The 56,636-nt window shown below is 67.4% G+C and carries 53 protein-coding genes (2 of these 53 only partly in view); 25 read left to right on the top strand and 28 right to left on the bottom strand.

Annotated features, from left to right (window positions below; translation table 11 throughout):
• The 3 genes in view from ACIA8C_RS14790 to ACIA8C_RS14780 are tightly spaced (at most 8 nt apart) and all read right to left on the bottom strand, a layout consistent with a single transcriptional unit that may run on beyond the window.
• On the bottom strand, window positions 1-1,268 hold the 5' portion of the coding sequence (locus tag ACIA8C_RS14790; RefSeq protein WP_397134719.1) for a fatty acid CoA ligase family protein. 406 nt of this gene lie to the left of the window's left edge; the window shows 1,268 of its 1,674 coding nt (coding positions 1-1,268); its start codon is at window positions 1,266-1,268; its stop codon lies beyond the left edge, outside the window.
• Window positions 1,265-2,173 carry a hypothetical protein gene (locus ACIA8C_RS14785; RefSeq protein WP_397134717.1) on the bottom strand — a complete coding sequence of 303 codons (909 nt, stop codon included), beginning with the start codon at window positions 2,171-2,173 and terminating at the stop codon, window positions 1,265-1,267. Before ACIA8C_RS14785 ends, ACIA8C_RS14790 begins: the two co-directional genes overlap by 4 nt.
• Before the next feature lie 8 nt (window positions 2,174-2,181).
• Window positions 2,182-3,231, bottom strand: a complete 1,050-nt coding sequence (locus ACIA8C_RS14780) for a 3-oxoacyl-ACP synthase III family protein (protein WP_397134715.1) — start codon at window positions 3,229-3,231, stop codon at window positions 2,182-2,184.
• A gap of 557 nt (window positions 3,232-3,788) precedes the next feature.
• Here ACIA8C_RS14780 and ACIA8C_RS14775 point away from each other — a divergent pair.
• Window positions 3,789-5,282, top strand: coding sequence for a flavin-containing monooxygenase (locus tag ACIA8C_RS14775; RefSeq protein WP_397134713.1), 1,494 nt, complete (start codon window positions 3,789-3,791; stop codon window positions 5,280-5,282).
• Here ACIA8C_RS14775 and ACIA8C_RS14770 read toward each other — a convergent pair.
• Complete coding sequence (locus ACIA8C_RS14770; protein WP_397134711.1) at window positions 5,279-5,944, bottom strand: TetR/AcrR family transcriptional regulator; 666 nt, start codon at window positions 5,942-5,944, stop codon at window positions 5,279-5,281. The two genes, ACIA8C_RS14775 and ACIA8C_RS14770, sit on opposite strands and share 4 nt — an antisense overlap.
• Window positions 5,945-6,082: 138 nt before the next feature.
• On the opposite strand from ACIA8C_RS14770, the gene ACIA8C_RS14765 reads away from it, so the two are divergent.
• Both ACIA8C_RS14765 and ACIA8C_RS14760 read left to right on the top strand, forming a co-directional pair.
• The gene (locus tag ACIA8C_RS14765) at window positions 6,083-6,958 is read left to right on the top strand and encodes a metal-dependent hydrolase (RefSeq protein ID WP_397134709.1); all 876 of its coding nucleotides are present in this window, start codon (window positions 6,083-6,085) and stop codon (window positions 6,956-6,958) included.
• A gap of 41 nt (window positions 6,959-6,999) precedes the next feature.
• A complete protein-coding gene (locus tag ACIA8C_RS14760) occupies window positions 7,000-8,025 on the top strand; it encodes a PDR/VanB family oxidoreductase (protein WP_397134777.1) in 1,026 nt (341 codons plus the stop codon).
• A 142-nt stretch (window positions 8,026-8,167) separates the two neighbouring features.
• Here ACIA8C_RS14760 and ACIA8C_RS14755 read toward each other — a convergent pair whose 3' ends face one another.
• Window positions 8,168-8,842, bottom strand: a complete 675-nt coding sequence (locus tag ACIA8C_RS14755; RefSeq protein WP_397134707.1) for a TetR/AcrR family transcriptional regulator — start codon at window positions 8,840-8,842, stop codon at window positions 8,168-8,170.
• 161 nt (window positions 8,843-9,003) lie between these two features.
• Here ACIA8C_RS14755 and ACIA8C_RS14750 point away from each other — a divergent pair, with 161 nt between their 5' ends.
• Together ACIA8C_RS14750 and ACIA8C_RS14745 are read left to right on the top strand one after the other, a co-directional pair.
• On the top strand, window positions 9,004-10,575 hold the full coding sequence (locus ACIA8C_RS14750) for a succinic semialdehyde dehydrogenase (RefSeq protein WP_397134705.1): 1,572 nt from the start codon (window positions 9,004-9,006) through the stop codon (window positions 10,573-10,575).
• A gap of 27 nt (window positions 10,576-10,602) precedes the next feature.
• Complete coding sequence (locus ACIA8C_RS14745) at window positions 10,603-11,433, top strand: SDR family oxidoreductase (RefSeq protein ID WP_397134703.1); 831 nt, start codon at window positions 10,603-10,605, stop codon at window positions 11,431-11,433.
• Between the two features lie 3 nt (window positions 11,434-11,436).
• Here the strand turns inward: ACIA8C_RS14745 and ACIA8C_RS14740 are convergent, their stop codons facing one another.
• Complete coding sequence (locus ACIA8C_RS14740) at window positions 11,437-12,234, bottom strand: putative protein N(5)-glutamine methyltransferase (protein ID WP_397134701.1); 798 nt, start codon at window positions 12,232-12,234, stop codon at window positions 11,437-11,439.
• 108 nt (window positions 12,235-12,342) lie between these two features.
• Window positions 12,343-13,212 carry a YdcF family protein gene (locus ACIA8C_RS14735; protein ID WP_397134699.1) on the bottom strand — a complete coding sequence of 290 codons (870 nt, stop codon included), beginning with the start codon at window positions 13,210-13,212 and terminating at the stop codon, window positions 12,343-12,345.
• Window positions 13,213-13,452: 240 nt separating this feature from the next.
• On the opposite strand from ACIA8C_RS14735, the gene ACIA8C_RS14730 reads away from it, so the two are divergent.
• The 7 genes from ACIA8C_RS14730 (at window position 13,453) to ACIA8C_RS14700 (ending at window position 20,494) form a co-directional block, all read left to right on the top strand.
• A complete protein-coding gene (locus ACIA8C_RS14730) occupies window positions 13,453-14,304 on the top strand; it encodes a bifunctional 5,10-methylenetetrahydrofolate dehydrogenase/5,10-methenyltetrahydrofolate cyclohydrolase (RefSeq protein ID WP_397134697.1) in 852 nt (283 codons plus the stop codon).
• A gap of 324 nt (window positions 14,305-14,628) precedes the next feature.
• A complete protein-coding gene (locus ACIA8C_RS14725; RefSeq protein WP_397134695.1) occupies window positions 14,629-15,927 on the top strand; it encodes an MFS transporter in 1,299 nt (432 codons plus the stop codon).
• 78 nt (window positions 15,928-16,005) lie between these two features.
• On the top strand, window positions 16,006-16,725 hold the full coding sequence (locus ACIA8C_RS14720; RefSeq protein WP_397134693.1) for a GntR family transcriptional regulator: 720 nt from the start codon (window positions 16,006-16,008) through the stop codon (window positions 16,723-16,725).
• 127 nt (window positions 16,726-16,852) lie between these two features.
• Window positions 16,853-17,395, top strand: coding sequence for a thiamine pyrophosphate-binding protein (locus tag ACIA8C_RS14715; protein WP_397134691.1), 543 nt, complete (start codon window positions 16,853-16,855; stop codon window positions 17,393-17,395).
• Between the two features lie 2 nt (window positions 17,396-17,397).
• A complete protein-coding gene (locus ACIA8C_RS14710; RefSeq protein WP_397134689.1) occupies window positions 17,398-17,988 on the top strand; it encodes a thiamine pyrophosphate-dependent enzyme in 591 nt (196 codons plus the stop codon).
• On the top strand, window positions 17,985-19,364 hold the full coding sequence (locus tag ACIA8C_RS14705; RefSeq protein ID WP_397134687.1) for an aldehyde dehydrogenase family protein: 1,380 nt from the start codon (window positions 17,985-17,987) through the stop codon (window positions 19,362-19,364). The genes ACIA8C_RS14710 and ACIA8C_RS14705 overlap by 4 nt, the downstream gene beginning before the upstream one ends.
• On the top strand, window positions 19,361-20,494 hold the full coding sequence (locus ACIA8C_RS14700) for a mandelate racemase/muconate lactonizing enzyme family protein (protein ID WP_397134685.1): 1,134 nt from the start codon (window positions 19,361-19,363) through the stop codon (window positions 20,492-20,494). The genes ACIA8C_RS14705 and ACIA8C_RS14700 overlap by 4 nt, the downstream gene beginning before the upstream one ends.
• A 9-nt stretch (window positions 20,495-20,503) precedes the next feature.
• Here ACIA8C_RS14700 and ACIA8C_RS14695 read toward each other — a convergent pair whose 3' ends face one another.
• Both ACIA8C_RS14695 and ACIA8C_RS14690 read right to left on the bottom strand, forming a co-directional pair.
• Complete coding sequence (locus ACIA8C_RS14695) at window positions 20,504-21,253, bottom strand: hypothetical protein (RefSeq protein ID WP_397134683.1); 750 nt, start codon at window positions 21,251-21,253, stop codon at window positions 20,504-20,506.
• A 171-nt stretch (window positions 21,254-21,424) separates the two neighbouring features.
• The gene (locus tag ACIA8C_RS14690; RefSeq protein ID WP_397134681.1) at window positions 21,425-21,850 is read right to left on the bottom strand and encodes a MarR family winged helix-turn-helix transcriptional regulator; all 426 of its coding nucleotides are present in this window, start codon (window positions 21,848-21,850) and stop codon (window positions 21,425-21,427) included.
• 84 nt (window positions 21,851-21,934) lie between these two features.
• Here ACIA8C_RS14690 and ACIA8C_RS14685 point away from each other — a divergent pair, with 84 nt between their 5' ends.
• Window positions 21,935-23,692, top strand: coding sequence for an ABC transporter ATP-binding protein (locus tag ACIA8C_RS14685; RefSeq protein ID WP_397134679.1), 1,758 nt, complete (start codon window positions 21,935-21,937; stop codon window positions 23,690-23,692).
• 6 nt (window positions 23,693-23,698) lie between these two features.
• On the opposite strand, the gene ACIA8C_RS14680 is transcribed toward ACIA8C_RS14685, so the two are convergent.
• The 3 genes from ACIA8C_RS14680 to ACIA8C_RS14670 all read right to left on the bottom strand — a co-directional run bounded on the left by ACIA8C_RS14680 (window position 23,699) and on the right by ACIA8C_RS14670 (window position 26,258).
• On the bottom strand, window positions 23,699-24,598 hold the full coding sequence (locus tag ACIA8C_RS14680; protein ID WP_397134677.1) for an alpha/beta hydrolase: 900 nt from the start codon (window positions 24,596-24,598) through the stop codon (window positions 23,699-23,701).
• 161 nt (window positions 24,599-24,759) lie between these two features.
• Window positions 24,760-25,512, bottom strand: a complete 753-nt coding sequence (locus ACIA8C_RS14675) for a L,D-transpeptidase family protein (RefSeq protein ID WP_397134675.1) — start codon at window positions 25,510-25,512, stop codon at window positions 24,760-24,762.
• A 338-nt stretch (window positions 25,513-25,850) separates the two neighbouring features.
• The gene (locus ACIA8C_RS14670) at window positions 25,851-26,258 is read right to left on the bottom strand and encodes a winged helix-turn-helix transcriptional regulator (RefSeq protein WP_397134673.1); all 408 of its coding nucleotides are present in this window, start codon (window positions 26,256-26,258) and stop codon (window positions 25,851-25,853) included.
• 67 nt (window positions 26,259-26,325) lie between these two features.
• Between ACIA8C_RS14670 and ACIA8C_RS14665 the strand changes: the two genes are divergently transcribed.
• The gene (locus tag ACIA8C_RS14665) at window positions 26,326-27,243 is read left to right on the top strand and encodes an NADP-dependent oxidoreductase (protein ID WP_397134671.1); all 918 of its coding nucleotides are present in this window, start codon (window positions 26,326-26,328) and stop codon (window positions 27,241-27,243) included.
• Between the two features lie 113 nt (window positions 27,244-27,356).
• Here ACIA8C_RS14665 and ACIA8C_RS14660 read toward each other — a convergent pair whose 3' ends face one another.
• Window positions 27,357-28,334: a TIGR03557 family F420-dependent LLM class oxidoreductase gene (locus tag ACIA8C_RS14660; protein ID WP_397134669.1), complete on the bottom strand. Its 978-nt coding sequence runs from the start codon at window positions 28,332-28,334 to the stop codon at window positions 27,357-27,359.
• Window positions 28,335-28,401: 67 nt separating this feature from the next.
• Window positions 28,402-29,061, bottom strand: a complete 660-nt coding sequence (locus ACIA8C_RS14655; protein WP_397134667.1) for a cyclodeaminase/cyclohydrolase family protein — start codon at window positions 29,059-29,061, stop codon at window positions 28,402-28,404.
• Window positions 29,062-29,192: 131 nt separating this feature from the next.
• On the opposite strand from ACIA8C_RS14655, the gene ACIA8C_RS14650 reads away from it, so the two are divergent.
• Window positions 29,193-30,230 carry an LLM class F420-dependent oxidoreductase gene (locus tag ACIA8C_RS14650; protein ID WP_397134665.1) on the top strand — a complete coding sequence of 346 codons (1,038 nt, stop codon included), beginning with the start codon at window positions 29,193-29,195 and terminating at the stop codon, window positions 30,228-30,230.
• Window positions 30,231-30,307: 77 nt separating this feature from the next.
• Here the strand turns inward: ACIA8C_RS14650 and ACIA8C_RS14645 are convergent, their stop codons facing one another.
• From ACIA8C_RS14645 to mftR, 10 genes are all read right to left on the bottom strand, one after another.
• Window positions 30,308-30,646, bottom strand: coding sequence for an STAS domain-containing protein (locus ACIA8C_RS14645; protein WP_396991164.1), 339 nt, complete (start codon window positions 30,644-30,646; stop codon window positions 30,308-30,310).
• 253 nt (window positions 30,647-30,899) lie between these two features.
• A complete protein-coding gene (locus ACIA8C_RS14640) occupies window positions 30,900-31,523 on the bottom strand; it encodes a flavin reductase family protein (RefSeq protein WP_397134663.1) in 624 nt (207 codons plus the stop codon).
• Between the two features lie 105 nt (window positions 31,524-31,628).
• Window positions 31,629-32,534, bottom strand: coding sequence for an alpha/beta fold hydrolase (locus ACIA8C_RS14635; protein WP_397134661.1), 906 nt, complete (start codon window positions 32,532-32,534; stop codon window positions 31,629-31,631).
• A gap of 3 nt (window positions 32,535-32,537) precedes the next feature.
• Window positions 32,538-33,167, bottom strand: a complete 630-nt coding sequence (locus ACIA8C_RS14630; RefSeq protein WP_397134659.1) for a TetR/AcrR family transcriptional regulator — start codon at window positions 33,165-33,167, stop codon at window positions 32,538-32,540.
• Between the two features lie 234 nt (window positions 33,168-33,401).
• Complete coding sequence (locus ACIA8C_RS14625) at window positions 33,402-35,747, bottom strand: SpoIIE family protein phosphatase (RefSeq protein WP_397134657.1); 2,346 nt, start codon at window positions 35,745-35,747, stop codon at window positions 33,402-33,404.
• Window positions 35,748-35,760: 13 nt separating this feature from the next.
• Window positions 35,761-36,396, bottom strand: coding sequence for a SpoIIE family protein phosphatase (locus tag ACIA8C_RS14620; protein WP_397134655.1), 636 nt, complete (start codon window positions 36,394-36,396; stop codon window positions 35,761-35,763).
• Entirely contained in the window at window positions 36,389-36,814 is a 426-nt protein-coding gene (locus ACIA8C_RS14615) for an ATP-binding protein (protein WP_150404521.1), read from the bottom strand. The genes ACIA8C_RS14620 and ACIA8C_RS14615 overlap by 8 nt, the downstream gene beginning before the upstream one ends.
• On the bottom strand, window positions 36,792-37,181 hold the full coding sequence (locus ACIA8C_RS14610; RefSeq protein WP_107660644.1) for an STAS domain-containing protein: 390 nt from the start codon (window positions 37,179-37,181) through the stop codon (window positions 36,792-36,794). Before ACIA8C_RS14610 ends, ACIA8C_RS14615 begins: the two co-directional genes overlap by 23 nt.
• 14 nt (window positions 37,182-37,195) lie before the next feature.
• Window positions 37,196-38,101, bottom strand: a complete 906-nt coding sequence (locus ACIA8C_RS14605) for an STAS domain-containing protein (protein WP_040735778.1) — start codon at window positions 38,099-38,101, stop codon at window positions 37,196-37,198.
• Between the two features lie 143 nt (window positions 38,102-38,244).
• Window positions 38,245-38,856 carry a mycofactocin system transcriptional regulator gene (gene mftR / locus ACIA8C_RS14600; protein WP_397134653.1) on the bottom strand — a complete coding sequence of 204 codons (612 nt, stop codon included), beginning with the start codon at window positions 38,854-38,856 and terminating at the stop codon, window positions 38,245-38,247.
• Window positions 38,857-38,895: 39 nt separating this feature from the next.
• Between mftR and mftE the strand changes: the two genes are divergently transcribed.
• Window positions 38,896-39,645 carry a mycofactocin biosynthesis peptidyl-dipeptidase MftE gene (mftE, locus tag ACIA8C_RS14595; RefSeq protein WP_397134651.1) on the top strand — a complete coding sequence of 250 codons (750 nt, stop codon included), beginning with the start codon at window positions 38,896-38,898 and terminating at the stop codon, window positions 39,643-39,645.
• The gene (mftD, locus tag ACIA8C_RS14590; RefSeq protein WP_397134649.1) at window positions 39,642-40,961 is read left to right on the top strand and encodes a pre-mycofactocin synthase MftD; all 1,320 of its coding nucleotides are present in this window, start codon (window positions 39,642-39,644) and stop codon (window positions 40,959-40,961) included. Before mftE ends, mftD begins: the two co-directional genes overlap by 4 nt.
• Before the next feature lie 316 nt (window positions 40,962-41,277).
• Here mftD and ACIA8C_RS14585 read toward each other — a convergent pair whose 3' ends face one another.
• On the bottom strand, window positions 41,278-41,748 hold the full coding sequence (locus tag ACIA8C_RS14585) for a MarR family winged helix-turn-helix transcriptional regulator (protein ID WP_396990801.1): 471 nt from the start codon (window positions 41,746-41,748) through the stop codon (window positions 41,278-41,280).
• 297 nt (window positions 41,749-42,045) lie between these two features.
• On the opposite strand from ACIA8C_RS14585, the gene ACIA8C_RS14580 reads away from it, so the two are divergent.
• Window positions 42,046-43,722, top strand: a complete 1,677-nt coding sequence (locus ACIA8C_RS14580) for a fumarate hydratase (RefSeq protein ID WP_396991163.1) — start codon at window positions 42,046-42,048, stop codon at window positions 43,720-43,722.
• Here the strand turns inward: ACIA8C_RS14580 and ACIA8C_RS14575 are convergent, their stop codons facing one another.
• Window positions 43,723-44,814, bottom strand: a complete 1,092-nt coding sequence (locus tag ACIA8C_RS14575; RefSeq protein WP_397134647.1) for an alkane 1-monooxygenase — start codon at window positions 44,812-44,814, stop codon at window positions 43,723-43,725. It lies immediately after the preceding gene.
• Between the two features lie 292 nt (window positions 44,815-45,106).
• On the opposite strand from ACIA8C_RS14575, the gene ACIA8C_RS14570 reads away from it, so the two are divergent.
• From ACIA8C_RS14570 to ACIA8C_RS14555, 4 genes are all read left to right on the top strand, one after another.
• Window positions 45,107-45,979, top strand: a complete 873-nt coding sequence (locus tag ACIA8C_RS14570) for a class I SAM-dependent methyltransferase (RefSeq protein WP_397134645.1) — start codon at window positions 45,107-45,109, stop codon at window positions 45,977-45,979.
• A gap of 362 nt (window positions 45,980-46,341) precedes the next feature.
• On the top strand, window positions 46,342-46,809 hold the full coding sequence (locus tag ACIA8C_RS14565) for a hypothetical protein (protein WP_397134643.1): 468 nt from the start codon (window positions 46,342-46,344) through the stop codon (window positions 46,807-46,809).
• A gap of 533 nt (window positions 46,810-47,342) precedes the next feature.
• Window positions 47,343-47,615, top strand: coding sequence for a hypothetical protein (locus ACIA8C_RS14560; protein WP_397134641.1), 273 nt, complete (start codon window positions 47,343-47,345; stop codon window positions 47,613-47,615).
• A gap of 52 nt (window positions 47,616-47,667) precedes the next feature.
• Complete coding sequence (locus ACIA8C_RS14555) at window positions 47,668-48,195, top strand: M15 family metallopeptidase (protein WP_397134639.1); 528 nt, start codon at window positions 47,668-47,670, stop codon at window positions 48,193-48,195.
• A gap of 12 nt (window positions 48,196-48,207) precedes the next feature.
• Here the strand turns inward: ACIA8C_RS14555 and ACIA8C_RS14550 are convergent, their stop codons facing one another.
• Window positions 48,208-49,077, bottom strand: coding sequence for an NAD(P)-dependent oxidoreductase (locus ACIA8C_RS14550; protein WP_397134637.1), 870 nt, complete (start codon window positions 49,075-49,077; stop codon window positions 48,208-48,210).
• A 184-nt stretch (window positions 49,078-49,261) separates the two neighbouring features.
• Between ACIA8C_RS14550 and ACIA8C_RS14545 the strand changes: the two genes are divergently transcribed.
• The 3 genes from ACIA8C_RS14545 (at window position 49,262) to ACIA8C_RS14535 (ending at window position 52,809) form a co-directional block, all read left to right on the top strand.
• Window positions 49,262-50,137, top strand: a complete 876-nt coding sequence (locus tag ACIA8C_RS14545; protein ID WP_397134635.1) for an ATP-grasp domain-containing protein — start codon at window positions 49,262-49,264, stop codon at window positions 50,135-50,137.
• A gap of 154 nt (window positions 50,138-50,291) precedes the next feature.
• On the top strand, window positions 50,292-51,305 hold the full coding sequence (locus tag ACIA8C_RS14540; protein WP_397134634.1) for an alpha/beta hydrolase: 1,014 nt from the start codon (window positions 50,292-50,294) through the stop codon (window positions 51,303-51,305).
• A 112-nt stretch (window positions 51,306-51,417) separates the two neighbouring features.
• Complete coding sequence (locus ACIA8C_RS14535) at window positions 51,418-52,809, top strand: serine hydrolase domain-containing protein (protein ID WP_397134633.1); 1,392 nt, start codon at window positions 51,418-51,420, stop codon at window positions 52,807-52,809.
• 59 nt (window positions 52,810-52,868) lie between these two features.
• On the opposite strand, the gene ACIA8C_RS14530 is transcribed toward ACIA8C_RS14535, so the two are convergent.
• Window positions 52,869-56,636, bottom strand: the 3' portion of a protein-coding gene (locus ACIA8C_RS14530) for a TIGR02680 family protein (RefSeq protein WP_397134632.1). The gene runs 417 nt beyond the window's last position; the window shows 3,768 of its 4,185 coding nt (coding positions 418-4,185); its start codon lies off the right edge, out of view; it ends in the stop codon at window positions 52,869-52,871.

The raw sequence follows: 56,636 nt of genomic DNA, 5'->3' as shown, positions 1-56,636 counted from the left end.
TCGCCGTCGACGATCTTGCCCTGCCGGTTGGCTGCTTCCGGCCAGTAGTAGTGCGTGCTGACATTCGGACCCGCGACGACGAGTTCGCCGATGCCGCGCGATTTTTCGAGCTCGGCGGCCAGTTCGTCGACCCGTGCCCAGCTCGGGATCGGATCGTCGGTGATCGCGATGATCCTGGCCTCGATCTTGTCGGCGGGGCGCCCGATGCAAGTGCCCGCACCCTGATGCGTGCGCTCCACCAGACCGCTGAACAGCTCCCGGGATTCGATGAGCGACATCGGCAACGCCTCGGTCGACCCGTACCCGGCGAAGATCCGCACGTCCTCGGTCAGCACGTCGCGCAGTCCGGCGATGCACCAGTCCGGCACCGGTGCACCACCGGAATAGATGCTGCTCAACGTCTTCAGCTCGGTCGGCTGCTGTTCGAGATGACGCAGCAGCGGAATCAACAGCGCGGGCGAGGCGAACATCGTCCGCACGCCGAATTTCTCGATCGCGTGCGCGACATGCGCAGGATCGGTGGAGCCGACCTTGCTCGGGATCAACGGCGGTAGCACGCAACGGGATCCGAGCAGCAGATCGAGAATTCCGACCAGCGGCAGCGTGATCAGCGAGGTCTCCGGCGCCACCTGGCCGCGCGCGGTATGTACCTGGTCGATCATCGACGCCAGATTGCCATGGGTCAGCTCGACCGCCTTGGCGGGTCCGGTACTGCCCGTGGTGAATCCGATGACGAGCACATCGGCCGCGGCGGCGGGCACCCGCTCCGGCGCGACGCCGGACGGCGTCCGGCCCCACGCCGCCAGCCGCTCGCCCCGCCAGAACCAGCGCTTGCCGACGGTCACCGTGGTGCGCACCTTGCGGAAGCTGCGCCGGAACAACACCCGCACGGCATGCGCGGGCGGAATACCGATGAACGCTTCCGCCTCGACCGCCCGCAGACAGTGCACCATCTTGCGCAGACCCATGCCGGGATCGATCACCACCGGCACGGCGCCGATCTTCAAGAGCCCGAACAGGATTGCGTACAGCTCCGGGCTTGGCAGCACGAGCACGATGGTGCGGGTGCCCGAGCCGACCCCGGCCGCGCTGAGCCGCTCGGCGATGGTCTCGGACCAGTCGTCGAGCTCACGGTAGGTGATGTGTCGATAGGACGGCAGCTCGCCCGAGGTCGTCCCGTCCGGGTAGATGACCGCGTCCCGATCCGGTTCCGTGCGCGCGAACGCACGGAACCGGTCGATGGCCGACCAGTAGGTCGCCGAGGTCACGCAGCCGCCCCGGCGGACGCGGGCAGCCGGTACAGCACCGCCGCCGCCGACGGGCCCGCGCCCGCCGCGACGAACAGCACCTGGGTGTACCCGGCCAGGGTGTCCTGGGCGATGGCTCGGTCGTAGGCCTGCGTCAGCGACGCGGTGTGCGGGTCGCCGTAGGCGAGATCCGGTGTGCGCACCGAATCCTGGTCGATACCAAGGGCATCGGCCAGCCGCTTCGGGAACCCCGGAGTCGGCGTCGAGGCGATCAGCGCGATACCGCTGTGATCGGGGAGCTCGGCCAGTGCGGCACGTGCCGCCTCGACCGCCACCTCGAGCAGTCGATCCTCGAAGTCAGGCTCGCGCTCGACGGTCATCAGGCCGCGGCCTGCCGTGCCCATCGTCGCGGTGTCGACGTAGGCCTCGACGGCCGCGCTGCCCTCGCCCGCCACCGTATGCACCTTGCCGAAGCCGACCTCATCGTCGGTGCGCTCCAGCAGCAGCGCGGCACCGGAAGTGGCGTAAGGGAATTCGTCATCGGCGGCATACCGCAGCAGCGACGGGTGGGTGTCGCCGGAGACGACGAGCACGTGCTCCGCGCTGCCGGTCTCCAGGATGGCGGTGGCCACCTGCACCGCGTTGAGCACGCTGGTCGCGCCGTTCATCAGGTCGAACGAGAAGGTCCGCGGGTCGTCCTTGGCGTATTCCAGGCCGATGCCCGCAGCCTTCTGGATCAGCGCCGAGACGGCGGGCTCGACCGTGTTGTAGTCGCGGAAGATGCCCGCGTTGATGACAACGCCGACCTGGTCGGGGCGAACCCCGGCCCGCTCCAGGCTCTGCCGCGCGGCTCGACCGCTGTGCTCGACGACACTGTGCGTGTCGCTGGTGCGGCTGATGCTGGTGGATTTGATACGCACGCCCATGGCAGACCTCAGACCTTCAAAGACGAGATGGTGGTGGACAGGTAGCCGGCCACGATTCCGGAGGCGGCGGGAATCATCAGCAGCTTCGAGCCCGCCGGGATGTTCTGGTCGCTCAGCTGATCGTGCAGAACGATGAAATGCGAAGTAGTGGAGGTATTTCCGTACTTCTCGATGACCCGCAGATCCGGCGGCATCGGGCTGCCGAGCTCGCGTTCGGCGATGGCGTTCATCCACGGAATCGCGGCCGCGCCGAACTGGTGATGGACGATGTAGTCGAACTCCTCGTCGGCGAAGGTGCGCCCCAGCTTTTCCAGGTGATTCTTCAAGCTGTTGGAGCCGAAGACGAAGCGGTCCTCGTTGTGCATTTTGCGGTTGTCGGTGTAGAGCGCAATCCCCTGGCTCTTGTCGCTTGGCATGCCGAGGCACAGGTTTGCGTACTCCGCGGCGGTAACCAGTTCGACGTAGTGGATCTTGTCGTTGTCGTCGACCGCCTGGTCCAGCACGACCGCGGCGCCCGAGTCGCCCACCGACAGCGACGCGAACTGCGGATCGTATTTAGCGGAAATCTCCTCGGCCGCGGTGTCGGCGATCGGAGTAATGGCCTCACCGCTGACCACCATGCCGTTGCGCACCGCGCCGGAGCGGATCATCCGGTCCAGAATGTAGGTGCCGGTGAGCATTCCGGCGCAGGCGTTGGATACGTCGAACGTAATGGCGTTCTTCGCTCCAATAAGCCTGCTTATCGAACCGGCGAAGGACGGCTCCATGTACATGCGGGTGGCGTGGTTGCTCCGCGTGATGGAGCTGGAGATGATCACGTCGAGCTCCGCCGCTTCGTACCGCGACCTGGATAGACAGTCTTCCGCCGCCTTGATGGCGATCGCGAAGGAGTCCTCGTAGCTGTCCGGGTTCGTGTCGTGCACCCGGCGTTGTTTCACGCCGGTGATTTTTTCGAGATCGAAAGACGGGGGTTCCTTCAGGCGCGAGAGGAGCTCCTGGGTGGTAACGATATTCGAAGGCAGATAGGCGCCGATGGATTCGAATCGAGAATGCGACACTCGCGCTCCTGAAATCGTGGAAAGAAAACGGTTCCGGATCGTCTCTGATCGTCGGTGCGACGGACACTACCCGACGGTAACTAGGAATGCCTATGGCTCAGATAGGGGCGCGAGAGGCGGTGTGGAAGTACATGTTCCGTGAAGTATCACTAACTGGTGATCGACTGGCTATGGAGTGAGGACAGTGCCCGTTCGGGTCGAATGTCGCGGGTCGCCAATGGTTTTCGGGTCTGGTGTACGAGCGCGCCACGGCGTTGTGTAGCTCTGCGCCACGGCGAGCAGGCGAACTTTCAGCTAACACACTGTTCCGACAGAATGATGAGTGCTGCGCCATGGTGATGTGAGTGACTTCACTGCGAGTCGTGCAATTGGATACCGTTCGGTCTCACCGAAGGTGCCGTTCTTGTACAACGCTTAACTACGTTGCGGCCGAACGGAATCCACGCAACGCGAGCGGCGGGAACGGGAAAAGACATCCTACGATTTATCCGGCTGTGTCGGCGTAACTGTCTGGGTCGTAGGCTGAGGATGCACGCCGCCTACCCGAGGAGAGAGCGATGACAACCGCTGCGGAGCACATCGATGTGCTCATCGTCGGCGCCGGACTGTCCGGCATCGGCGCGGCCTATCATCTGCAGCGGGCGTTCCCGCGGCGCACCTACGCGCTCCTGGAGGGCCGCGAGTCGATCGGCGGCACCTGGGATCTGTTCCGCTATCCCGGAATTCGCTCCGACTCCGACATGTACACCCTCGGCTATCGATTCAAGCCGTGGCTGGGTGACAAGTCGATCACCGACGGCGACTCCATCCTCGACTACGTGCGCGAGACCGCCGCCGAGCACGGCATCGACCGGCACATCCGCTTCCAGCACCGGGTCCTGCGCGCCGAATGGTGCACGGCCGACAACCGCTGGACCGTGCGGGCCGAGCGCGCCGACACCGGCGAAACCGTCACGCTCACCGCCGATTTCCTGCTCTCCTGCACCGGCTACTACCGCTACGACGAGGCATACACACCGGACTTCGCGGGCACCGAGCGCTTCGCCGGACCCGTTGTGCACCCGCAGTTCTGGCCCGCGGACCTGGACTACGCGAACAAGAAGGTGGTGCTGATCGGCAGCGGCGCGACCGCGGTCACCCTGGGGCCAACGCTCACCGAGCAAGGCGCGCACGTCACCATGCTGCAGCGCAGCCCGAGCTACATCGTGTCCAGGCCCGCCAGGGACAACCTCGCGATGAAGGTGCGCCGCTATCTGCCGCCGCGCGCGGCCTACGCGGTGGTCCGTGCCAAGAACGTGGCCTTCTCGACGACGATGTATGAACTGAGCCAACGGTATCCGGCCTGGATGCGCGAACGCATCCGCGGGCTGCAGCAACGCTGGCTGCCGCCGGGCTACGACATCGACACGCATTTCACGCCCAGCTACAACCCCTGGGATCAGCGACTCTGCCTGGCCCCCAACAACGATTTCTTCCGCGCCATCCGCAAGGGCAAGCTCGATATCGTCACCGATCGGATCGACACGTTCACCGAGACCGGCCTGCGCCTGGTCTCCGGCGCCACGCTGGACGCCGACATCATCGTCACCGCAACGGGATTGAACCTGGTCGCGTTCGGCGGCATCGACCTGGTGGTGGACGGGCGGGCGGTGACCTTGTCGGACAGCATGGCCTACAAGGCGATGATGCTGTCGGACGTGCCGAACTTCGCGTACATCATCGGCTATACCAACGCGTCCTGGACGTTGAAGGCGGATCTGGTATCCGAGCACGTGGTTCGCTTGCTGAAGCATATGGACGTGCGCGGCTACGCGCGTTGCACGCCGGTGCGTGATCCGTCGGTCGGCGCCGAATCGCTGTTCCTGAACTTCAATCCCGGCTATGTGCAGCGCGCCGCGAGCCATTTCCCGATCCAGGGCGACCGTGCGCCGTGGCGGTTACGCATGAACTATCTGCGCGACCTGATCACGCTGCGGCACAGGTCTGTCGCCGACGCGGCGCTGAGTTTCGAGCGGGGCGGGCGGACCGAGCCGGTGGCGGCTCGCGACTAAGCCTCGGTGATCACCGAAGAACGGGCCCTGGCAATGTGTTCCAGCACGGTCGCGGCGTGTTCGTCGAATCGTTCGCGGGGGACCGGGATCTCGCCGTCCAACCAGGGCCGATAGAGGTAGGCCAGCGCGCCGAAGATGGCGCTGGCGTTGAGTGCGTTGTCGTGCTCGTCGGGTGCGGCAGTCGAGTAATCTCCGGCGCCGATCGTCAGGGCGATCGGCGCCGTGAATAAGCCGATGAGTTCGTTGGCGCGTGGCATCAGCACCGGGGTGGCTTGCGATTCGACGAACATGATGCGGCCGCGGCGGCGATCCTCGGTGAGGTAATCGGTGAAGACGCCGACCAGGTGGCGGAACATGGCGTCGCGTTCGATCGGCGCGGTGGGTAGCGCATCGAGTAGTCGGTCGCGTGCGCCGAGCACGACGGTATCCAGCACGGTGGTGAGCAGCGCGTCCAGGTTCGCGAAGCTCTCGTAGAAATAGCGTTCGGTCAGTCCGGCCTGCCTGCACACGCCGCGCATCGACGTCTCGGCGGCGCCGACGGTGGCCATCAGTTCGGTGCACGCCTCGATGAGCTGCTCGCGGCGGCCCGCGACCCGATCGGCGGGTGACAGTCCGCGCCAGCGGCGCATACCGGGGATGGACCCGTCGTCTTCGGCGACCATGGCGCCATCCTCTCACAGGCGCATTGTTGACATCAGGTGATGTTGACAGCACTCGATGTCACCAATAGATTTGCCTGGATGCTGGTGCTTTCCGGCCAGGGGTGTTGGGCTTCGCCGATCAGAGATGAGGGATGCGAGATGGGCTCTACCGTCTATGCCGATCAGGCGCACGCGATCAACGCACGCGACGTCACCTTCGACTTCGACACGGTGCCGATGCACTACATCCCCGGCGAGGTAATGGCGACCCACATCATCAACGTGATGCACCTGGTGTTACCCGAGGGGGAGCGGGCCATGGCGCAGGCGCTGGCCGAGGCATTACCGCTGATCGAGGACGAGCGGCTGCGCGAGGAGGTGCGCGGGTTCATCGGGCAGGAGGCCATGCACGCGAGTTCGCATGAGCTGGCCCGCAACCAGCTGGAGCGGCTCGGCCTGGATGTGCGCCCGATGGTGGATCGCGTTGCGTGGCTTGTCGATCGGGTGCTCGGCGACAACGGGCTGTCCGGTCGCGCCAAGCACGCGTGGCTGTGCGAGCGGCTCGCCCTGTTCGCGGGGATGGAGCACTACACCGCCGTCATCGGCGAATGGCTGCTGACCAACGACACTTTCGCGGCGAAGGGGATGCATCCGGCGATGCTGGATCTGATCCGCTGGCACGGCGCCGAAGAGGTCGAGCATCGCAGCGTGGTCTACGACGCGTACATGTATGTCGACGGTGGCTACGGCCGCAAAGCGCGGCAGGCGGTGATCGCGAGCACGGGACTGCTTGCGCTGTTCGTTATTTCGGGCGGCTACCTGTTCTACAAGGACCCCTCGCCACACAAAGGCAGATGCTGGCCGCTACAGCTGGCCAGTGCCTCGCTGCGCGGCGTGGTGCCCAGCGTCACCACCTTCTTCACCGAGATTCCGCGTTACCTGCGGCCGGGATTCCACCCCGCCCAGCTGGGACCGATGGACAACGCGCTGCGCTACCTCGCGCAGTCGCCCGCGGCCCGGGCGGCCGGCGCGTGACGGCCGTGGAGGAGGGCTATCGGCCGGGGCCCGGCCTGCGCATGATCGCCTCGGCGGCAGACGCGTACAAGCGAGTTTTCACCGAAGGCAGTACAGCGCAGATACTTTCGCGCCCGCAGCCGGTGCGGCACACCGGGTACGACTTCGCGGTCGCCATTGATCGGATCGAGACGGAAGCCGACGGCGTGGTGAGCCTGGCGCTGACCGACCCGGACGGTGCGCTGCTGCCGGCCTGGACTCCGGGTGCGCATCTGGACGTGGTTCTCCCGTCGGGACGTCAGCGGCAGTACTCGTTGAACAGTGACCCGGCCGATCGCGGGCACTATCGAATCGCTGTGCGCTACATCGCCGATGGTGGCGGCGGGTCGAAGGAGATCCACGAGCGGCTGCGCGTCGGCGATCGGCTGTCGGTGCGCGGGCCGCGCAACGCGTTCGCGTTCATCGAGGCGCCGCAGTACCTGTTCGTCGCCGGTGGTATCGGGATCACGCCGATTTTGCCGATGGTGGTAGCGGCCGAGCGAGCCGGAATACCCTGGCGGCTCATGTATTTGGGGCGCTCGCGGTCGCGGATGCCGTTCCTGTGCGAGCTGGCGTCGCTGACCGGTGGTGATGTGGTGGTGCGCCCGGACGACGAGTTCGGCATGCCCAACCCGCGGATGATATTCGAGCAGACACCGACCGGCGCGGCCGTGTATGTCTGCGGCCCACCGCCCTTGGCTGAGGCGGCGCGCGCCGTGCTGTCACTGCACGACCCGACGGCCTCGCTGCACACCGAACGGTTCTCGCCGCTGCCGGTCCGCGATGGCGCGCCGTTTCGTATTCGACTGCGCCGCAGTGGAACCGAAGTCGATGTGGCCGCCGACGAGTCCGCGCTCGCCGCGATCCGGCGGCAGCTACCCGGCGTCGCCTACTCCTGCCAGCAGGGCTTCTGTGGCACCTGCCGCACCGGCGTGGTGGCAGGCGAGGTCGATCACCGTGACCGGTTCCTGCACGACAACGAACGCGACCGCTCGATGCTGACCTGCGTATCCCGTGCCCGCGGCACGGAACTCGAATTAGACCTGTGAACTCGGCGATCAACGTCGCTCGCCGAGTTCGCGGGGCCGGCTAGTCGCTGGCCATCCGAGTTCGCACACCCACCCGAAACTTCACACACCCACCATGCGTCGGATGGGGATGTGATGGGCGGAGCGGGTGTGCGAACTCGGATCAGGGGCCGGGGAAGATGCCGGGCAGCTGCATCGCGTACTCGAGGTCGGTGCGGGTGCCGAGCGTGGTCAGGAGTACGCGGATCATCGTAAGTCGTGCTTCGGCAACCGTTTCCGCGTCGGGTTCGCCGCCGGGCGCGCTCCCCGCAGAGATGCGGTAGACCACGTATTCGCAGACGTGCAGTGCGGCATCGAGATCCAGCGGGCTCGGCACGGGACGACCCAGCTCGGTGAATGTCGCACGAACAAGCGCACGGATGTCCTCTAGGGCCCGTTCCCGATACGCCGACACCGGCGAGCCTGGGTCGTGTAGTTCGGCGAACAGCGGGCGCAGCATCGCGCCGTGGCCGCCCGCCCAGTCCAAATAGGCGTCGATCAGTCGAATGCCGAGCTCGACGGGCTCGTCGGTGCCCGTCAGCGCCACCCGAATGCCGTCGACCAGACCGTCGTTCGAGGTGTTGAGCAGGACGTGCAACGGCTCGGTGGCATTGCCGAAGTAGCGATAGAAGGTCGGCCGGGCCAGGCCGGCCTGCTCGATGATCTGCGCGACGCTCAACCCACGCGACCCGTGCCGGGTGAACACCGCCGCGGTGGCGAGCACGATCCGCGCGCGGACCTCCTCGGCCTGCTCCTGCGTCTGCGGCGGCCTACCCCGCCGGGTCGTCGCCTCGGTCATGGCGCCGCGTGCACGACATGGTGCTGCCTCACAGCCGGCAGCCGGTCATGTCTGTGTTCCATGACGAAGAGCTTGACACGAGGCGTGGCACGCCTATTAATCTAACACTAGTGTTCAGTTAAAGGTGGATGGCTTCCGATCATCCCGACGAGAGGGCCGACATGACGACCGCCTCCCAGCTCACCGCGGCAGACGCGTTGCCATCGTCGCTGGTCGAGCCGTTGCTCGACCGGGCGGTCGCGGGTGGCGCGCCCGCGGTCGAGGTATTCGCGCCCGCCACCGGACGCAAGATCGCCGACCTGCCGCAGTCCTCGGTCGCCGATATCGACCGGGCGTTCGCGACCGCCCGCAGCGTGCAGCAGGAGTGGGCCCGCCGCCCGATCCGCGAACGCGCCGCGGTGCTGCGCCGCTTCCATGACATCGTGCTGGCCGAGCAGGACGTCATCCTCGACATCGTGCAGACCGAGACCGGTAAGTCGCGCGCGCATGCCTTCGACGAGGTCGGCGATGTCGCGGTCAATGCCAGGTACTACGCGCGGGTCGCGGCCAAACTGCTGGCCACCCGCAAGCCGCGCGGCGTGCTGCCGGTGCTCACCCAGGTCGACGTGCGGCACCGGCCGAAGGGCGTCGTCGCGGTGATCTCGCCGTGGAACTATCCCCTGGCGCTGGCCGCCTCCGACGCGCTGCCCGCCCTGGTCGCGGGCAATGCCGTGGTCGCGCGACCGGACAACCAGACCGCGCTCACCGCGCTCTGGGCGATCGACGCCGCCGAACGCGCCGGACTGCCGAAAGGCTTGTGGCAGGCGGTGCTCGGGCGCGGTTCGGTGATCGGCCACGAGGTGATCGGGCGCGCGGACTACGTCGACTACACCGGTTCCAGCGCGACCGGCCGCACCATCGCGCAGCAGGCGGGGCAGCGGCTCATCGGCTACTCGCTCGAACTCGGCGGCAAGAACCCCTTGGTGGTGCTCGCCGACGCCGACGTGCCGAGGGCCGCCAAGATCGCCATTCGCGCCTGCTTCGCCTCGGCGGGCCAGCTGTGCGAATCGATGGAGCGAATCTATGTGCACGACAAGGTGTATGACCAGTTCGTCGCCGAATTCATCGAGCACGTCCAGGGAATCACGCTCGGCGGCGGGCTGAACTACGACAACGACATGGGCTCGTTGACCTTCCCGCGCCAATTGGACACGGTCCGTTCGCATGTCGACGACGCGGTGGCCAAGGGTGCCACGGTGCTTGCCGGCGGCCGGGCGCGACCCGATCTCGGTCCGTACTTTTACGAGCCGACGGTGCTGAGCGGCGTGCGGCCCGGCATGACCGTGTACCGCGAGGAGACCTTCGGCCCGGTCGTCTCGATCTACCGCGTCGGCAGCGACGACGAGGCGGTCGAGCAGGCCAACGACACCGCGTACGGTCTCAACGCCAGCGTCTGGACCAAGGACATCGGCCGTGGTCGCGAGGTCGCGGCGCGGATCAATGCCGGTTCGGTGAACGTCAACGAGGGCTTCATCGCGGCCTGGGGCAGCGCCGACGCGCCGTCGGGCGGGCTCGGCATCTCCGGCACCGGGCGCAGGCACGGCGCCGAAGGACTGCTGAAGTACATCGACACCCAGACCATCGCGGTGCAGCGGATGTTGCCGATCGCGCCGCTGCCCGGCATGTCCGAGGAGCTGTGGGCCAAGACCATGACATTTTATTTCGGCGTGATGAAAACGCTGCGCCAGAAGTAACTTTCCGCGGAATCGACAGGGAGACGGATGAAACTCGACACGGTTGCGGGCAAGAAGGTTCTCGTCACGGGTGCCGCGATGGGCCTCGGCAAGCTGTTCGCCGAGCGGGCGGTGCGCGAGGGTGCGGCCGCGGTGGTGCTGTGGGACATCAACGAGGTCGCGCTGAAGGAGACCGCCAACGAGCTCACCGGGCTCGGCGGCACCATCCACCACTTCGTGGTCGACGTGTCCGCGCCGGACGCCATCGCCGAGGCGGCGGAGTCGGTTCGCGCCGAGGTCGGCGGCATCGACGTGCTGGTCAACAACGCCGGCATCGTGCGTGGCAACAACTACTTCTGGGATACCGAGAACCGCGCCGACATCGAGAAGACGATGGCGATCAACGCGCACGCCCCCATGTACGTCACCCTCGAATTCCTGCCCGCGATGGTGGCCGGTTCGACCGAGGCGCGGGTGCTGACCATCGCGTCTTCGGCTGGGCTGGTGTCGAATCCGCGGATGAGCGTCTACGCGGCCTCCAAGTGGGCGGCGCTCGGCTGGTCGGACTCGGTGCGCATCGAGCTGGAGCAGGCGGGCCACGAGCACGTCAAGGTCACCACCGTCTGCCCGACCTACATCAACACCGGAATGTTCGACGGCGCAAAGGGTTTCCTGTTCACCCCGATCCTGGAGCAGGACGAGGTGGTCGACACCTCGTGGCGCGCGATGAAGAACGGCAACCCGCTGGTGATCCTGCCGTGGACCTCGCGCCTCAACAAGGCGTTGTCCGGCATCCTGCCCATCAAGCTGCGCGACCTGTTCCTCAATACGGTCGGCGTCTACCACTCGATGGACGAATTCACCGGCCGCAAGAAGTAGGGACTACCTGGCGGGCCTGGTGCCGATGACGACCGTGGCGTAGTGCTCGTCGGATTCGGCGACCCGGCCCGCGAGTCCGTGTTCGGCCAGCACCTCGAGGGCGAAAGCTGCCTGCGCCTCGCTGGATTCGATCAGTAGGTGACCGCCGGGAGCGAGCCAGGTCCGGGCGTCCGCGGCGACGCGACGGAAGATGTCCAAGCCGTCGGGGCCGCCGTCGAGGGCGGTGCGCGGCTCGTGGTCGCGGGCCTCCGGCGGCATCTGCGCGATCTTGTCGGACGGGACGTAGGGGGTGTTGGCGAGCAGGATGTCGATGCAGCCGTGCAGTTCTTCGGGCAGTGGCTCGAAGAGATCGCCCTGGTAGACCGGAGCGCCGATCGGGGTGAGATTGCGGCGGGCGCAGTCCACAGCGACCGGGTCGATGTCGGCGGCGGCCAGGGTCACCGGGGTGTGCTCGGCGGCTAGCATCGTGGCCAGCGCAAGACCCAATGCGCCTGAGCCGCAACACAAATCGACGACAACCAGATGACGGCTGCGGGCGCGAGCCAAGTCGGCCGCCGTCTCGACGAGGAACGCGGAGCGTTGGCGTGGCACGAAAACGCCCGGCGCCACCGCGACCCGCAATCCATGGAACTCGGCCCAGCCGAGCAGATATTCGAGGGGGGTGCCGCAGACTCGCCGCGCCACCAGCGCGTCGAGCTCCGCGTCGGTCGCCGCGGCGGCGATGAGCAGCCGAGCCTCGTCCTCGGCGAAGACGCAGCCCGCCGCGCGTAAGGCCGCGACCACCGCGGTACTAGCTGCCATCACCCGGACATCCTCCCGTGCGTGGTCACGATCGAGCCACCGAATTTTTCCGAGACCTCGCCCCGGGACCCGCGTGTGTCGTACGGATCCCGGGGGACAGCGCTGAGCTCAGCGCGAGATGTCCAACTCGAACGTGCGGGTGGCGTCGAGGTAGATGCCGCGCTGGGATGGCCTGGCCGGCGGCGGCAGCTGGGAGACCAGCTGTTCGAGCGAGGTGGTCGCGCCGACCACCTGGGTGCCCGCCACGATGAAGTCGGCGACCGCGCGCCGAATGTGGTTGGGCGAGGTGACCACCACCGCGCTCGTCGCGCCGACATCACGCAGCATCTTGGTGCTGAACAGGGCGTTCTGCACGGTCGACCCGGCGCGACCCTCGACATTGATCCGGTTCGGCGGCACGCCGTGGCCGATCAGCCAGCCTGCCATCGCGTCCGCCTCGGTGATCCCGTTCTGCGGGTTGCCGCCGGTCACCACGATGGGCGACAGGGGAGCGGCGATCGACTGCAGCCAGGCCGCGGTCAACCGGTTCACCAGTTCGGGGCGCAGCGCGCCGTCGGGCAGCAGGCCGTAGCCGAGGACGACGATGCCGGTCTGCGGGCCGATGAGGGCGGGTAGCGGATTCGGCAGGGTGCCGACGGCCGCGCCGATGGCGTTGAGCACGTTGGTTGTGCCCGCGGCCATGCCGGGGTCGACGACGTTGAGCCTGGCCATCGCGTCGGCGAGTGCGGGCAGGTCGCCCGCGTAGTGCGACCAGATGGCCTGCAGCGCGAGGGCGTCGGCGTCGCCGGGATCGGCGCCGATGAGGTTGCGGAGATCGGCGCGCCCGGCGACGTCGTTGCCGTCGGTGAAGTTGCGCTGGGCGGAGTTGTAGAGGGCGTCGGTCGCACCGGCGTGCGCCGGGACGCCGGCTAGGCCGGTGACGATGGTGGCCGCGAACAAGGTCACGGCCAGCTGTTTCCAGTGCCTCGATATCTTCACTACAGTCGACACCTTTCCGCGAAATGCTGTGGGCATGGCCGGGTGACCGGCAAAGAGCGGGTAGGGCACGTGCTGGCAGTTAGCCGTGGGCAAGCATGATCACGATACGGCGGCGTGATCTGGAAATCGCGTATTTGCCGGTGGGATTCTGCGGCTTATTTCGGGCATCGGGACAAACCGGGCGAGGGTTCTCGGGCGCGCTCACCACGGCACGCCGCGTCCCCGATAAGGTGTGACAACGTGGATACCGTTTCGCTGACCGGCAAGGAACTCGCCGCCGCCATCAACGCCGACACCAAGCAGCGCGCCGCCGCGCGTACCGAGGCGGGCGCCGCGCCGCGCCTGGCCCTGATCGTGGCGAACGACGACCCGGCCAGCGCCTGGTACGTGAACTCGCTGCGCAAGGCCGCCGAACGGCTTGGAATCGCTTGTGACACCGTCGATCTCGGCGCCGACGCGAGTGCGGACACGATCCGCGCGGAACTCGCGGCGCGCAGCGCGGACAGTGCGACCGACGGGATCATGCTGCAGACGCCGCTGCCCGCCGGCATCACCCTCGAAGACGTCAGCTCCGCGATCGCCGCGCCCAAGGACGTCGACGGCGTGAGCCCGCTGTCGCTCGGGCTGCTCGCGTCCGGTCTGGACGGCTTCGTCGCCGCGACCTCCGAGGCGGTGGTCGAGTTGCTGAAGCATCACCAGATCCCGTTGTCCGGTCGGCATGTCGCGGTCGTCGGTCGCTCCAACGTGGTCGGCAAGCCGCTCGCGCAGCTGTTGCTCGCCGAAAACGCCACGGTCACCATCTGTCACTCGCGGACCACCGACCTGCCCGCCGTCACCTCGGCCGCGGATATCGTTGTCGCCGCGGCGGGCCGTATCGGCCTGGTCACCGGCAAGCACGTGCGCGACGGCGCGGTGGTCGTCGATGTCGGCACCAACGAGGCCGCCGACGGCAGCATCGTCGGCGATGTCGACGCCGACTCCGTGCGCGGCAAGGCCGCGGCGCTGAGCCCGGTCCCCGGCGGGATCGGTCCGGTCACCACCGCGCTGCTCATGCGCCACGTCGTGATCGCCGCGGAGAACGCCGCACGCTGACGATCCGCGCGGGCGGTGTCCCGCGATCAACGCATGTCAACGGCCGGTCCTGGCCAGCTTTCGCGAGCCGGGACCGGCCGTTGACGTTTGCTCGCCGTCCGCATCCGGCAGCAATCGAACCGCCGCTCCTTCGCTAGCGCATTTCGGCCATCCCTGTTCATCGGCTCTGCGAAACTCTTGTGCGTCAGGTCACAGCATGAGTAGCATGCCACTCATCAAGTGAGACATGTTACTTTTCAAGGTGGCATGCCATCGCAGCTTGTGGCTCTGTGCTGTGGAGGAAAGAAGATGGACCGTGCGATCCCCCGTACCGAGGGGGAAGTTATGCAGGCGAACGCAATCCGGAAGATCACCCGCCGGGTGGTGCCGTTGCTGGTGATCGGCTACATCGTTAGCTATATCGACCGGATCAACGTCAGCTTCGCCAAGTTCGGCCTGGAGGAGACGTTCGGCATGAGCGCGACCCAGTACGGGTTCGTGGCCGGCATCTTCTTCGTCGGATACGTGCTGGCCGAGGTGCCCAGCAACATCATCATGACCAAGGTCGGGGCCAGGATCTGGCTCAGCCGGATCCTGGTGACCTGGGGCATCGTCGCCGCGCTCACCGCGTTCGCGACCAACATCGAGATGGTCTACGTGCTGCGCTTTCTGCTCGGCGTCGCGGAGGCGGGCTTCTTCCCCGGCATCATCGTGTATCTCGCACGGTGGTACCCGAATGCCCAGCGCACCAAGGTGATTGCCACCGTGATGGTGGCCATCCCGGTGGCCAGCGTGCTCGGCAGTCCGCTCAACGGATGGATTCTCGACACCTTCGACGGCGCGCTCGGCTTGGACGGCTGGCGCTGGATCTTCATCGTCGGCGGCGTGCCCGCGGTGATCCTCGGCGTGGTGTTCTTCTTCGCGCTCACCGAATCACCGGAAAAGGCGAAGTGGCTCAACGACACCGAACGCGCGTGGCTGAAGCAGACCCTGGACGCGGAGAATGCCGAACGCGCGCGGACAGCACCGGCCGGTCACCTCGCGGCGCTGCGCGACAAACGGGTGATTGCCCTGTGCCTGGCCTACTTCCTGCTGCTGTGCGGCGCGTATCCGCTGGCCTACTGGATGCCGTCGGTGGTCAAGGAGGTCGGCCACGGGCTGAGCGGCTTCCAGATCGGGTGGCTCTCGGCGATACCGTTCCTGCTCGCCGCGATCGGCATGTACCTCACCGGGCGGCTGGTCCGTAACGACCGTTCGTCGCGGCCGGTGTTGATCGCGCTGGCCATCTCGGTGGTCGCGTTCACCGTCACGGCGTTCGCGCTCGGGTCGCCGCTGCTCGCGTTCACCGCGATCACCGTCGCCACGATGGCCGCGCAGACGGCGAAACCGCTGTTCTGGTCGGTGCCGACTGCCTACCTGGCGGGCGCGGGCGCGGCAAGCGGTATCGCGCTGATCAATTCGCTCGGCAACGCGGCCGGGTTCGTCAGCCCGTACGCGTTCGGCTGGATCAAGGACGCGTCCGGCGGGCACACCAGTTTCGCCATCGCGGTGATGATCTTGGCCAATGTCGGTGCGCTGATCGTGGTCGGCGGCTTGGCCGTGCGGGCAAGGGCTCGTCGCGCCGCGGCGGTACCCGCTACCTGAGCGGCTATGCTGGGGAATCGCCCGAGGTCGGTGTGCCACGGGCGATTTCCCATTGCTCTCGCTTCATGAAGAGGTGCCTTGTCGCAGGACGCGGTAGACAGCAAGTCCGAGCAGATCGCTGCCGACATCCGGGACGCGATCCGGCAAGGGCGGCTCGAGCGCGGCATCCTCTACTCCTCCCGCGAGCTGGGTGAGCTGTTCGGCGCCTCGCGCACGCCGGTGCGTGAGGCGCTGCTGAAGCTGGCCGATCTGGGCCTGGTCAAGATCGAACGCAATCGCGGTGCGCGGGTGCTCGGGCAGGACGGGCGCGGCATCGTCGACCTGTGCAGCCTGCGGGTGCTGCTGGAGCCGCCCGCCTGCCGCAGTGCCGTCGCGGTGCTGACCAGCCGCGACGACGAAGCCATGCTGGCCGAATACCGGATCATGGAGCGCACGGCCGACGGCGGCGCCGAGTACTTCGCGGCCGACGAGCGGCTGCACGAACTGATCCTGCAGGCCAGCGGCAACCGGCGACTGGCCAAATTCGTCAATGAGCTGCGGCAGACGCTGGCACTGGACGGCAGGCACAGTGTGCCGCGCTATCAGCCGGTCGACACCGCGCTGAAAGACCACTGGGACATCATCGAGGCGCTGCGCAAGCGCGATGGTGTCGGTGCCGAGCGCGCGATGCGCAAGCATCTGGTGCGCTCCGGCGATCTGCTCGTCGCGCACAGCAGCGACGACAACCGCGGCCTGGTCGCGGAATGGCGGCGCTGGGTCTCGGTGTCCGTGCCCGAGGGCGACCAAGTCACCTACTGACAGTCCTGTTCGACGCTGGATTGGTGTCACTCATTCTCAAGTGTTGCATGCTACTCGCCATGAGTAGTATGTTGCAGACACCAAGTGGGCTGCGATTCGGCAGCCCGGTCCGGCGAAGGGACATTCGGTGAATTCCAACTCGTATGCGACGTCCGTCGCCAGCGGCATCTGGGCGGCGGAGGTCGATCTGGTCGGGTACGTGCCATCGGTCAGCGTGGCACCCGTCATCACGGCTTTAGTGGACAGCAGCGGTGGCGCGGCGGGCATCTCGGAGCGGGTCTTCCCGCTCTCCAGGGAAGAGGAGGCGGCCGGGTTGCTCGGCGCGCTGCCACTGACCGGCAAGCTCGGCGCGATCGTCATGCAGGACAACGGTTTCGGCAACGCGTTGACCGCGCTGACCACGTTCAACATGGCCTACCACCTGCCGATGCTGATCGTGGCGAACACTCGCGGCGGGCTCGGCGAGTACAACTCGATGATCCACACATTCAGCCAGCACGTGCCGCGCATGCTCGACCAATTCGGGATCCAGTCCTTCCAGCTCGACCGGCGCAGCAGCCCCGAGGACTGGGCAGCGGTGGTCACCGAGGCAGGGGTACACGCCAGGATGACTTTTCGGCCCGTGGTGGTGCTCGCGCACTTCTGGGCCACCGACGGTAAGGCGGCCTGATCGTGAAACGCATTGACGCACTGCGGATTATCGCTGCCCAGACGAGTGAGCTGCCGGTAGTGGTTACCTGTGCCGCCTCCAGCAGAGAGCTGGCGGCGGTGGCGGATCGTCCGAATCATCTGTACCTGCTCGACGCGATGGGGCTTGCGGGTTCCGTGGCCACCGGGGTCGCGCTTGGCATCGCCGATACCGAGGTGCCGAAGGTGGTCGCGATCGAGGGCGACGGATCGCTGCTGATGAACCCGAATGTGCTTGCCACAGCGGGCTTTCTCCGGCCGTCGAAGCTGGTGATGGTGCTGCTGGACAACGGCGTGTACGGCGCGACGGCCAACCTGCCCACCTACGGTTCGCGAATCGACCTGGGGGAGTTGGCATCAGCGGCGGGGTGGACCGTGCGCCGCGCGGCCGATCCGGAGGAGCTGGCGGAGCGGTTGACCGAGTCGCTGACCCTGCCGGGCCCGGTGTTCCTGCACGTGCGCATCGCGGTGGGCAATGCCACCGACGTGCCGAAGCTACTGCAGAACCCGGTGATCCTCGGCAGGCGCTTCCAGGACTGGCTGTCGTCGCGTACGACGGTGCGGGCGGGCCGATGATCACGACGATCAATCCCGTCGACGGAAGCCCCATCGAGACATACTCTTTCACCCCCGACCACCAGTTGTCCGCACTGCTGAACCGGGCTGTCGCCGCCGCGCGCCGTGCCCTCGACGAGCCGGTCGCCGACCGCGCCGATCGGCTGCGCCTGCTGGCCGCCCGGCTGCGCGCCGACTCGCAGTCGCTGGCGTCGTTGATCACCACCGAGATGGGCAAGCCGATCGGCCAGGCCGTCGCCGAGCTCGAGAAGTGCGCGCTCACCTGTGACTACTACGCCGACCGCGGCGCCGATCTCGTTGCGCCACAAGCGGTCGACGTGTTCCCCGACGCCGGGCAGATCCGAACCAGGCCGCTCGGCGTGATTCTGGCGATCATGCCGTGGAATTACCCGTTCTGGCAGGTCTTCCGGTCGATGCTGCCCGCGGTCGCGATCGGCAACACGGTGCTGCTCAAGCACGCCGACAATGTCACCGGTTGCGCGCTGGCCGTGCAGCGGCTGTTCGACGAGGTGTGCGGCACCGGCGTGCTGACCAGCGTGCTGCTGCCGCCGGATCGGATCGGTCCGCTCATCGATGATCCGCGCATCGCCGCGGTGGCGTTCACCGGCAGTAATCGCGTCGGTGCCATCGTCGGCGCGCGGGCGGGCCGGGCGGTCAAGAAGGTGGTGCTGGAACTCGGCGGCTCCGACCCGTTCATCGTGCTGTCCGACGCCGACGTTGCCGACGCGGCGGCCGCGGCCGTGCGCTCCCGGTTCCTCAACGCCGGGCAGAGCTGTATCGCCGCGAAGCGAATCATCGTCGAGCGGAACATCTTTCCCGAGTTCACCGAGGCGATGGTGGCCGAGCTCGGCAAGCTTGTGGTCGGCGATCCGGCCCTGCCCGGCACCGATATCGGCCCGATGGCCCGCGCCGACCTGCGCGACGAACTGCGCAGGCAGCTGTACGCGACGGTGAACGCCGGGGCCGAGGTATTGGTTGGCGGCGCAGCCGATTCCGGCCCCGGCGCCTGGTTCACGCCGACCATCGTCGCGGTGCCCGACACCTATTCCGTTGCGTTTCAAGAGGAAACGTTCGGTCCGCTCGGCGCGGTGCTGCCGGTCGGATCCGCGGCCGCGGCACTGACCGCCGCCAATGCCTCCGCCTACGGGCTCAGCTGCTCGATCTGGGGTCGTGACCTCGGCCGGATCGAGCAGGTCGCGGCCAATATCGCGGCCGGATCGGTGTTCGTCAACCGGATCTCCGAATCCGATCCGCGCCTGCCCGTCGGCGGGGTCAAGGCCAGCGGGCACGGCCGGGAGTTGAGCACCTACGGCGCCACCGAATTCGCCAACATCCAGGCGGTACGCACCGCCCCATTCGCGAGGAGCAGTCGATGACCATCACCCGAATCTCAGCCCGCGTCGTCGGCATCCCGGTCGACAAGCCGACCCGAATGTCCAACCGCGACTTGACCGATCGGCATTATGTCTTGGTCGAGGTCGCCGACGACAGCGGCGCGACCGGGCTCGGCTACACCTATGCCGGAACCAGCGGCGGCACCCTGACCAAGTGCGCGGTCGACGACGTGCTCGCGCCGGTCTACCTCGGCGCCGACCACAACGACGTGCACGGACTGTGGAGCCTCGCGTACCAGGAGGCGTTGCTCGCTGGTCGTCGCGGTGCCGTACTCCGGGCCCTTTCGGCGATCGACATCGCGCTATGGGACCTGCGCGCGAAACGGGCCGGGCTACCCCTGGTCAGCCTGCTCGGCGGGTCGACCGCCCCGCAGCCCTCCTACGCGTCCGGCGGCTACTACCGGCCGGACGAGGGCGAGTGGACCCGGGCCGTCCGCAAGGAGATCGAATTCAATGTGGGTCAAGGCTTTACCGATCACAAGATCAAGGTCGGCGGCCTGAGCGTGGCCGAGGACGCGCGCCGGGTCGCGGCCGCGATCGAGACGATCGGCGACACCGGCAGGCTCGCGCTCGACGCCAACAACGCCTACCGCTCCGTCCACGAAGCACGCAGGGCCATCGAAGCTTTCGAGCGCGCGGCGGGCGATCGGGACCTGTGGTGGTTCGAGGAGCCGCTCTCGCCGGACGCGATCGCCGGGCACGGTGAACTCGCCGGGCAGATCCGCACGCCGGTCGCCACCGGCGAGATTCACCAGACCCGGTGGGAATTCCGGCAACTCATCGACTCGGGTGCCGCCTCGGTGCTGCAAGCCGACGCGGGCGTGGTCGGCGGCGTCACCGAGTGGCTGCGGGTCGCGCATGCCGCCGACGCCTTCGGTCTGCAGATGGCGCCGCACTGGCATCACAACCTGCACGTCCACCTGTGCGGTGCGATCAGCAACACGCTGGTCGTCGAGTATTTCGCGCTGGAGAAGGGCATCTACAACTTCGAGCAGCTGCTCACTCCGGAGACGCGGCTGCGGTACGGGTCGAACCAGGTGTTCGTGCCGCAGCGTCCCGGGCTCGGCATCGAACTCGACGAGGACGTCGTCGCGAAGTACGAATTCGCCTGAGCACCAGGGCTATTGGCCGGGACTGATGGCGCTGATGAGGGTGCGCCCTTCGTCCTTGGTCGTGGTGACGAGCTGCGGGTTATAGGTGACCGGCGTGCGTCCCGGGCGGTTCTCGGTGACGACGACCATGTACTGCCCCGCGAACGCGCCAGGGGTGATCGCGACGCAGTACGTAGTGCCCGCGGGCACGGCGTCGATGCCCCGTTGGATGGCGTCCGCCGGTTCCACCGACGCGTCGGGGGTGGTCGCGGCGCGGGCCTCTTCGCCGGATCGCGCGACGTAATACGCGTGCTGGAAGGCGAAGATCGCGCCGGGGCCGGAGTCGAAGCCGCCGGCGTCGTTGCCCTTGATCCGGTTGCCGACCCGCTCGGCGGTGCATTGCGCGCCCGAGGAGGCGGCGGGATCACCGATCCGGCCGGGGTTGTTCGCGGCCGGGGGCGGCTGCGGGTCGTTGCCGAAGAACAGGAACGCGGCGGCGGCCACGGCGGCGACGCCGAGTACCCCGAGCAGCGGCACCGCCCAGCGGCGGGCCGACCGGTTCCGCTTGGACCGGTCGATGAGACCGCTGAACTCGTCCTCGAAATAGTCCGGTTCGTAGTCCGGCTCCGGCTCGTGCTCCGGCCTGCCCACCCAGTCGGCGTACTCGCCCTGGTATCGGTCATCCGGCGCGTACTGCCGTTCCGGCACACCACGATTCATCATTTGCGGCCCCCGCCCATAGTCGTATCCGGGCTGTGCGCCCATCTCCGGTCGATCCATCGCCCCGCCTTCGTCAGGTCATATCGCCAGGTTATCCGCACCGTTCCGGAAATGCAGCAACGCGCGGACGCGTATGTCCAGCTGACGCCGCTGTCGCTGCAGGCAGAATACTGCTCGTTTGCTGGCAGTGGTGCACGCCGGGGGGATACCGGTCGGTAAGTCCGGATTGTGCTAGGCCGTAGCGGAATCGAGGGTGGCCAGCAACTCGCGCAGGGTTTCGCGTTGGCCGACGGTGAGGGTGGCGAAGAGTTCCTCGGCGGCCTCGCGGCGGGCCTCGGCCATCCGGGTAAGGGTGGCGCGGCCGGATTCGGACAGCGTGACCAGGGTGGCGCGGCGGTTGGCCGGGTCGGGCGCGCGGGTGACCAGGTCCGCGGCGGCGAGGGCGTCGACTACCGTGGTCGCCGAGCGTGGCACGATGCCGAGGCGTTCGGCCAGCTCGGTCATGCGCAGCGGTTCGTCCTGGTGCGCGATGATCCGCAGCGCGCGCGCCTGGGCGGGGGTGAGGCCGAGCGGGGCGAGCCGGCCAACCTGGTTGCGCCGGATCCTTTTGGCCGCGCGCAGGAACAGTTCGGGCAGGTCGGTGTCGGCGGACTCCATGTTTCTGAGCATAACTCATTGTTTCGGGAACAATTATGAGCCATGCTCAGTTTCATCTCGTAGTGTCCCTGGAAGGAGGCGCCTATGCAGCCCCCACATCATCTTCGCCGGATCGTCCGGTTGTTCCGGCCCTATCGGGCCCGGCTGGCCCTGGTGGCCGCCCTCGTCTGCTTGTCCTCGGTGGTCGCGCTGGCCTCGCCGTTCATGCTGCGCGCGGTGCTCGACGACGCGCTCCCGCACGGGCGCACCGGCCTGCTGACGCTGCTGGCCGCGGGCATGATCGCGGTCGCCGCGCTGACCAGTGTGTTCGGCGTGCTGCAGACCTACATCTCGACCACCGTCGGCCAGGACGTCATGCACGACCTGCGATCCGCGGTCTACGCGCAACTGCAGCGAATGCCGTTGTCCTTCTTCACCAAAACCCGCACCGGCGAGGTGCAGTCCCGCATCGCCAACGACATCGGCGGCATGCAATCGACCGTCACCTCCACCGCGACCTCGCTGGTCTCGAACTTCACCACGGTGCTCGCCGCGGTCACCGCGATGATCGTGCTCGACTGGCGGCTCACCCTCGTTTCCCTGGTCATGCTGCCGTTCTTCGTGTGGATCAGCCGCCGCGTCGGCAGCGAACGCCGCAAGATCACCGGTCAGCGGCAGGAGAAGCTGGCGGGTATGTCGGCGATCGTGGAGGAGTCGCTTTCGGTGAGCGGCATCCTGCTCGGCCGCACGATGGGGCGCTCGCCCGCGCTGGTCGACAGCTTCGTGCGGGAGTCGCGCGGGCTTGTCGATCTGGAGGTGCGCGCGAGCATGGCGGGGCGGTGGCGGCAGTCGACCATCACGATCGTCATGTCGGCCATGCCCGCGGTCATCTACTGGGCGGCGGGGCTCAGCGTGACGGGCGGGAAGCCGCTGGTTTCGATCGGCACGCTCGTCGCGTTCACCACGCTGCAGACCACGCTGCTGCGGCCGATGGTGCAGCTGCTGTCCACCGGTGTCGAAGTGCAGAGCTCGATGGCGTTGTTCGGCAGGATCTTCGAGTACCTCGACCTGAAGCCCGATATCGAGGAGCCCGCTCGGCCCGTCGCGCTCGGCAAGGTCACGGGTGCGGTGCGCTTCGATCATGTCGGGTTCTCATACGGGTCGGGCAATCGAGATGTGCTGAGCGACATCGACATCACCGTGCCTGCCGGGTCGAGCCTTGCCATCGTCGGCGAAACCGGTTCCGGCAAGACCACTCTCGGTTACCTCGTGGCACGGCTCTACGACGTGAGCTCCGGTCGCATCACCATCGACGGAAAAGACGTGCGCGACTTGTCCTTCGCGGATCTCGCCACCGCCGTAGGCGTGGTATCCCAGGAGACCTATCTGTTCCACGCCACGGTCGCCGACAACCTGCGGTTCGCGAAACCCGATGCGACGGAACGGGAATTGCATGACGCGGCCCGCGCCGCCCAGATTCACGAGCACATCATGAGCCTGCCCGACGGCTACGACACCCTCGTGGGTGAGCGCGGCTACCGCTTCTCCGGCGGCGAGAAGCAGCGGCTCGCCGTCGCCCGCGCCGTGCTGCGCAATCCGCCGATCCTGGTGCTGGACGAGGCGACCAGTGCGCTCGACACCCGTACCGAGCAGGAGGTGCAGCAGGCCATCGACGCGCTCTCGGTCGATCGCACCACGATCACCATCGCGCACCGCCTGTCGACTATTCGCGATGCCGACCAGATCGTCGTGGTCGATCACGGACGCATCGTGGAGCGTGGCTCGCACGAGGAGTTGATGGAACTCGATGGTCGCTACGCCGCGCTGCTGTCCCGCGACGACGCGCTGATCGAGGCGGCGTAGCCGGGATCAGCTAGGGCGTAGGTGTTCGACGAGGAAGGTGGTTTCGTCGGCCACCACCTTGTCGAAATCGGGGGAGACGTAGATGTCGAAGTGGCCTGCCGGATATTCGTGCACCTCGACGTTGGCACCGGCGGCCGCCGCGTACCGCAGGGTTTGGCGGGCCGGGGCGACGGTGTCGTTCCGGCAGACGCCGAGGAACACCGGCGCCTCGATCTTGCGCAGGCTGCGGCCGGGGCGATAGAGGGGCAGGGTCAGCCCGATTCGGGAGGCGACGGCGTTGGGGTGGGTGAATTCCGTGGGCACCAGCGCGGTGTATCCGGGGGCGGCGTCCGGCGCGTTCATCAATGCGGTCTGGCCCGGTGTGCCGGTGAGCGCGACGGTGACCGGCGGCCTGCGCAGCGCGGCGGCACCGACGTCGAGCAGCGCGCGGGTGGCGATGCCGAGCAGCGGCCGGAGTCCGACCGTCGGTGCCGAGGCGAAGCCATCGGTGAACGGGCATTGCGCGACCACCGCGGCGACCCGGCGGTCCTGCGCGGCGACGCGCAACACGTGGCCGCCGCTGAAAGATGTTCCGAATAAGGCGATTCGAGCCGGATCGATGCCTTCGAGGGTGGCGGCGTAGTCGATCGCCGCCGACCAATCAGCGAGCTGTCGGCCAATGCTCAACAATTGCCGGGGTGCGCCGTCGCTCGCGCCGAAGTGCCGATAGTCGAAGACCACCGCGGCGATGCCGGCGGCGGCGAATTGCTCGGCGAAGGCATCCAGGCGCATTTCCTTGACCGCGCCCAGCCCGTGCGCCATGACTACGACGGGAACCGGTCCATCGGTGCTCGGCCGGTACAACCAGCCCCTGACCGTGGTGCCATCCGACTGGAATTCGATATCCGAGCGTGCAGCGGTCGTCATCTCTCAGCTCCTGCTAGTCCCAGCGACCGAGAACTACTGTCTCATTCGCTCGATCATGTCACGAGCGGGAGCTGTGGGCGATGTGGGATGTCGCGGCCCGGTGTATTCGGCCCCGGACCCGCGGGCCGCCGAAGCGGTGCGCAGGTCTCGGATGCGGTTGGTTACCAGTGCATGGTTACCGGATCGCCGACATTGATTGTGTGATAAACCCATTCCGCGTCGTCGGGGGCGAGGTTGATGCAGCCGTGGCTGACATTCGAGTTGCCCTGCTGCTCAACCGACCACGGGGCGGAGTGGATGTAAACGCCACCCCAGGTAAGGCGCTCGGCGAATTCACCGTTGATGACGTAGCCCTCCGGCGAGCTCAGCGGGATGCCGATGGTGCGCGAGTCGAACACGACGGAGCGGGCCTTCTCCAGCACGGGGAAGGTGCCGGACGGGGTCTCGCGACCCGGCTTGCCCATCGATGCAGGCATCGTCCTCGGGATGCCGCCGACGGTGAGCGTGAAGGTATGGGCGGACATGTCGCCATCACCGAAAACGCCTGCGTTGGTGTTGAATTCGGTGCGGGCGTTACCCGCGCTGACGGTGATGCGGGCATTGGCGGGCAGGAAGCCGGTCGGCGTCCACACCGCCTCCCGGTCGTTGGTCCACGCGAACGTCCCGGTCAACGGTTCCGTGGCCCGGATACTGATACTTCGCTCGGCTTTCGCGCGGTCGGTGACCTGCGCCGCGAATCGAACGGTTATCGGATGGGCAACGCCGACCACCTGCCCATTCGACGGTCCGATCGCTTCGACCGAGCTCGCTGTTGTAGTGGTTCCGATCAGCGTCGCTGTCGCCGTTCCCGACCAAAACACGGCCAATACCGCGATCAAGATCATTAGGAACAGATATCGGATGACATTTCTCATGAACTCCACCCCTTCGAAATGGTGGGTAGGCAAGCAAACTAAATTTTAGGCCGCATGATCAACTCGGGTCTACGAATCGATCCCAGCCGTGCCGCAGTCGTAACCGACCACCATGCCCCTCTCTATGTTGCCTACCCGCACCCCCCACCCCCAAACCCCACCATCCACCTATCGCACGACCGTTCGTACAGATCAGCCCGCCTCAACGAGACTGCCCCCTTCCTTCCGGCGAACCTCAGCCAGAGCCGCTGGAGCCCTATGCCGCCGTCTGCGCCAGCCGCGCCCGAATTCGCGAGCAATTCCGTGCGCGGCTGCACAATTCGTGCGCGGCGGGGGTCTTAGTGTCCGGTGAGAGGTTCGGGGGTGGGGCGGGTGTCGAAAGCTTCTCGGGCGGCGAGGATTTGATGTTGGTGTTCGTCGGACCAGGTGCCTAGGGCTTGGCTGATGACGGCGAGGCTTTCGCCGAGGGGGGTGAGGGAGTATTCGACCTTGGGTGGGACGGTGGGGTAGACCGCTCGGTGGACGAGGCCTTCGCGTTCGAGGGTGCGGAGGGTGCGGGTGAGCATCTTCTGGGTGATGCCGTCGAGGCGGCGGCGCAGGTCGTTGAAGCGGACGGGAGATTTGTTGTCACGCAGGACGACTAGGACCAGCAAGACCCATTTGTCGGCGAGCACGGCGAAGATCTCGCGGGCCGGGCACTCGTGCAGGTAGCTCTCGACCAAGGTCGGGGCCGGGGCAGTATCCATTGGGTACCTCGGGATCATAAAGGTGCCTTCTTTCCAATAGATACTAGGTTGCCACAGAATCAAGTGCATGTTGGCAATCATTCAACGCACACACGGCGGTCCGGACGTCCTCGAAACGGTTGAGGTGGCTCGGCCGCAGCCGGGACCGGGGGAGGTGTTGGTGCGGGTCGCCGCGACCAGCGTGAACGCGGCGGACTGGAAGATTCGTGTCGGACAGGTGGGCGAGCTCGGAAGTCTGCCGGTGACACTGGGATTGGACGTTTCCGGGGTCGTCGAGGAGCTCGGGCCCGGCGTAGCACGGTTTCAGATCGGCGATGCCGTCTATGGGATGGTGATGGGCGGTGCGAATGCCGAATACCTAGTGGCGCAGGCGTATACGTTGGCGCTGAAACCGGCGAGCCTGGACCACGTCCACGCGGCGGCATTGCCGGTGGCGGCGTCGACCGCGTGGCAGGCGCTGGCCGCCGTCGGCGCGGGGCAGCGCATCCTGGTGCACGCGGCAGCCGGTGGCGTCGGTCATCTCGCGGTGCAGATCGCCAAGAATCGGGGCGCTTACGTGATCGGCACCGCCCGCACCGCCAACCATGAGTATCTGCGGGAACTCGGCATCGATGAGGTGATCGACTACACCGCAGTCGATTTCGCCGACACGGTCGGTGACATCGATCTCGTGCTCGACCTCGTCGGCGGCGAATACGGAGCGCGCTCACTGCGTGTGCTGCGCCCGAACGGTCGCTACCTCGACATGCAGGGCGATGTCGAGGCCGATCCGCGCGCCGCGAGCGATCCGCGCTACGAACGCTTCTATGTCGAACCTTCGGGCGTCTCCCTGCGTGAGATCACCACCATGGTCGACCGCGCACACCTGCGGGTCACGATCGATCAGGTCCTGCCCCTCGCCGACCTCGCAAAAGCCCACCAGCTCAGCGAGTCCGGCCGAGTCCGCGGCAAAATCGTACTGACAGCGTGGAATCCGCCCGCCTAGCGGATCAGCTCGGCGTCAGCTGCCGATAACGGACATCGCAAAAGCCGACCAGCTCAGCGAATCCGGCCGAGCTCGCGGCAAAATCGCACTGACAGTGTGGAATTCGTAGCGGATCAGCCCGCTGCCGAACGGGGCGTGAGCTGCCGGAGGCGGGGCTCGAGTTCCTGCTGATAGAAGTCGATGAACCCGTCCGGGTCCGGCCCGGCATTCTGCATGACCAGGTGGTCGAAGCCCGCGTCGACGAACTGCTGCGCCACCTCGACATAGCGGGCCGGGTCCGGGCCGCAGGCGAACTGCTGCACGACGTCGTCCATGCGCACGGTCTTGGACGCGGCGTCGAAATTGACCGGGTTGGGCAGTTCGCTCATCACCTTCCAGCCGGTCAACGCCCAGCGGGTCGTCTCGAGCACGGCCTTGGCGGCGGTTTCCTCGTCGGGTGCCCAGGCCATCGGCACCTCCGCGTAGCGCGGCCCGGCACCACCGGCCGCCCGATACCGCTCGACGATCTCGGACTTCGGTTCGGTGGCGAACAGCCCGTCGCCGAGCTCGGCGGCGATCAGCGCCGACGGCGGTCCGCTGGCGGCCACCGCGATCACCGGCAGTTCGTCGGGCAGATCGAAGACCCGGGCATCCGAGAGCGACAGATAGCGGCCGTCGTAGGAGCGATACCCGCCGCGCCACAGCAGTCGGATGATCTCCAGCGCCTCGCGCAGCATCTCCTGGCGCTTGCGCGCCTCGGGGAACTCCCGCGCGACCACGTGCTCGTTGAGCCGCTCGCCGGAGCCGACGCCGAGGGTGAAGCGACCATCGGACACCAGCGCCAGCGTCGCCGCGGCCTGCGCGATGATCGCCGGGTGATAGCGGACGGTCGGGCAGGTCACCCCGGTCGCCAGGCCGATCCGCTCGGTCTGCGCGGCGATCGCGCCGAGCACCGTCCACGCGAACGGCGAATGCCCCTGTACGTCGAGCCACGGATGGTAGTGATCGCTCATCTCGACGAAGTCGAAACCGGCGGACTCCGCCCGAACCGCTTGGCGCATCAGCTCTTTCGGCCCGAAGGCCTCTGCGGCCAACTTGTATCCGATCTGCACGGTTACCTCCTCGGCTGTGTCGGCTACTTGCCGCCGACATACCCGGCCGCGCGATGCGGAAACCGGGCTAGCCGCGCACCGCGTGCACCACGTCGGCGTGCAGGCCGTCGGCGCGCGCCACGATCTCCTCGATGCGCAGCAATACGGCGGCGAACCGGTCGCCCGCCTCGGCGGGTAGCGAGGCGACATTGATCTCGATATTGAGCTGAGAGCTGGCGGCCGCGGCACGGCAGGCGTCGGCGGCGGCACCGATGTCGGTGACCACGTTCGGGTTGCCGATCGGGAACAGCTCGGTGGCCAGCGTGAGCACCTCGTCGGCCTCGTCGACCACCGCAGCGGGCACCCGAGCGGCCTCGACCAGCGCCGCGTTGATCGTCGCGGTGCGCGCGTCGATCTCCTCCTGCGTGGTCTTCGGCAGCTTGTAGGCGGCGCCGACGGCGGTGAACGCGGCGGCGTCGGCGTCGGCGAGGGTCAGCGATCGAGCACGGGCGGCATCGGCGGCCTCGATGATGCGATCCACCACCGGCCGGTTGTCCGCGTCCTTGGCCCGGGTCGTGTAGCGCGCGACCATCGCGACCAGCGCGGCGGCCTGCGCGGCGTGCAGCGCGGCCACCGCCCCGCCGCCCGGCGCGGGAATCTTGGCGGCCAGGTCGGACAGATACTGCGCCAGCGTTGCCTCGCCGAAGGAGGACGCAGTTTCCAGGGACGAGGTGCTCGGCTGCGACACGGGTTGATGGCCTTTCATCGTGCGGCGCGGGTGGGGAGTGCGCGGTCAACGCTACCGGTTTGGCAGCCGTCGCCGCCTAGCGGACCGGTCCGGTGCGGCGCCGACCCGTAGTCGCCATTATGTTGAGTGCTATGCGGATCGGATTGGGCATCAACTACTCGGGCGGTTTCAAAGAGGCGGCAGCCGAGGTCGCCGACCTGGAGCGCGCCGGCCTGGACATCGTGTTCGTCCCCGAGGCGTACTCGTACGACGCGGTGAGCGCGCTCGGCTACCTGGCCGCGAAGACCTCGCGGCTGGAACTGGCCTCGGGCATCCTGCAGATCTACACCCGCACCCCCAGCCTGACCGCGATGACCGCGGCCGGCCTGGATTTCGTCTCCGACGGCCGGTTCATTCTCGGTCTCGGTGCGTCGGGCCCCCAGGTGATCGAGGGCTTCCACGGCGTGCCCTACGACGCGCCGATCGGGCGCACCAGGGAACTGGTGGAGATCTGCCGCAAGGTGTGGCGGCGCGAGAAGCTCGAGTACCAGGGCAAGTACTACCAGATCCCGCTGCCGGAAGGGCAGGGCACCGGCCTCGGCAAGGCGCTGAAGCTGATCAATCATCCGGTGCGCGAACGCATCCCGGTGCTGCTCGCCGCGATCGGCCCGAAGAATGTCGAGCTCACCGCCGAGATCGCCGAGGGCTGGCAGCCAATTTTCTTCCTGCCGGAGCAGGCGAACAAGATCTGGGGCGAGTCGCTCGACGCGGGCTTCGCCAAGCGTGACCCGCAGCTCGGCCCGCTCGAGGTGTACGCGAGCCCGGCGCTGGCCATCGGCGACAACGTCGAGCCGCTGCTGGAATTCGTGAAGCCGCATCTGGCGCTCTACATCGGCGGCATGGGTGCCAAGGGCAAGAACTTCTATCACACACTGGCCACCAAGTACGGCTACGGCGCCGAGGCCGACCGCATCCAGGAGCTCTACCTGGCGGGCAAGAAGGAAGAGGCGGCCAAGGTGGTCCCCGACGCCCTGGTCCGCGACGTCTCCCTGGTCGGTCCCGCGAGCTACGTCAAGGAGCGGGTCGCCGCCTTCGCCGAGGCGGGCGCCACCGTCCTGAACGTGTTGCCGATGGCGGCCACGCCGGCCGAGCGGGTCAAGCTGATCGAGCAGCTGCGCGAACTCTGCTGATCCTGGAAAGACACTTAGCGAGCAGGCGTTGTCGCGCCTGCTCGCCAAGTGTCAGGGCTTTGTAGCGCCCAGCGAGTTCAGCGGTCGCGGAAGCCCGCGAGCGCCGCTGCCAGGGTGGAATGCACGGCGAAGACCTGATCGAGATTGGTCATCCGCAGCTGGCGGCTGGTGGCCGGGCCATCGGCGACCACGGCGATCGCGGTCGCATCGCCCGCACGCTGATGTGTTGCGACGAGCACGGCCATGCCCGCCGAGGCGAGGAAGCTGACCGCGGTCAGGTCGATGATCAGGGCCGCGGGTTTGCCGTTGAGAATCGCCTCGATCGAGCTCTCGAGCGCCGGCGCCGTTGCCAGGTCGACCTCGCCGGCCACGGTGAGGACCGTCGCACCGTCCTGGGAAGCGACGGTGGTGGTCATCGTGTCCGCAACGGGATACGCGTCTCCGGAAGTGCTGGTCATGACTCCACCTCGCTGATGCTCGGCTCCGTCGCGCCCAACAGGTTGCTGTGTCCTCGGTTCACTCGCTGTCGCTCGTTCACAACATCACAACACACAAGTAGCGGCGAATTCGCAACCTCGGCGCGTTCATAGGGACAAACACTACCGTAAGGACGCGGGTCGACGTCGCCGTTGTGCCGCTTCAGAAAACGAGCGTCACCGGCGGGTCTGCTCAACGACTGGTCGCGGGAATCCGCCACGCGCTGGCCAGCCGAGACGGACGCAACTGGGTGCCGTCGCCGAAGAACTCGCAGAACTTCATGATCAACGGATCCCAGCCGACCGGGTCGACGTGCGCGGTGCCCGGAATGATCAGCTCCTCGGCCACGTGCGCCCGCAGTACGCGCACGGTGTGTGCGAGGCAACCGGTGTCGATGCCGAACGGCTCGCAGGACAGCACTTCGCATTCGAGCTGAATCGGACACTCGGCGACCCGCGGTGCCGCGACGAGCTCGGCGGGCAGTGGGCTCAGGCCGGCCGCCGTGAACTTGTCCGGCTCGTACCGATACCCCTTCTCGATCTTGTGCGGTGTCATCTCCGGCGAACCGCTAAGCAGCGCAAGCCGATCCACCGCCGCCGCCATGACCGAGGACGGGAGATTCAACACACACTCCCGCTCGCGCACCAAATTCTGGGTGGTCCGCGACGCCGTATTCATCCCGAGCATGCACTGATCGCCCAGCCACCACGCTGACGACATCGGCGCGAGATTCGCTGTGCCATCCGGGTTTCGGGTGCTGATCAACACCACCGGCGTACCAAAATAGAGAACCTTGAGATCAACAACTCGATGCATCCACCAACGATGCCGGGCCCCACCGACCGATGCTGGCGGTAAACCGACTCGGCGTATCGTTGTCGACTCGAATGATCGCCCAGTGTGGGCGAAACTCCTCCTGGGTCATCCTGGTTTTCGCTCGTTGCGATCGCCGTCGAGACCTGCGATAGCGGCTATTTCGTTGATGACGTCGGGCCACAGTTGCGGTGGAACGTGGCTGGGCATGCCGGGGTAGGTGACCAGTCGGGCGCCGGGAATCGCGGCCGCGGTGGCGCTGCCCGCGACCGGCCGAGCCGTTTTGTCAGCCAGACCGTGCACCACCAGGGTCGGCACGCGGACCGCGGCCAGTTCGCCGCGCCGGTCGCCGGAGGCCCGTAAGGCCACGGACAGGCGTTCCACGCCGGCCTGGTCGTGCCCGCGTTCGTAGCTGCGCTTGCCCAGCTCGCGCAGCCAGGTTTCGTCCTGTGGGTAGTCCGGCGACCCGGCTATCAGTTCCAATGCCTCCATGTGCTCGGCATAGTCTTCCGCGCTGTTGATGGGCTTTCTGGCCAGCACGAGGAAACGCAGGAGGGTTCGAACGCGGGGCCCGCCGATGCGTGGCGACGGGCCGGCACCGATGGAGGTGAGGCTGCGTACCCGGTCCGGGTGGCGCACGGCCATCGACTGGGCGATCGTGCCGCCGAGTGATTCGCCGACAACGTGCGCACTGTCCCAGTTCAGCGCGTCCAATACCGCGACCGCGTCGTCAGCCAGATCGGTCAGGTGATACCGGACCGCCTGGGTGGGGCGCAGGAGCAGGTCCAGCTTGCTCGGTCGTCCAGCGCGGTGCAGGTGGGTGGACAGGCCGGTGTCACGGTTGTCGAACCGGACCACCTGAAAGCCGCGCTCCACCAGTCCGGCGATGGCGTCGTCGTGCCAGATCAGCATCTGGGAGATCCCCGAAATCAGCAGCAGCGGCTCACCGGTGGGCGGCCCGATCGTCTCGTAGGCGAGTTCGATATCCCCGTGCCGGGCCATCTCGATGGTCATGAACTACCTCCTGGTTGCCAGGTCGAAGATCGTGACGAGTTCCTCGCAGTAGCGGGGTACGTCGAAGCCGGGGTCGCGGGACGACTGAATGACGGCCCCGTCGATGCCTTGCCGTACCGCGATCGTCATCGGCTGCACGGCAAACGCGCGGTACTCGCCGGTGCGCTGACCGAGTTCGAAGATCGCCGCTAGGTCGAGGGCCGAGGAGTCCTCTTGTAGTGGCTCACGCGCGGCCATCACTTGGTCCAATCGCTGCCCGGCAGTCGACCGGTAGCTGGTCCACATGTCCAGCATCGCCAGAGCATGGTTGCGGTGCGTGTGGATGAACTCACCATTGGAACGGATGTAGGCGCGCAGCTTGCCGACCGCCGTCTCCTCGGCCTCGATGGCTGGAACCATCACCCGCACCGCGGCGCTGAAGATCTCCTGGGCCAGCGTGTTGACCAGTTCATCTTTGGTGGAGAAGTAATAGAGCACAACGCTTTTCGCCACCCCGGCCAGCTCGGCGATCTTGCCGATCGATGTCTTTGGGTAGCCGATCTCGGCGACCAGTTCGATGGCGCAAGCTGTGATCTGGCCTCGACGGGCTTGCTCGGTAAACGTTCGACCATTCGGATCAATTTTAGACCGCACGGTCGAATCATAGCTCGTTTGGTCCGAGTGCGCGGCAAAAGCTCACGGACGGAAGGTGATCGGGGTGGACGGCGGCGCTATCGGCCGCCAGTGTCTGGAACTCGTTCTGCTGAAATAGGTCTGGTGCCGGTGGCGGGGTGCCGTTCTTCGAGGAGTTAGGCGCGGCTCGCACCTGCTGGGCAACCTGACGGCGGTGCAGGGCGAACGAATCGCCCACCTGCGCTGGGGGACTCGCTAGCTCGAGGCGCGGCGGTTGGTGCCGCGCAACGGGTTTGCTACCGGGAAGGCGATGGCGGGCAGGGTCACCGACATGCGGACGCGGGTGCCAGGTCCGGTGTGGTCGATGTCGAGTTCCTCGGTGAGCGCGCGCATCATGTCGATGCCGCGGCCGCGGTAGCCGGGATCGGCCGAGCGCGGTTTCCAGCTGCCCGCGTCGGCGACGGTGATCACCACCGTCTCGGTGTTGCAGGTGGCGGTCAGCTCGACCCGGTTGGTGTCGGCGGCCGGGTCGCGCAGGGCCCTGGTGACGCGGCCCATCGAGCGGTCGGTGCTCTCGGGACGGCCGGTCGGCACCGCGCCGTTGCGGTAGGCGTGCTCGATGCTGTTGCTGCACGCCTCATTGGCCGCGGCCACCAGATCGGAGGCCAGATCGTGCGGCACCGCGGCGGCGGCCAGCCAGGCCTTGAGCGTACGGCGCAGTGCCGCAAGCTCATCCGCGTGCGCGGGCACCTCCAGTCGCAGCGGTGCCGGCGGCTGGCGATACACCACCATGGCGACGTCGTCGTCGTAGCCAGCGGCGGGCCGCAGGCGCGACAGCACCGCGTCGGCCACCTCGCGCGGCAGCTTGGCCGAGGTGTCGGCGAGCACGTCGGCGATCTTGGCGAAACTGTCGTCGATGTCGACGCCGCGCTGTTCGACCAGCCCGTCGGTGAACAACACCAGCGTCGAGCCCGGCGTCAGCGCGGTGGTCGCCTCCGGGCGGCGCGGCGGATCGAAGGTGGCAAGCGGGAAGGACCGTCCGCCCTCCAGCAGGCGGCCGGTCGCGTCGACGTCGGCCAGGATCGGCGGCATGTGGCCCGCGCTGCTGTAGCGGACCAGCCCGCGCACCGGATCGAGCACCGCGGCGCACACGGTCGTGCACATCGCGCCGGGAATCCGGCCCGCGACCGTGTCCAGTTCGGCAAGCAGCTGCGCCGGACCAGCGCCGCGCAACAGCAATGCTCTTGCGGCCGTACGCAATTGACCCATCACCACGGCCGCGGACAGGCCACGTCCGACGCAGTCGCCGACCACGACACCGATGGTGCCGTCGCGCAAGGGGACCACGTCGTACCAGTCGCCGCCGATCTCCAACGGCGGCAGCGCGGGCTCGTAATGCACCGAGAACCGCGGCGGCAGTTCGATCGGGCCGAGCATGGCCCGCTGCAGCGTCAGCGACGTCGAGCGGGCCTGGTCGAAGTTGCGGGCTCGCTGTACCGCGAGGCTGAGATGGCCGATGAGTAGCGAGAACAACGTCCAGTCGGCGGCGCTGATCGCGCGCGGCGCGGCGAAACGCAACCACAGTGCGGCGTCACCGGTTTCGCCGAGCGGAGCGACGATGCCCTCTGAGCTGTCGGCGCCCTCCGGGATGGCGAACAGGCTACGGCCGGGCCGGCGTCTGGCCCGATCCAGCATGGCCCGTGCCCGCGCGTCCAGCTCGGCGCTTGCCGGGCCGTTGGCCGCGCCCTCGGCACCGGAGACATACACCTCCGGCTCGACGTGCCTGCTCGGCCACACCGACACCACCGCCGTCTGCGCGCCGACGGTGCGCCGCAATTCGTCGAGGCCGACCGCGAGCACCTCGACCACGCTGGTCGCCGCGCCCACCGCGGTGGCCAGCCGGGAGGCGGCCTGATCGCGCGCCTGCGCGTCGTGCTCGGCGGTGACGTCGCGGATGGTGCCGACGAAGATGCGTTCGTTGTTCTCCGGCTTGATCAGTGCGCTGGTGCTCACCGCGAGCCACACCGAGCGGCCGTCGCGGTGCCGGATCGGAATGACGAAACGCTGTGCCTCCGTGCCGAGATCGGGGTAGCGCGGCCCCTCCGGCATCGACCACGGATGCGGCAGCGGGTAGGGCACATCGGCCGCGCCGTAGCCGGTCAGCGCGCCGAACGCGGAGTTCACCTCGACGATGGCGCCGTGCGAGTCGGCGACGAAGAAGCCGTCCTGCAGCGACTCGACCAGCGCGGTGCGGAAGGCGTCGCGTCCGGCGAGATCGTCTGCGCGGGAACGCTGTTGCTCGTAACGGCCGACGCCGTCGAGATAGCCGCGGGTCGCGATGTCCAGTGCGGCAAGGGTTTGCAGCAGGAATTCCAGCGCGGACTCGGCCAGCCGGGCGTCGGAACCGCCGATGCCCGCGTCGTGCTCGGCGGCCTGCACCACCCGGAAGTGGTTCTCGTTGAGGTCGAGCAGGCTGATGCCTTCGACCAGCGCCCGCCTGCCGAGCTCGTACCCCTCGGCCAGCGTCGCTTGCGTCGGTGAATCCAGGTGCCTGCGTAACGCTTTCGCGTATTCGTCGAGGAAATCGGCCAGTGCTGTCATGGGACGCGGCCCCTCACGACTTCGGGCCCTGCGCCGCACCCCGATGCCGGGCGGCGAGCACCAACGCGTCGTCGGTGTCCTTGGCGTGCTTGGCGAGGATGTCCGCGGTGATGTCCGCGGTGGACTTCGACAGATCGATCGCGTCGGCGGATTCGCTGACGATGCCGTCGGTGGACATCAGCAGCAGATCGCCGGGACGCACCTGGATGGTCTGCGGTTGCAGGTTCTGCGGCAGCCGGTAGCCGACGATCCCCGCGGTCAGCAGGATGGTCGCGCGAACGGCCAGCCCGCCGGGACTGACGGTGAGCACCCGGGATTCGACGTTGCCGACGCCGAGCCAGCGCACCGTGTCGCTTGGGTCGAACAGCGCGAGCGATACCGCGGCACCCCTGGTGTCGGCCATGGCCCGATGACAGAGCACCATCAGCACGTCCAGCGGTTCGGCGCGGTTCTCCGAGAGCACCTGCGCGGCCCGGTCGGCGGCGTCGGCCGCGGCGGCGCCGTGGCCGAGCCCGTCCAGCACGGCGAAAAGGACAGTGCCGCCACCGGTGTCGAGAATGAGGCCGCGATCACCGGAGACGCGTTGGCCGGGCAGCGCGCGGCCGGCCACCGCCCACTCGATTCGGCCGATGAACCCGTCGTCATGCACCGTTGGGTACCCACTTCCACATCTCCACCAACGTGCCCTTGCCCGGCGCCGAATCGACGAGTAGCCGATCCATCAGCCTGCGGGCGCCGGGGAGACCGAGTCCTAGTCCGCGCCCGGTCGAATAACCGTCCTCGAGCGCACGGGGAATGTCGATGATGCCGGGTCCCTGGTCCTCGGCCTGGACCACCAGTGCCTGACGACCCTCCCGGTCGTCGACCATCAGCCTGATCTCGCCGCTGCCCGCGTAACTGGTGATGTTGCGGGCGATTTCGGAGATCGCCGTCGAGATCATGGTGCGGTCTGTCAGCGTGAATCCGAGCTTCGCTGCCAGTTCGCGGCCTGCCTGACGTGCGATCACGATGTCGCCCGACACTCTGACCGCGATCACCAGGTTCTCAGCGGCCACTGTCACGACCATCTCGCTGGCGTGGTGACGCGGTCTTCTTGTTGAGCCAGGCCAGGCCCTCTTCGAGATCGAGGGCCGTGTGCATGTCCTCGAAGGTGAGCCCCAATTGCACCATGGCGAAGGCGACTTCCGGCTGCAGCCCGACGATCACCGTTTCGGCGCCGCGCAGCTGCGTCATGTGCGCGATGGTACGCAACGATCTCGCCGCGAAGGAATCCATGATGTCGATCGCGGTGACGTCGACGATGATTCCGTGCGCTCGATATTTGCTGACCTGTTTCATCAGGTCGTCCTGCAGGCGTTCGGTATCGGCGTCGGTCAACGCGGATTGGACCGACGCGATGAGATAGGTGCCTTGTTTGAGAATCGGTACCGGCATCTGCCCGCCCTGATCTAGCGGCCGTCGCGTTCGGTAACCCGTTCGGCGACTCGGGAAACCTCGTAACCCAGCAGACGTTCGGCTTCCTCGATACCGCCTTGGAGGTCGCCGACCGCGTTCATCTTGGACAGGTCGAGTCCGATGGTGACCAGTGTCAGCGCGATCTCCGAGGACAGCCCGGTGATGATCACGTTCGCACCCATCAGACCGGACGCGTCGACCGTTTGCACCAGGTGGTTGGCCACGGTGGAGTCGATCTGCGGCACACCGGTGATATCGATGACGACCACCTTGGCGCGGTTGGCGCGGATCGCGCGCAGCAGCTGCTCGGTGAGCTGACGGGCCCGCTGGCTGTCGAGCACGCCGATGATCGGCAGGATGAGCAGCTGCTCACGGACCTGCAGCACCGGGGTGGACAGCTCGCGGATCGCCTCCTGCTGCTGGCGGATAACGCGCTCGCGCTCCTGGACGAAGGAGACGCCCACTGTGTTGGCGATGCGGTTGGCGGCCGGTTCGTAGGCGTCGAGAACGGCGTTGAGCAACTGAAAGTCGGCCTGGTACTTCTCGAACAGCGAGCGGGCCAGCACGTCGCGCAGCAGCAGCACGATGCCGAGCACCTCGTCGGTTTCCACGCCTCGCGGAATGATGCGCTCGGACAGGTCGCGGGCGTAGGCCTGCAGCGCCTCGACGCTACCGGTCTCGAGCACCTCGACATAGTTGTCGTAGACGGAGGTCGCCTCGGAGAAGATTTCCTCCGGGGTCATCGCGGTCAGGAGCTGAGCGTCGGTGATGCGGCGAGCCCACTCCTCACGCAGCGCGGTGCGGTTCTGCCGCAGATGCTCGACCAACTGCGGAAGCAGGTTGTCGACCGGTCCCGCGGTCAGCGAATCCGCCGAAAGGCTCATAGACACCTCGGACATGGAAACTCCTGCCCCTTTCGACGGTTTGTTGAGTCGGATCATCGGGTGTTCGGCCGTGAGACCGACACCGAGCCTAGTCATACCCCAACCGTGTTGCGGATGAAACCTGCCGGTTGCTCGCGTGGGATTCACGGTAGCTGCGGTTACCGACTCCGTTGGCTGCCGTCGTCTGGCGCGAATCCGCGTTCCAGCCCGCGCAGCGCCTCCGCCAGATAGACGGTGAGGTCCGCGTCGGCGCGGGCCAGCCACGCGTCGAAGGCGGCGCGCGCGGCGGCCAAGGTGGTGCGTCCGACAGCTAGGGGGATCAGCGCGTTCGCCGGTTCGCCGAGCCTGCGTGCGGCGAAGTCGCTGACCGCGTGTTCCCAGGCGTCGTAGTGTGTGCCCGCGGTGGCGGCCAGTGCGGGGATGGTGGCGACCAGTTGCATCCGGGTGCGTAGCTCGGGCACGTCTTCGGCCCGATACCGATTGGCGTTCACGACAACTCGACGTACCGCGGTCATCATCGGAATATCGTCGGGCACGTCGGCGAAGGCGGTGCGCAGAGCGGCGACTTCGTCATCGAACTGGTACCAGAGCACCTCGGCCTTGGTGGGGAAGTAGCGGAAGAAGGTGCGGCCGCTGATACCCGCCGCGGCGGCGATCTGCTCGACCGTGGTGTCCTCGAAGCCCTGCTCGGTGAACAGCCGCAGAGCGATCAGTTCGAGTTCGCGTTTGCTGGTTCCGCGCGGGCGGCCACGGGTGGTCCTTGCTGTCACGGCATTGATTATGTCAGTGACTGACGATAATCTGGCGAGATGTTCGAAAGTGTCGCAGGCCACAGCCGCGCGGCGGCGGATCCGGCCCGCGTCGCGGCCGATCTCACCTGGCCCGAGGCCGGGGAGCGGGCCGCCGCGGCCGCGATTCTGGCCGTCGCGGTTGGCGCGACCGAACAGCACGGCCCGCATCTGCCGCTGTCCACCGACACCGACATCGCCTCGGCGTTGTGTACCCGGCTGGCCGAGGTACGCCCGGATGTGCTTGTCGCACCGGCGATCCCGTACGGCGCCAGCGGTGAGCACGCGGGGTTCCCCGGCACCATGTCCATCGGGCAGGCCGCGCTGGAACTGCTCGTCGTCGAATTGTGCCGCTCGGCAACCGATACCTTCGACCGCATCCTGCTGGTCAACTGGCACGGCGGCAACCTCGAACCGCTGCGGCGCGCGGAAACGTTGTTGCGCGGCGAATCCCGCGACGTGCGCGTGTATCTGCCGCGCTACCAAGGCGATCTGCATGCCGGGCGTTCGGAAACCGCCGTCCAACTGGCGCTGACGCCGGACCGGGTGCGGCTGGACCGCGCCGAGGCGGGCGACGTCCGGCCGCTCGCGCAACTGATGCCGCTGCTGCGCGGTGCCGGTGTGCGCTCGGTCAGCGCCAACGGCGTGCTCGGCGACCCGGCCGGGGCCAGCGCCGACGAGGGCACGGCGCTACTCGACCACCTGACCACCGACTTGCTCGACCGAACCCGGCTCTGGTGGCCGGTAGCTTCCCTGGAAAGGACCCCATGAACCCGTGGTTCGAAACCGTTGCCGAAGCGCAGCGGCGCGCGAAGAAAAGACTGCCGAAATCGGTGTACGGCGCGCTGATCGCCGGATCCGAGCGCGGCCAGACCATCGAGGACAACCAGCAGGCGTTCACCGAACTCGGCTTCGCCCCGCACGTCGCAGGCCCCATCGGCGCCCGCGATCAGTCGACGACCGTACTCGGACAGCACCTTTCGATGCCGGTGCTGATCTCGCCGACCGGCGTGCAAGCGGTGCACCCCGACGGCGAGGTAGCCGTGGCACGTGCGGCGGCGGCCCGCGGCATCGCGATGGGGCTCAGCTCCTTTGCCAGCAAGCCGATCGAAGAGGTGATCGCGGCCAATCCGGCGACGTTCTTCCAGATGTATTGGTGCGGCAGCAAAGACGAGATCCTGCAGCGGATGGCGCGGGCGAAGACGGCGGGCGCGGTCGGCCTGATCCTCACCCTGGACTGGTCGTTCTCGCACGGCCGGGACTGGGGCAGCCCGGTGATCCCGGAAAAGCTCGACCTGCGCACCATGCTGAAATTCGCGCCGCAGACCCTGGCGCGGCCGCGCTGGCTGGCGACCTACGCGAAGTCCGGGCACATACCGGACCTCACCGCGCCGAACATGGCGATCGACGGCCGCCAGGCGCCCGGATTCTTCGGCGCATACGGCGAATGGATGGGCACGCCGCCGCCGGATTGGGCCGACGTGCAATGGATTTGCGAGCAGTGGGACGGACCTGTGGTGCTCAAGGGCGTCATTCGGGTCGATGACGCGCTGCGTGCGGTCGACGCGGGCGTCGCGGCCATCTCGGTGTCCAACCACGGCGGCAACAACCTGGACGGGACACCGGCGGCCATTCGAGCGTTGCCCGCGGTGGCCGACGCGGTCGGTTCGCAGATCGAGGTGCTACTCGACGGCGGCATCCGGCGCGGCAGCGACGTGGTGAAGGCGGTGGCGCTCGGCGCCCGCGCGGTAATGATCGGGCGCGGGTATCTGTGGGGTCTGGCCGCGAATGGCCAAGCGGGCGTGGAAAACGTCCTCGACATCCTGCGCGGCGGGATCGACTCGGCGCTGCTCGGCTTGCGCAAGACGAGCGTCACCGAGCTCGATCGTGACGACATCGTGGTGCCCGCTGGATTCGAGCGCGCACTCGGCGTGCCCGCGGGGTCGCGTGGATCGTCCGGTGGGGCAATCGAATCGGTAGCTGGCGCGCCCGGAGTGAGTGGTGCGGTCGGTGAATCCGTCGATGCGTCAGTCGAACCGAATGGTGCGGTAGCCGAGTCCGTCGCAACGGCGGCCCAAATCGGATAGCGAGGCAGCCGAATTGGCGGGCGTGTGAGCCGTGTCGGCCGAATTGGACCGCGCGGCTGGCAGATCGGGTGGTGTAGCCGGCCAATCAGTCGATGCGTCAGTCAGACCGAATGGCTCGGTAACCGATCGGGACGCCACGATGGCTCAAATCGGGTGGTGAGGCAGCCGAATTGGGCGGGCGCATCAGCCGACTTGGACCGTGCGGCTGGCGGATCGGATCGCGCGGCTACCGAGACCACCAGTGCGGCAGCCGCATCCGTGAATTCAGCTACGGGATCGGTGCGGTGGGAGGCGGCGACCGCGTCTGCCTCAGCGGTCAGTTGTCGCTTGTTGTTGATCGATGGTGGGCGAGCAACGTGTCGTAGATGTCGGCGAGCGCGGCCAGTTGCTGCCGGTCGAGCACGTCGATCATGTGCTTGCGCACGCTGATCACGTGCGCGGGCGCGGCACCGGTCAGCACCTCGGCGCCGCGCGGGGTGAGCCGGGCCGCGGTGCGGCGCGCGTCGTCGGGGATCGGTTCACGGACAACGAGTCCGCGCTTCTCCATCCGGGTGATCTGATGCGAGAGCCTGCTCTGCGACCACTCGAGTTGCGCGGCTAGCTCGGCGAAGGTGCAGCGGTGTTCCGGAGTTTTGCTCAGGAAGGCCAGCACCGAGTATTCGACGTAGGTGAGGTTCGACTCGCGCGTCGAGTCTCGCCCGACCGCCGCGGCGATGAGGTCGCGAGTGCGCACAAAACCCACCCAGGCGCGCATTTCGACGTCATCGAGCCAATGGGGATCGGTCACGATAGCGCTCCAAACTCTGGCGTGTCATACAGTGTCGCGCTTCGTTGTGCGTAGCGCGACGGTTCTTGCGGCGAACCGACGCTTGGACGTCCGAACGCTTTTGTGTGGAACGACAGGTAGCACCCTCGGGGTTGAACGTGCAACCTTTTGTGTCAACTGCCCGGAGATAAGCCTTGCCTAACCATCGTGTGACGTAGCCGGGTGGATACGCTCGCTGTGCCTGTGACCAGCCCCGCTGAGCGCGCACCTGAACCCGCGCTCGGCTGGTGCCCCGACCTGCCCGAAGGAGTGCGTCCCGTGACCGCGCCGGACTTCCGCTATTCAGACCTGCTGCCGATCGGCGCCGACGACACCTCGTACCGGTTGCTCACCACCGAGGGCGTGCACACCTTCGAGGCCAACGGCCGGACCTTCCTGCAGGTGGAGCCGGAGGCGCTGCGCCTGCTCACCGCCGAGGCGATGCACGACATCAGCCACTACTTGCGGCCGACGCACCTCGCGCAGCTGCGCAAGATCATCGATGACCCGGAGTCGAGCGGCAACGACCGCTTCGTCGCGCTGGACCTGCTCAAGAACGTGAACATCTCCGCGGGCGGCATCCTGCCGATGTGCCAGGACACCGGCACCGCGATCGTCATGGGCAAGAAGTCCGAGGGCGTGCTGACCGGCGCCGACGACGCCGAATGGATCAGCCGCGGCGTCTTCGACGCCTACACCAAGCTGAACCTGCGCTACTCCCAGCTCGCCCCGATCACCATGTGGGACGAGAAGAACACCGGATCCAACCTGCCCGCGCAGATCGAGTTGTATTCCACGCCAGGCGATCCCGCGCAGCCGTCGTACAAGTTCCTGTTCATGGCCAAGGGCGGCGGGTCGGCGAACAAGTCGTTCCTGTACCAGGAGACCAAGGCCGTGCTGAACCCGACGCGGATGCTGGAGTTCCTGGACGAGAAGATCCGCTCGCTCGGCACCGCGGCCTGCCCGCCGTACCACCTCGCGGTGGTGATCGGCGGCACCAGTGCCGAATTCGCGTTGAAGACGGCCAAATACGCGTCGGCGCACTATCTTGACCACCTGCCCACCGAGGGATCGCTTGCCGCGCACGGGTTCCGGGATCTGGAGCTGGAGGAGGAGGTGTTCAAGCTCACCCAATCCTTCGGCATCGGTGCGCAATTCGGCGGCAAGTACTTCTGCCACGACGTGCGCGTCGTCCGGCTGCCGAGGCACGGCGCCAGCTGCCCGGTAGCCATCGCGGTGTCCTGCTCGGCCGACCGCCAGGCGCTGGCCAAGATCACGCCGGAGGGTGTGTTCCTCGAGCAGCTCGAGCGCGAGCCCGCGCACTACCTGCCGGAGCAGACCGAGTCGATCCTCGGCGGCGACGTGGTGCAGATCGACCTGAACCGACCGATGTCGGAGATCCGCGCCGAACTGTCGAAATACCCGGTGAAGACCCGGCTTTCGCTGACCGGCCCGCTGGTGGTGGCCCGCGACATCGCGCACGCTAAGATCAAGGAGCGCCTGGACGCGGGCGAACCGATGCCGCAGTACCTGCGCGACATGGCCGTCTACTACGCGGGACCCGCGAAGACGCCCGAGGGTTACGCGTCCGGCTCGTTCGGGCCGACCACCGCGGGTCGGATGGACTCCTACGTCGACCAGTTCCAGGCCGCGGGCGGCTCCTTCGTCATGCTGGCCAAGGGCAACCGTTCCGCCCAGGTGACCAAGGCCTGCCACGAGCACGGCGGCTTCTACCTCGGCTCCATCGGCGGCCCTGCCGCCCGCCTGGCCCTTGATTGCATCAAGTCCGTCGAGGTGCTCGAATACCCCGAGCTCGGCATGGAAGCCGTCTGGAAGATCGAAGTCCAAGACTTCCCTGCGTTCATCGTCGTCGACGACAAGGGCAACGACTTCTTCGCCGAAACCCAGAAGCCCATTGCCCTGCGCGTCCGCACCCGCTCCGCTGAACGGGTCTGATCAGCCGGTTGCGCGTCGGTACGCGAGTGTGGCGCGCAACCGTCCCTGCTTACGTGGTTGGACGTTGGCGAGGGTGATGTCGCCGCCGTAGTGGGCTAGTACTCGATGGTCCATTACGGCGCGCCACAGTGGGGGGATGGCGGCGAGTACGACCATGGTTGCGTAGCCGGCGGGGAGTTGGGGGGCGTGGGTTGAGCTGCGCAGGGTTTGGTACCGGCGTCCCGGATTGGCGTGGTGGTCGCTGTGGCGCTGGAGGTGGAAGAGGAAGATGTTGGTGACGAGGCGGTCGCTGTTCCAGCTGTCCCGGGGGGAGCAGCGGGCGTAGCGGCCGTTGCGGCGGCGGGCGCGCAGCAGGCCGTAGTGCTCGACGTAGTTCACCGTCTCCAGCAGCGCGACGCCGATCACCGCTTGCAGTGCGAGCCAAGGCAGGATGTGCCAGCCGAAAAGTGCGACGAGGGTACCGATGAGGACGAGGCTCATCGCCCACGCCTGCAGGATTTGATTGTCCACATCCCACCAACCTCGCTCCTTGCGCGCCAAGCGTTCGCGCTCGAGCCGGATCGCCGAGCTGAAGCCGCCGGTCACGCTGCGCGGCAGGAATTCCCAGAGGGACTCGCCGAGCCGGGCGCTCGCCGGGTCCTCCGGCGTGGCGACTCGCACATGGTGTCCGCGATTGTGTTCGACGAAGAAGTGCCCGTACGCCGACTGGGCGAGCGCGATCTTGGCCAGCCAGCGTTCCAGGTGCTCGACCCGGTGCCCGAGCTCGTGCGCGGCATTGATGCCGATGCCGCTGACGAAGCCGAGCGTCGCGGCGAGGCCGAGCTTGTCGACGCCGGTGAGCTCGTCGCCGGCCCACAGATAGCTCGCGATGCCGAGCCCGAACAGCTGGATCGGCAGGAAAAGGTAGGTGCACCAGCGGTAGTAGCGGTCGCCGGACAGCAGCTCGTAGTCCTCGTCGCGCGGATTCGCGCCGTCCTCGCCGACCACCCAGTCCAGCACCGGGATCACCAGCAGCACGATGATCGGGCCGATCCACCAGAAGACGGGCGCGCCGGTGTGCAGCACGAGCTGCGATGGGAGCAGTGCACACATTGGAGCGATCAGGCCGAGCATCCACAAGGGGCGCTTCCGGTCCAGACCTCGGGGCTGTCGACGGTTGATCTGCCTGCTTCTTTCGGTGAGATTCCGGCGACGGGCAACCGTAATCTGTTGTGACTGCTGAATTATCCACGGTGCGTTTGTTGCGTGTGATAGCAGAGTCGCCTCAGCCCTAGCTCTTGTTACTGATGTGGAGCGAAAGTGTTCCGAATCGTGACGGATCACTCGACATGGTTGGTCGGATCAGTCGCATCGGCGGTGGTCGGGCCGTGCCAGACTGGTCCGCATGGTTGCAGGGCAGGTACCGATCTCGAATGTGTCGGACACCGCACGATGGGTGGCCGCCTACCGTGCGCGCGAGACCGCGCGCCCCGACGCGTTGTTTCAGGATCCGCTGGCCGACCGGCTGGCCGGTGCGCAGGGCCACGCGATCGTCGAGCACGCGCCGCGCGTCATGCGCTCCGGCTGGCCGGTGGTCACCCGCACCAAACTCATCGACGACCTCATCGCGAAATCCATCGCCGAGGGTTGCGATCGGGTGCTGAACCTGGCGGCGGGGCTGGACACCCGCCCGTACCGGCTCGCGCTGCCCGCCGACTTCGTCTGGGTCGAGGCGGATCTGCCCGAGATTCTCGCGGAAAAGGAGAACGCACTGGCGGGGGAGACCCCGCACGGTGTATTGATTCGCCGCGCCGTCGATCTCGCCGATCCCTCGGCGCGGGACAAATTCCTCGACGCGGCGCTCGGCGCGATCGGACCGGCCGGCACACCGGCGACCAAGGCGCTGGTGCTCACCGAGGGATTGTTGTTCTACCTCGATACGGCGACGGTCACCGACCTGGCTCGCGCGTTGGTCCGGCCCGAAATCGCTTGGTGGATGGCCGATATCAGTTTCCGGATGGACCGGGTGCGCGCCGGATCGATGTTCGAGAACGCGCCGCGGAAATTCGACTCGCCCAACGGTCTCGCTTTCTTCGACGAACTCGGCTGGCAATCGATGGAGAGCGAGAACATCCTGGTGCACGCGCGCAAGCTTGGTCGGGCGCCGTGGTTTTTGCGCCCGTTCACGTATTTGCCCCAGCCCGATCCGCGTAAGCCGCTGCGCAACACGTGGTCGGCTGTGATTCGCTTCCGGCACGAAGAGCTAGACCCCCAGTGACCTGATGGTTTGGCTAACAAAGAGATTGCTGGGTGTCGCACGCGCTCGAATCGCTCGCCGACCGGCGATCCGGTCACGGATAAGGCGAGTTACTGCTTCAGATAATTTCCGGATTCTGCCGATATCGTCGGCAAAATAGCGTCGCCGGATTCGGCAAGCCCCGACGATATTACGGATAGTGGGCGGCGAGTATGGGGTCTGAGCTGGTCGTTCGATTTTCGTGGAGGCTTTTGTGCGGACACACAAATGTCACCTCGATCGCCGGGGTGACGGCGCTGGTTCGCGAGGCACCCTTAGCGATGTACATCGTTGATTCCAAGGGTGCCGTTCATCGCAGATGCCATTGAAGGTCGAGGAGGGCAATGAGTACGTCCAGCGTCATCACGACAACACTGCGTCTTTCACAATCCGCCAGCAGTCGGTTGGCCGCACGGGCCGCCCGCGAGGGTACTACTTCTACCGCATTGCTCGACCGCCTCATCCAGGAGGGCGTCGACCAGCTAGAACATCCCGGCATCGTCTTCCGTGGACCGATGCACGATCGGCGGGCCGCGCTTGTCGCAGGTCCCGACGTGTGGGAAGTCGTTGCCCGCCTACAGGAATTGGAAGGGTCGGTCGAGCGGCGCATCGAGGTGCTGAGCGCCAAGTCGAGCCTGCACGCCGGCCAGATCAAGATCGCCATCGCTTACGCCCGCGACCACGGCGGCGAGATCATCGAGCGGATCGGGCGCAATCGTGAAGCGGCGGAAGCGATTCGCCGACCGGTGCCGGTGCGCGCACGGGTGGTCGAACGGGACTACCTCACGCTGGTCACCCCGTTGCGCGAGTGATTCGGCCCGAATTGTCCGGTGTCCGAGTCGAATTGTCCGTTGTAGTGCCTGTTCACATCACTGGGGAGCGAATGTGAACACTTTTGCCGCCTGTGCACAACCCGCTCGGTCTGCGGGCGAACACCCCTCGAGTCAGCCCTGGTGTCGTCCGCGGCCTGATCGGGGCGGTGCGGCAGTGGCGGGGGCCGTTGCCGAAAAACGGTACGGTCGTGAAACTCGGGAAACCACCGCAATTTTCGCGAATCGGACTGGTAGCAACCGCCCGCACTCTGTGATCCACAGCACTGGGATGGATTGTGGATAACCTCCGTTCCTTGTGGATGAAGCATTTGCCACGCAACGGATTTCGGGTAACCATGTGCCATGCCTATCGACTATGACTCCTCGTCAACGCGCCCAGTCCGCCAGGCGGCGGCATCGAACGTTGCTGAAACGCGGCAACCAGCGACGCCGACGCTGGGACGCGTCGCGGCCCGCGCGCAAGAGGCGGGGCAAGGTTTACCGGTTCGAGCGCGACCGGCCTTCCCGTAAGAATGATCCGCGCACGCCATACCGCGTGGGTCGTCTCGGCGGACTATCGCCTGCCCGACGAGCGTGTTCGGGTGCTGACCGCCCCCGTCGAGCGCCTGGACCCGCAGTCCATGGTCGCCGTCCTGCTCGGCAGCGCGGACCCGGTGGCCGGGTGGGGCAGGGTGGACCTGATCGCCAGCACCTATCGGCCATGGCTGTCCGGGCCGCTCGGCGAGCTCAGTGCGGAGACCATGGAGAGCTTGTCATCGAAGCTCCGGATCGAACTCGATCTGTGAGTGTCGGCGGCGACTTCGACCGTCGCCGACCTCGGCCGTTACCATCGCCGACATGGTGTTGCGGAGTGGTGTGCGGAATCGACTAGTGCGCGGTCTACCGGTAGCGGTGCTGCCCGCGCTGGTGGTGACGGGTGTGCTGGCGCCGCAGGCGGCGGGGCAGGGGAGCCTGATCGATCAGCGGGAGGCGACGGGGTCGGCCGCCGGGACCGAGGGGTTGGAGCCGGGGCTCGCGGTGGCCTACACGCTGGCGGAGAACGAGGCGCATCGGCAGGGTGTGCCGTTGTCGATAACCTCCGGGTATCGCACGCCCGCCGAGCAGCAGCAGCTGTGGGACAACGGCGTGGCCACCTACGGCAGCCCGGAGGTGGCGCGCCGGTGGGTGCTGCCGCCCGAGGAGTCGACGCACGTGTCCGGCCGCGCGGTCGACGTCGGGCCGATCGCGGGCGCGCAGTGGCTGGAGGCCAACGGAACTCGCTGGGGACTGTGCCGGATGTATGACAACGAGTGGTGGCATTTCGAGTTGGCCACCGCGCCCGGCGGTGTCTGCCCGCCGATCCGGCCGGACGCGAGCACCCGGTAGTAAAACCTCAGGTCAGCCTCGGTCGCGCAGCAGATCGATGACCTTGGTCTCGTTGAGGTCGCCGTAACCGGCTTCGACGAGCCGGTTGAAGATGTCGAAGGCGGCATGGCCCAGCGCGGCCGGACCGTCCACGCTGTCCGACAGCTCGACGCCGATGCGAGTGTCCTTCAGCCGCAGCTCGGCGGTGAACGCGATATCGCGGTCGTGCACGCCGTCGAGCATGATCCGCCCGACGCGCGCCACCGTGGGGCTGAGGCGAGACAGGGTGTCGACGACGGTGGCCAGCTCGAGCCCGGCAAGTTCCGCGACCCGCAGCACCTCCGCCGTCGCGGCGATCTGGATCGAGCCGTGCAGATTCTGCAACAGCTTGTATGCCGTACCCGCGCCGACATCGCCGAAGCGAATAATGTTGGTGCACAACGGATTCAGTAGCGGACGGGCGGCTTCGAGATCGGTAGGGTCGGCCCCGACGAACAGCGTCAACTCGCCCGCCGCGGCGACGTCCGGCAGCCCGGTCACGGGGGCGTCGAGATACCGAAGACCTTGCGCACCAGCCTGTTTCGCCAGCTCAAGCACCCACGGCCGGGAGATCGTCGAGCATTCGACGGCGAACGCACCGGCCGCGAAGTCGCCGGCCAAGGCGCCGTCTTCGCCGAGCCAGACCGCGCGTGAGGCGGCGTCGTCGGCCACCATCGAGATGATCGCGTCGGCCTGATCCGCCGCCGCGCGCGGTGTCGCCGCCGGCACGGCCCCGGCCGAAATCAGTGCCGCGGCTTTGTCCGGCGACCGATTGAACACGGCCACCTCATGCCCGGCGGCCAGCATCCGCGCCGCCATCCCCGATCCCATCCGGCCCACCCCGAGAAAACCGATCTTTGCCATCCCGGCACCCTACCGAGCTCGGGTGTACGAGCTGACAGACCGCAGAGCGCGACCTGGCCGCTACGCCGCGTCTACCGCGACCGCGCTGACCTGGCGCTGGATCGTGGGCCGGGCTTTGACCATCGCGAACTGAGAACGCGAAATCAGTTGCCGGGGTATCCGATTGATCCGTAGCGTTTCGGCAATGCCGCCTGTCCTGTACTGCTGCGATCCGTTGAATCCGCGGCGGGTGGACGAGCATTTCGCGCTGGAAGCGCAAGAGGTCCGTGCCCGCGGTGGCGAGGTCGCGCTGATCGACCACGACCTGCTGCTGCGGGGTGACGCGGATGCGGCGGTCGCTCGAGTACCCAGCGGTCTGCAGAGCGCTTGGTATCGGGGCTGGATGATGCCTAGTGCTCGCTATGCGGAGTTGGCCGCGGCGCTGAGTCGGCGCGGCGCCGCGCTGATCGTCGACCCGGGACGGTATCGGGCCGCGCACGAACTGCCGGGCTGGTATCCAACCTTCGCCGAGGTCACTCCGGCCAGCGTCTGGCGTCCGACCCGGCCGGGAGAAGTGGTGGCGGCCGACGAGTTGACCGAGCTGGTCCAGCCGCTGCCGCCCGGTCCCGGAATCGTGAAGGACTACGTCAAGTCTCGCAAGGACGAATGGCACCAGGCGTGCTTCATTCCCGACCTCACCGAATCCGCAGGGTTGACCCGGATTGTCCGGCGGTTTGTGGAGTTGCAGGAGGACTATCTGGCGGGTGGCATCGTCGTCCGCGCCTTCGAGACGTTCGCGAGGCGCGAGTCGGTCGCGGCGGAAGTGCGGGTTTGGTGGTTCGATGGCGAACCCCGACTGCTGACACCTCATCCCGACAGCCCCTTCGACCGTGGGCTGGCTCCGGGCCTCGAGCAGATCGCCGCCGCCGTGCGACGGCTTGGCTGTCGGTTCATCACTACCGATGTAGCCCTGCGCACCGATGGGGTGTGGCGAGTCGTCGAGGTCGGCGACGCCCAGGTCAGTGATCTGCACCGGTCGAGCAGCCGAGATGAGTTCGTTGCACTGCTGATCGATTCATAGCGCCTCGTTCGCTGTTCGAGCCAGGTCGACCGTCGCTCGAACCCGTTGTGTCGTAGCCCACTCCCGCGTACTCTGACGCAAAGCGAGACTGAATGGTCTCACTATCGAATCAAGTAGGTCCGGCGACGCCGCCGGATGGATGAGGGAGCCCTCAATGATGAGGTACGCCGCTCGAATGCGTGCGGGGATCGCGGTTGTGGCAGCGACGGTCGCGGTGCTGGCCGCGGTGGCGCCCTCCGCTATCGCGGACCAACCGGAGCCCGGAGCCACCGCGCAGAGCGTGTTCAACAAGCCCGGTCCCTATCCCGTCGCGACCACGGTGCGCACGAATCCCTGTCAGGAATCGGTGTGGGGAATGTTCCAGCACATCGTCGTGCACATGCTGGGCAACCGTGACGATATGACCTGCACCCAGGCCTTTCCCAACGGCCTCGAGTCGCCGGTCGGGGTGAATACCTACTATCCGGCCAATATCGCCGAACTCCCCGATGCGCCACTGATGGTTTTCACCTCGGGGTTCGACGCCAATCCGGGGATGTACGACGCGCTCGCGCGACAATGGGCAAGCAACGGCTTCGTGGTAGTGATCCCGTACGAGTTCTTCAATTCGCTGCTCTATGTGCCGACCCTCGGTGTCGCCACCGCGGTCGTCGCCAACCGTGATCCGAATTCCCCGCTGTACAACAAGATCGACCTGAGCCGCACGCTCTTCGGTGGTCATTCCGGCGGCGGACAGGCGGCCCTGCAAGCCGGAACGGCGCTCCCCGGCATCGCGTCGATGATCGATCCGGCAATGCGGGTGCGCGGTGTGCTGGCGATCGAGCCGGGCCCGCTCGCGGTGGGCGCGCTGGTATCGCTGCCGACGCTGTTCCTCACCGGCTACAACGATTGGGTGGTGCCAGACTTCGCCTGGGTGCGCTGGTGGCAGTACAACCTGTCCTTCCAGGCGCCCGCGTGGATCGCCAATGCCCGTGGGGTGAGCCACTTCTCGCCGGTCGACGGGCTGGACAACTATCTGTCCGCAGGCACCGCGCTGGCGTGGCTGCGCTATCAGGCGTTCGGCGACGAGGTCGCCAAGGACTACTTCGTCGGCCCCGACTGGCGGCTGCCCGCCGACAAGACTTACTTCAGCGTCGACCGCAACCCCCTCGCCGCCGCACTGAGCTAGCGCCTGGTCCAGATGGCAGCCTTCTGATTTCCCGCACCCCGAATCGCCGCGCTCACACGCGCGCGGATGTCAAACGGTGTGCGGCTGCAACGTCAATAGAAATGGGTCGAGGATGAACTTTCGTCGAGCGTTGGCTGGTGGGCTCGGAGCCGCCGCCGTGGTCAGCTATTCACTGGTGTGGCCGAGCGCTTTCGCGGAATCCGGCACCGCGTGTGCCGAACCTGGTGCGGGGCAAGCGGTTCAACGCGTCGATCCGGCGGCCGCCGGGATCGATCCGGCCGCGTTGACCGACGCGATCAACTTCGGAACGGCTAAGGGCGCGTACGCCATTCAGGTGTATCGGCATGGCTGCCTGGTCGGGGATCGCACCGGTACGGGCAACCTGCCTGCGCCGCTGGCCAGCGCGTCGAAGGGGGTCGCGTCGGTCGCGGTTGGCCGCGCGATCGCCCTCGGCTACTTCGGTCTTGACGATCCGCTCGGCAAATTCTTCCCGCAGGCCGATGCCGCGCATGCCGCGCTCACCGTGCGTCAGGTGCTGAATCAGACGACCGGACTGCGCTTTTCCTGGGCCGCCGATATCGCGGGCATCGCCACCGACGAGGTGCTGCAGACACTCGAGACCCCGCAAGTCTTCGAGCCGGGCAGCACCTTCCAGTACGCGCAGGCCGTGCTGGCGCTACTGCCGAAGATCGTGGAAATTACCACCGGGATGGACTTTCAGGACTTCGTCCAGCGAGAGGTGATGCAGCCGTTGGGCATCGCGCGCGACCAGTGGGTCTGGCTGCGCGACCGCAGCGGAAACACCGCCGTCAACGGCGGTCTCGCCATGCGCGCCGACGACCTGGCTCGGCTCGGCCTGCTCCTGCTGCACGAAGGGCGCTGGGGCGACAACCAACTCATCGATCCCGACTATATCCGGCAGGCACGCCAGCCCACCGGCGCCAACGGCGGCTACGGATTCCTGTTCTGGCTCAACGCCGGTGATTCCTACAAGACCGCGACCGTGCCGACGGCCAAGGTCTTCGACCACCCGATGTTCCCCGGCGCACCCCGCGACCTCTACGCCTTCGTCGGCGCACTCGGCCAGTTCAACGTCGTGATCCCCAGCCGCGACATGGTGATCGTCCGGCTCGGCGTCCCCGGCGGCATCGACACCAACAACGTCCAGACCTCCCTGGCGGCCGAATCCAACCCCGACAACAAGGAATTCGTGCGCCGCGTCGTCGCCGCCATCACCGACGTCCCCGGCGAGCCGATCGACGACCCCTACCACTACGGCGACAACTTCGGCCCCATCATCGGCAACCTCGACGACCTGGCCTTCTGGGTAGACCCCGAACACACCGCCCAAATCTTGCTCGGCGTCGGCCCCTACGCCCCCTCGAACTGTAATGTCCTGTGGTGCAACGGAAAACTCGTCCCCCAGGACGTCTTCTCCGCCATGCTCGACTCCACCGCCCAGATCGTCACCGCCCTCCTCGGCCTCGAACACGGACCTCGGTAACCGTGCAACGGAAGAAAGTTAGGTGACGTGGGGAGCTAGCTGAGCTGGAGTGCGTTCGGCTAGCCGGTCGGTGTGAGTTCGATGCCGCCTTCGATGGTGGTGTGTACGCGGCGGCGGTTGGGGGAGCCGAGGGCGGCGGTGAGGTCGGTGCCGTCGTGTTCGGCGAGCAGGTCGCCGCTGTCCCAGACCAGCAGGGTTGCGCTGACGGTGTTTTCGGCGGCGGCGTGCGCCAGGTCGTAGTGTGCGCAGCCGGGGACGTGGGCATAGGTGATCCAGAGGTCGTAGCCGGTCATGAACAGGTCGAGGTCGAATTGGACGCTGAGGCCGAGCAATTCGCTGCGGCCGTTGTCGTCGACACCGGCGAACGCCTCGTCCAGCGCGAGCAGGCGCGGCGCCTGCGGGTCGGCGGAGTCCAGCATGACGTGCGCGGCGGCGAAAAGCGGCAGGTGCAGCGAGACCGACTGCTCGCCACCGGAGAGCGCGCTGTGCCTGGCCACGGTGAGCTTGTCCTCGCTGCCGTCGGCGGAGATGAGGGTGAACGAGAACACCCGCCAGGTGCGGTAATCCAGGGTGGCCGCGAGGATTTCGGGGTAGGAGCGCTCCGGGTGCGCGGCGCGGGCCGCGCGGATCTCGGACGCGAAATGCGCGCGGATGGTGGCGAGTTCGTCCGCGCCGAGCGCCGAGGCGTCGCGGTCGAGCAGCTTGCACATGGCCCGCGCCGAATCGGAGAGCGTGTCGGCGAGCACCCAGTGCACGCCGATGGTGTTGCCGGAGGACATCCGGCGCTGCTTCATCTCCGCGCCCATCCTGGCGATGAGATCGCGTGCGTCGCTGGTGCGTTCGTAGATCTGCTGGGCGAGCCCGGTCAGCAGCGCGTCCTCCAGGATGCGGCGCTCGGCGTCGGTGAGCAGCAGCTCCTGGTCCTTGCGCGCGCCGTCGATGCGGGCCGCGAAGTCGGCGAGCGCCGACATACCGTCGTCGTCTTGCACCTGCACCACGGTCAGCCCGTCGGCGGCGTCCCACTGCAAGCGGTAGTCTCGGCCGGACCCGGACAGCGCGGCGTCGAACTCCTGCAGCGCCGCCGTGACCGCGCTGCGGGTCGACTTGCGGGTCGCCTCGCTCGCGCGTACCGAAGACGTTGCCGTGGTGAGGCTTTCGAAGAGCTCGGCGACCTCCTCCGGCAGCACCTGCGGCTCCACCTCCGGCCCAGCCTGGGAGATCCGGTACAGGAGCTGCTCGGGCGTCGACCAGGCGGCCTCGCTGCTCGGCCAGCGGCCCTCGGCTGACGCGCCGAGCAGCCGGAGCAGGTCCGGCCGGGCATACGGGGCAAGCGCTTTCACGTCGGCGAGTACCTCGGTCAGTGCGGTGCCCAGTGATTCGTGCGCGGTCCGGTAGGCGGCCTCGGCGTCGCCGATCGCCTCGATGGCCTCGTTGGCGGCCTTGCGCGCGGCCTTCTGCTCGGCCTTGGTCGCCTCGATCTTGGCGCGCGCCTTCTCCAGTTCCTGATCGATGTCGGCGGCACCGGCACCCAGTGCCTCGCGCAGGGTTTCGAGCTTGCGCAGCTGCTCCTGATAGCCGGACTTGGCCGCCTCGGCCTCCTCGGCGAACGCCTCGGCCAGATCCTTGGCCTCGTCGTGCCGGTCGGTGCCCTCGCGTTCGCGTTCGCGCTCCCGCTCGTGTTCGGTGCGCAACCGGAGCAGGCCGGTGCCGGTGTTCTCGAAATGCCGGATGGCGGCGGCCAATGCGTCGAGTTCGCGCGGATCGCGCGGGGTCCGGTGCTTGGTCGCGGCCACGCGCAGCTTCTTCTCGACCGCCGTGCTGTCGGCGACGGCCTGGTCGAGGTCGCGCTCGGCCTGGGTGACGGCCTCGGACCGAAACCGCATCATGCCCGCCGTCTCCGAGACCGCCCGCAGGGCGGTGGTGACCGCGGTGGCGCGCGGCAATGCCTTGGCGGCGGCCGAGATTCGCGCGAGTTCGGCAGTGGCTTCGGCTTCCTGATCCTGTGCCCCGCGCTTGGCCTCGCCTGCCGCCTCGAGTGCCGCGGCGAGTTCGGTCAGCCGGAGCTCGCGGCGGCGGGCACGGGCGGTGGCGCCGATGAACTCGGCGTCGGCCTTGTAATGCCTGCCGACCTGCACGCCCTGACGGAAACCGCCCGCCGTGCTGACGGCGAGACCGGCTGCCGGGTCGCCCTTGCCCTCGTGCAGGGCGATCGAGGCGAGCACGTCGGCGACCGCCTGACACGGCACCGTGAGCTCGTCCGAATCCTCCTCGACGACAAGGACATCGGCGAGCGTGCGGCCCTTCGGCCGTTCCTTCTCCGGCAGCGGGACGAGGAACTGATCCGAGTCGTACTTCGCGGGCGGCGTGGCGCAGATCCAGCCGTCGAGCAGGTCGGCGGCGTGCAGCGCGGCCTCGATACCGGCGGCGGCCGGTGGCTGCACGTCGTCGGCGAAGCGGACCAGGCGCCACAGCGGGGCACCGGCGCGGTCGTCGGCGTCGCGGGCGCGGGCGGCGAAAGCCGGTGGCGCGTCGTCACTTTGCGCGGCGACCCGGTCGCGTTCGGCGGTCAGCTCGGCGATCTGCTCGCCCGCCGTCGCCGCGCGGCCACGCGCTTCCTGGCGGTCGTTGCGGATCTCATCGATCAGCGCCTCGGTGCGTTCGGCGAGCACCTCCGCGACTGTCGCTTCCTCCGAACCAGCCTGGGCGAGCGCGGTGTCCAGCGCCTCGAACAGCCCGTTACCGATGGGGGAGTACACCTCTCGGTGCTCGTCCCACCAACCGCGCAGCGCGCTGGCCGCCTCGGTGCGGGCCAGCACAACCGCCGCCTCGGCGTGCGCGACCTCGGCGGCCGCCGCCTCGCTCAACTCGCGTGCGCGTTCGGCGAGCCGCTCGGCCCTTGTTCGTTCGGCGGACGCGGTCTCCATGACGCCCATCGCCTGCCGGACCGCGCGCACGTCGGCGTCGCGTTCCTCGGCATGCGCGCGCACCGTCGCGGTGAGCTGGTCGGCGCGCGCCCCCTCCGAAAGCGCCGTCCAGTCGATCCCGGCTTCTTCCGCGGCGGAACGTAATTCGTCCTCGCCGCGAGCCAGTGCCGCGGCGGCGGTGCGGACCGCGGTGCGCGCGCGTTCGGCCTCCTGCGCCCGCTGATCGAGGGTCTGCCGCGCCTTGAGCGCCTTGTCGCCGTGCACGCCCGCCGAGGTCTCCAGGCGACGCACCGCGTCGGCGAGGTCGTCGAGCTGCTGCTTGCCCTCGTAGGCGCTGGAACGCTGCAGGTTCTCCCGGTCGCCGAGCGCGTGCTCGTAGGCGCGGTCGGCGTCCTCGGCGCGTGCCTCCGCGGCGGCGCGTTCACCCTCGCGGCGTTCGCGCAGCGCGGTCGCGGCGAACAGCGCGGTGCTCGCGTGAGTGACCGCGTCGAGCCGGGTGCGCAGCTGGTCGACGTCTGTCTTTGCCTGCACCGCAAGGTATTTGCGGTAGACATCGACGAAGGCCCTGGTGGCGCTGTCGGCGTGCACCAGACCCTCCAGGGTGCGGCCGACCTCCTCCATGTCGCTGAACGAGCGGGCCGCGTCCAGGATCAGCTGTTCGTCGAGGGGACGCAGGCCGTCGGTGAGTGCCTGCGAAAGACCGCGCGGATCAAGGTTTTTCGCCAGCTGCGGGCGGCGCAGCGTGAGGATCAGGTTGATCAGCTGGTCGTAGCGCTGGGTGCCGAGCCCGAACATCCTGGCGTCGATGGCGTTTCGATATTCCACCGGACGATCGACGATGGCGTCGGTGCCGATCTGCTCGGCCAGCTGCTTGCGGGTGAACGGCCGGTCGTCCGGCCCGAT

It is taken from the genome of Nocardia sp. NPDC051321, from assembly GCF_044455225.1.
Lineage (GTDB): Bacteria > Actinomycetota > Actinomycetes > Mycobacteriales > Mycobacteriaceae > Nocardia.
This window is presented reverse-complemented; position numbering and strand designations above follow the sequence as displayed.

Coding starts and splice junctions, on each gene's coding strand:
- ACIA8C_RS14785 (WP_397134717.1), bottom strand. CDS start 2,173: ATGGGCGTGCGTATCAAATCCACCAGCATCAGCCGCACCAGCGACACG.
- ACIA8C_RS14775 (WP_397134713.1), top strand. CDS start 3,789: ATGACAACCGCTGCGGAGCACATCGATGTGCTCATCGTCGGCGCCGGA.
- ACIA8C_RS14770 (WP_397134711.1), bottom strand. CDS start 5,944: ATGGTCGCCGAAGACGACGGGTCCATCCCCGGTATGCGCCGCTGGCGC.
- ACIA8C_RS14765 (WP_397134709.1), top strand. CDS start 6,083: ATGGGCTCTACCGTCTATGCCGATCAGGCGCACGCGATCAACGCACGC.
- ACIA8C_RS14760 (WP_397134777.1), top strand. CDS start 7,000: ATGATCGCCTCGGCGGCAGACGCGTACAAGCGAGTTTTCACCGAAGGC.
- ACIA8C_RS14755 (WP_397134707.1), bottom strand. CDS start 8,842: ATGACCGAGGCGACGACCCGGCGGGGTAGGCCGCCGCAGACGCAGGAG.
- ACIA8C_RS14750 (WP_397134705.1), top strand. CDS start 9,004: ATGACGACCGCCTCCCAGCTCACCGCGGCAGACGCGTTGCCATCGTCG.
- ACIA8C_RS14745 (WP_397134703.1), top strand. CDS start 10,603: ATGAAACTCGACACGGTTGCGGGCAAGAAGGTTCTCGTCACGGGTGCC.
- ACIA8C_RS14740 (WP_397134701.1), bottom strand. CDS start 12,234: ATGGCAGCTAGTACCGCGGTGGTCGCGGCCTTACGCGCGGCGGGCTGC.
- ACIA8C_RS14725 (WP_397134695.1), top strand. CDS start 14,629: ATGCAGGCGAACGCAATCCGGAAGATCACCCGCCGGGTGGTGCCGTTG.
- ACIA8C_RS14705 (WP_397134687.1), top strand. CDS start 17,985: ATGATCACGACGATCAATCCCGTCGACGGAAGCCCCATCGAGACATAC.
- ACIA8C_RS14700 (WP_397134685.1), top strand. CDS start 19,361: ATGACCATCACCCGAATCTCAGCCCGCGTCGTCGGCATCCCGGTCGAC.
- ACIA8C_RS14695 (WP_397134683.1), bottom strand. CDS start 21,253: ATGGATCGACCGGAGATGGGCGCACAGCCCGGATACGACTATGGGCGG.
- ACIA8C_RS14690 (WP_397134681.1), bottom strand. CDS start 21,850: ATGGAGTCCGCCGACACCGACCTGCCCGAACTGTTCCTGCGCGCGGCC.
- ACIA8C_RS14685 (WP_397134679.1), top strand. CDS start 21,935: ATGCAGCCCCCACATCATCTTCGCCGGATCGTCCGGTTGTTCCGGCCC.
- ACIA8C_RS14680 (WP_397134677.1), bottom strand. CDS start 24,598: ATGACGACCGCTGCACGCTCGGATATCGAATTCCAGTCGGATGGCACC.
- ACIA8C_RS14675 (WP_397134675.1), bottom strand. CDS start 25,512: ATGAGAAATGTCATCCGATATCTGTTCCTAATGATCTTGATCGCGGTA.
- ACIA8C_RS14670 (WP_397134673.1), bottom strand. CDS start 26,258: ATGGATACTGCCCCGGCCCCGACCTTGGTCGAGAGCTACCTGCACGAG.
- ACIA8C_RS14665 (WP_397134671.1), top strand. CDS start 26,326: ATGTTGGCAATCATTCAACGCACACACGGCGGTCCGGACGTCCTCGAA.
- ACIA8C_RS14650 (WP_397134665.1), top strand. CDS start 29,193: ATGCGGATCGGATTGGGCATCAACTACTCGGGCGGTTTCAAAGAGGCG.
- ACIA8C_RS14645 (WP_396991164.1), bottom strand. CDS start 30,646: ATGACCACCACCGTCGCTTCCCAGGACGGTGCGACGGTCCTCACCGTG.
- ACIA8C_RS14640 (WP_397134663.1), bottom strand. CDS start 31,523: ATGCATCGAGTTGTTGATCTCAAGGTTCTCTATTTTGGTACGCCGGTG.
- ACIA8C_RS14635 (WP_397134661.1), bottom strand. CDS start 32,534: ATGACCATCGAGATGGCCCGGCACGGGGATATCGAACTCGCCTACGAG.
- ACIA8C_RS14625 (WP_397134657.1), bottom strand. CDS start 35,747: ATGACAGCACTGGCCGATTTCCTCGACGAATACGCGAAAGCGTTACGC.
- ACIA8C_RS14615 (WP_150404521.1), bottom strand. CDS start 36,814: ATGGTCGTGACAGTGGCCGCTGAGAACCTGGTGATCGCGGTCAGAGTG.
- ACIA8C_RS14610 (WP_107660644.1), bottom strand. CDS start 37,181: ATGCCGGTACCGATTCTCAAACAAGGCACCTATCTCATCGCGTCGGTC.
- ACIA8C_RS14605 (WP_040735778.1), bottom strand. CDS start 38,101: ATGTCCGAGGTGTCTATGAGCCTTTCGGCGGATTCGCTGACCGCGGGA.
- mftE (WP_397134651.1), top strand. CDS start 38,896: ATGTTCGAAAGTGTCGCAGGCCACAGCCGCGCGGCGGCGGATCCGGCC.
- mftD (WP_397134649.1), top strand. CDS start 39,642: ATGAACCCGTGGTTCGAAACCGTTGCCGAAGCGCAGCGGCGCGCGAAG.
- ACIA8C_RS14575 (WP_397134647.1), bottom strand. CDS start 44,814: ATGTGTGCACTGCTCCCATCGCAGCTCGTGCTGCACACCGGCGCGCCC.
- ACIA8C_RS14570 (WP_397134645.1), top strand. CDS start 45,107: ATGGTTGCAGGGCAGGTACCGATCTCGAATGTGTCGGACACCGCACGA.
- ACIA8C_RS14565 (WP_397134643.1), top strand. CDS start 46,342: ATGAGTACGTCCAGCGTCATCACGACAACACTGCGTCTTTCACAATCC.
- ACIA8C_RS14560 (WP_397134641.1), top strand. CDS start 47,343: ATGATCCGCGCACGCCATACCGCGTGGGTCGTCTCGGCGGACTATCGC.
- ACIA8C_RS14555 (WP_397134639.1), top strand. CDS start 47,668: ATGGTGTTGCGGAGTGGTGTGCGGAATCGACTAGTGCGCGGTCTACCG.
- ACIA8C_RS14550 (WP_397134637.1), bottom strand. CDS start 49,077: ATGGCAAAGATCGGTTTTCTCGGGGTGGGCCGGATGGGATCGGGGATG.
- ACIA8C_RS14545 (WP_397134635.1), top strand. CDS start 49,262: ATGCCGCCTGTCCTGTACTGCTGCGATCCGTTGAATCCGCGGCGGGTG.
- ACIA8C_RS14540 (WP_397134634.1), top strand. CDS start 50,292: ATGATGAGGTACGCCGCTCGAATGCGTGCGGGGATCGCGGTTGTGGCA.
- ACIA8C_RS14535 (WP_397134633.1), top strand. CDS start 51,418: ATGAACTTTCGTCGAGCGTTGGCTGGTGGGCTCGGAGCCGCCGCCGTG.